This window comes from Jatrophihabitans sp. (assembly GCA_036399055.1).
GTDB lineage: Bacteria > Actinomycetota > Actinomycetes > Mycobacteriales > Jatrophihabitantaceae > Jatrophihabitans_A.
This window is the reverse complement of the sequence record DASWNX010000025.1, coordinates 1-57,671: the sequence shown is the minus strand read 5'-3', so window position 1 is coordinate 57,671 and position 57,671 is coordinate 1. Positions and strand designations below refer to the sequence as shown.

Annotated in this window: 43 protein-coding genes (1 of these 43 running past the window's edge); 17 read left to right on the top strand and 26 right to left on the bottom strand. The window is 68.4% G+C overall.

The window, feature by feature from the left end:
• The 3 genes from VGB75_09585 to VGB75_09575 form a co-directional block, all read right to left on the bottom strand.
• A protein-coding gene (locus VGB75_09585) for a bifunctional GNAT family N-acetyltransferase/acetate--CoA ligase family protein (GenBank protein HEY0167283.1) crosses the window boundary here: on the bottom strand, positions 1 to 783 show its 5' portion. It extends 1,950 nt beyond the left edge of the window; only the first 783 of its 2,733 coding nucleotides appear in the window; its start codon is at positions 781 to 783; its stop codon lies off the left edge, out of view.
• Positions 784 to 993: 210 nt separating this feature from the next.
• Positions 994 to 1,875, bottom strand: a complete 882-nt coding sequence (locus VGB75_09580; protein HEY0167282.1) for a 2-oxo acid dehydrogenase subunit E2 — start codon at positions 1,873 to 1,875, stop codon at positions 994 to 996.
• Between the two features lie 34 nt (positions 1,876 to 1,909).
• Complete coding sequence (locus tag VGB75_09575) at positions 1,910 to 2,797, bottom strand: hypothetical protein (protein HEY0167281.1); 888 nt, start codon at positions 2,795 to 2,797, stop codon at positions 1,910 to 1,912.
• Between the two features lie 187 nt (positions 2,798 to 2,984).
• On the opposite strand from VGB75_09575, the gene VGB75_09570 reads away from it, so the two are divergent.
• The 8 genes from VGB75_09570 to VGB75_09535 all read left to right on the top strand — a co-directional run bounded on the left by VGB75_09570 (position 2,985) and on the right by VGB75_09535 (position 9,388).
• Positions 2,985 to 3,458 carry a DUF2243 domain-containing protein gene (locus VGB75_09570; GenBank protein HEY0167280.1) on the top strand — a complete coding sequence of 158 codons (474 nt, stop codon included), beginning with the start codon at positions 2,985 to 2,987 and terminating at the stop codon, positions 3,456 to 3,458.
• Between the two features lie 14 nt (positions 3,459 to 3,472).
• Positions 3,473 to 4,303, top strand: coding sequence for a cytochrome c oxidase assembly protein (locus VGB75_09565; GenBank protein ID HEY0167279.1), 831 nt, complete (start codon positions 3,473 to 3,475; stop codon positions 4,301 to 4,303).
• Positions 4,304 to 4,479: 176 nt separating this feature from the next.
• The gene (locus VGB75_09560) at positions 4,480 to 5,619 is read left to right on the top strand and encodes a zinc-dependent alcohol dehydrogenase (GenBank protein ID HEY0167278.1); all 1,140 of its coding nucleotides are present in this window, start codon (positions 4,480 to 4,482) and stop codon (positions 5,617 to 5,619) included.
• 10 nt (positions 5,620 to 5,629) lie between these two features.
• Positions 5,630 to 6,211, top strand: a complete 582-nt coding sequence (locus VGB75_09555; GenBank protein HEY0167277.1) for a hypothetical protein — start codon at positions 5,630 to 5,632, stop codon at positions 6,209 to 6,211.
• Between the two features lie 54 nt (positions 6,212 to 6,265).
• Positions 6,266 to 6,799 carry a GNAT family N-acetyltransferase gene (locus tag VGB75_09550; protein ID HEY0167276.1) on the top strand — a complete coding sequence of 178 codons (534 nt, stop codon included), beginning with the start codon at positions 6,266 to 6,268 and terminating at the stop codon, positions 6,797 to 6,799.
• A gap of 126 nt (positions 6,800 to 6,925) precedes the next feature.
• A complete protein-coding gene (locus tag VGB75_09545) occupies positions 6,926 to 7,819 on the top strand; it encodes an SIMPL domain-containing protein (GenBank protein ID HEY0167275.1) in 894 nt (297 codons plus the stop codon).
• 127 nt (positions 7,820 to 7,946) lie between these two features.
• Entirely contained in the window at positions 7,947 to 8,303 is a 357-nt protein-coding gene (locus VGB75_09540; GenBank protein HEY0167274.1) for a hypothetical protein, read from the top strand.
• A gap of 269 nt (positions 8,304 to 8,572) precedes the next feature.
• Positions 8,573 to 9,388 (top strand): class I SAM-dependent methyltransferase, encoded by an 816-nt coding sequence (locus tag VGB75_09535; protein HEY0167273.1) that lies wholly within the window; start codon positions 8,573 to 8,575, stop codon positions 9,386 to 9,388.
• 48 nt (positions 9,389 to 9,436) lie between these two features.
• Here VGB75_09535 and VGB75_09530 read toward each other — a convergent pair whose 3' ends face one another.
• From VGB75_09530 to VGB75_09510, 5 genes are all read right to left on the bottom strand, one after another.
• A complete protein-coding gene (locus VGB75_09530) occupies positions 9,437 to 10,099 on the bottom strand; it encodes a response regulator transcription factor (GenBank protein HEY0167272.1) in 663 nt (220 codons plus the stop codon).
• Positions 10,078 to 11,802, bottom strand: a complete 1,725-nt coding sequence (locus VGB75_09525) for a GAF domain-containing protein (GenBank protein HEY0167271.1) — start codon at positions 11,800 to 11,802, stop codon at positions 10,078 to 10,080. Before VGB75_09525 ends, VGB75_09530 begins: the two co-directional genes overlap by 22 nt.
• A 131-nt stretch (positions 11,803 to 11,933) precedes the next feature.
• Positions 11,934 to 12,431: a pyridoxamine 5'-phosphate oxidase family protein gene (locus VGB75_09520; protein ID HEY0167270.1), complete on the bottom strand. Its 498-nt coding sequence runs from the start codon at positions 12,429 to 12,431 to the stop codon at positions 11,934 to 11,936.
• A 36-nt stretch (positions 12,432 to 12,467) separates the two neighbouring features.
• Positions 12,468 to 13,529, bottom strand: coding sequence for a nitroreductase family protein (locus VGB75_09515; protein ID HEY0167269.1), 1,062 nt, complete (start codon positions 13,527 to 13,529; stop codon positions 12,468 to 12,470).
• A gap of 23 nt (positions 13,530 to 13,552) precedes the next feature.
• Positions 13,553 to 14,425: a universal stress protein gene (locus tag VGB75_09510; protein ID HEY0167268.1), complete on the bottom strand. Its 873-nt coding sequence runs from the start codon at positions 14,423 to 14,425 to the stop codon at positions 13,553 to 13,555.
• A gap of 356 nt (positions 14,426 to 14,781) precedes the next feature.
• Here VGB75_09510 and VGB75_09505 point away from each other — a divergent pair, with 356 nt between their 5' ends.
• Positions 14,782 to 15,759, top strand: a complete 978-nt coding sequence (locus VGB75_09505; GenBank protein ID HEY0167267.1) for a hypothetical protein — start codon at positions 14,782 to 14,784, stop codon at positions 15,757 to 15,759.
• On the opposite strand, the gene VGB75_09500 is transcribed toward VGB75_09505, so the two are convergent.
• The 3 genes from VGB75_09500 to VGB75_09490 form a co-directional block, all read right to left on the bottom strand.
• Positions 15,760 to 16,866, bottom strand: coding sequence for an acetate/propionate family kinase (locus VGB75_09500; GenBank protein HEY0167266.1), 1,107 nt, complete (start codon positions 16,864 to 16,866; stop codon positions 15,760 to 15,762).
• Positions 16,866 to 19,247, bottom strand: a complete 2,382-nt coding sequence (locus VGB75_09495; protein HEY0167265.1) for a phosphoketolase family protein — start codon at positions 19,245 to 19,247, stop codon at positions 16,866 to 16,868. The genes VGB75_09500 and VGB75_09495 overlap by 1 nt, the downstream gene beginning before the upstream one ends.
• Positions 19,248 to 19,413: 166 nt before the next feature.
• Positions 19,414 to 20,001, bottom strand: a complete 588-nt coding sequence (locus tag VGB75_09490; protein HEY0167264.1) for a DoxX family membrane protein — start codon at positions 19,999 to 20,001, stop codon at positions 19,414 to 19,416.
• 274 nt (positions 20,002 to 20,275) lie between these two features.
• Between VGB75_09490 and VGB75_09485 the strand changes: the two genes are divergently transcribed.
• Positions 20,276 to 20,863: a hypothetical protein gene (locus VGB75_09485; GenBank protein HEY0167263.1), complete on the top strand. Its 588-nt coding sequence runs from the start codon at positions 20,276 to 20,278 to the stop codon at positions 20,861 to 20,863.
• 113 nt (positions 20,864 to 20,976) lie between these two features.
• Here the strand turns inward: VGB75_09485 and VGB75_09480 are convergent, their stop codons facing one another.
• Positions 20,977 to 23,280 carry a LamG domain-containing protein gene (locus tag VGB75_09480; protein ID HEY0167262.1) on the bottom strand — a complete coding sequence of 768 codons (2,304 nt, stop codon included), beginning with the start codon at positions 23,278 to 23,280 and terminating at the stop codon, positions 20,977 to 20,979.
• Between the two features lie 284 nt (positions 23,281 to 23,564).
• Between VGB75_09480 and VGB75_09475 the strand changes: the two genes are divergently transcribed.
• The gene (locus VGB75_09475) at positions 23,565 to 24,314 is read left to right on the top strand and encodes a DUF5995 family protein (GenBank protein ID HEY0167261.1); all 750 of its coding nucleotides are present in this window, start codon (positions 23,565 to 23,567) and stop codon (positions 24,312 to 24,314) included.
• Here VGB75_09475 and VGB75_09470 read toward each other — a convergent pair.
• Genes VGB75_09470 through VGB75_09460 form a run of 3 tightly spaced genes read right to left on the bottom strand, consistent with a single transcriptional unit; the run spans position 24,255 to position 27,213 of the window.
• Positions 24,255 to 25,403 (bottom strand): cytochrome P450, encoded by a 1,149-nt coding sequence (locus VGB75_09470; protein HEY0167260.1) that lies wholly within the window; start codon positions 25,401 to 25,403, stop codon positions 24,255 to 24,257. The two genes, VGB75_09475 and VGB75_09470, sit on opposite strands and share 60 nt — an antisense overlap.
• Before the next feature lie 26 nt (positions 25,404 to 25,429).
• Complete coding sequence (locus tag VGB75_09465; GenBank protein HEY0167259.1) at positions 25,430 to 26,536, bottom strand: glycosyltransferase family 2 protein; 1,107 nt, start codon at positions 26,534 to 26,536, stop codon at positions 25,430 to 25,432.
• Positions 26,533 to 27,213 (bottom strand): 1-acyl-sn-glycerol-3-phosphate acyltransferase, encoded by a 681-nt coding sequence (locus VGB75_09460; protein ID HEY0167258.1) that lies wholly within the window; start codon positions 27,211 to 27,213, stop codon positions 26,533 to 26,535. Before VGB75_09460 ends, VGB75_09465 begins: the two co-directional genes overlap by 4 nt.
• A gap of 171 nt (positions 27,214 to 27,384) precedes the next feature.
• Between VGB75_09460 and crtI the strand changes: the two genes are divergently transcribed.
• The 3 genes from crtI to VGB75_09445 are packed head-to-tail and all read left to right on the top strand — an operon-like array spanning position 27,385 to position 30,644.
• A complete protein-coding gene (gene crtI, locus VGB75_09455; protein HEY0167257.1) occupies positions 27,385 to 28,878 on the top strand; it encodes a phytoene desaturase family protein in 1,494 nt (497 codons plus the stop codon).
• Between the two features lie 45 nt (positions 28,879 to 28,923).
• Complete coding sequence (locus VGB75_09450) at positions 28,924 to 29,571, top strand: helix-turn-helix domain-containing protein (GenBank protein ID HEY0167256.1); 648 nt, start codon at positions 28,924 to 28,926, stop codon at positions 29,569 to 29,571.
• Positions 29,568 to 30,644, top strand: coding sequence for a phytoene/squalene synthase family protein (locus VGB75_09445; protein ID HEY0167255.1), 1,077 nt, complete (start codon positions 29,568 to 29,570; stop codon positions 30,642 to 30,644). Before VGB75_09450 ends, VGB75_09445 begins: the two co-directional genes overlap by 4 nt.
• 137 nt (positions 30,645 to 30,781) lie before the next feature.
• On the opposite strand, the gene VGB75_09440 is transcribed toward VGB75_09445, so the two are convergent.
• Entirely contained in the window at positions 30,782 to 33,994 is a 3,213-nt protein-coding gene (locus VGB75_09440; protein HEY0167254.1) for a S8 family serine peptidase, read from the bottom strand.
• A 323-nt stretch (positions 33,995 to 34,317) separates the two neighbouring features.
• On the opposite strand from VGB75_09440, the gene VGB75_09435 reads away from it, so the two are divergent.
• Entirely contained in the window at positions 34,318 to 35,349 is a 1,032-nt protein-coding gene (locus VGB75_09435) for a glycoside hydrolase family 43 protein (protein HEY0167253.1), read from the top strand.
• Between the two features lie 19 nt (positions 35,350 to 35,368).
• Here the strand turns inward: VGB75_09435 and VGB75_09430 are convergent, their stop codons facing one another.
• A complete protein-coding gene (locus tag VGB75_09430) occupies positions 35,369 to 37,909 on the bottom strand; it encodes a DNRLRE domain-containing protein (GenBank protein ID HEY0167252.1) in 2,541 nt (846 codons plus the stop codon).
• Positions 37,910 to 38,163: 254 nt separating this feature from the next.
• Positions 38,164 to 38,958: a putative protein N(5)-glutamine methyltransferase gene (locus VGB75_09425; GenBank protein HEY0167251.1), complete on the bottom strand. Its 795-nt coding sequence runs from the start codon at positions 38,956 to 38,958 to the stop codon at positions 38,164 to 38,166.
• Positions 38,959 to 39,042: 84 nt separating this feature from the next.
• Between VGB75_09425 and VGB75_09420 the strand changes: the two genes are divergently transcribed.
• Together VGB75_09420 and VGB75_09415 are read left to right on the top strand one after the other, a co-directional pair.
• The gene (locus tag VGB75_09420) at positions 39,043 to 39,525 is read left to right on the top strand and encodes a CrcB family protein (GenBank protein ID HEY0167250.1); all 483 of its coding nucleotides are present in this window, start codon (positions 39,043 to 39,045) and stop codon (positions 39,523 to 39,525) included.
• Positions 39,526 to 39,527: 2 nt separating this feature from the next.
• Positions 39,528 to 39,896: a CrcB family protein gene (locus VGB75_09415; GenBank protein ID HEY0167249.1), complete on the top strand. Its 369-nt coding sequence runs from the start codon at positions 39,528 to 39,530 to the stop codon at positions 39,894 to 39,896.
• A 5-nt stretch (positions 39,897 to 39,901) separates the two neighbouring features.
• On the opposite strand, the gene VGB75_09410 is transcribed toward VGB75_09415, so the two are convergent.
• From VGB75_09410 to VGB75_09375, 8 genes are all read right to left on the bottom strand, one after another.
• The gene (locus VGB75_09410; protein HEY0167248.1) at positions 39,902 to 40,309 is read right to left on the bottom strand and encodes a hypothetical protein; all 408 of its coding nucleotides are present in this window, start codon (positions 40,307 to 40,309) and stop codon (positions 39,902 to 39,904) included.
• 117 nt (positions 40,310 to 40,426) lie between these two features.
• Complete coding sequence (locus VGB75_09405) at positions 40,427 to 41,884, bottom strand: MFS transporter (protein ID HEY0167247.1); 1,458 nt, start codon at positions 41,882 to 41,884, stop codon at positions 40,427 to 40,429.
• On the bottom strand, positions 41,874 to 42,722 hold the full coding sequence (locus tag VGB75_09400) for a hypothetical protein (protein ID HEY0167246.1): 849 nt from the start codon (positions 42,720 to 42,722) through the stop codon (positions 41,874 to 41,876). Before VGB75_09400 ends, VGB75_09405 begins: the two co-directional genes overlap by 11 nt.
• Positions 42,719 to 44,530, bottom strand: coding sequence for an acyl-CoA dehydrogenase (locus VGB75_09395; GenBank protein ID HEY0167245.1), 1,812 nt, complete (start codon positions 44,528 to 44,530; stop codon positions 42,719 to 42,721). The genes VGB75_09400 and VGB75_09395 overlap by 4 nt, the downstream gene beginning before the upstream one ends.
• Positions 44,527 to 46,281, bottom strand: coding sequence for an acyl-CoA dehydrogenase family protein (locus VGB75_09390; protein HEY0167244.1), 1,755 nt, complete (start codon positions 46,279 to 46,281; stop codon positions 44,527 to 44,529). The genes VGB75_09395 and VGB75_09390 overlap by 4 nt, the downstream gene beginning before the upstream one ends.
• The gene (locus VGB75_09385; protein HEY0167243.1) at positions 46,278 to 47,903 is read right to left on the bottom strand and encodes a PfaD family polyunsaturated fatty acid/polyketide biosynthesis protein; all 1,626 of its coding nucleotides are present in this window, start codon (positions 47,901 to 47,903) and stop codon (positions 46,278 to 46,280) included. The genes VGB75_09390 and VGB75_09385 overlap by 4 nt, the downstream gene beginning before the upstream one ends.
• Before the next feature lie 5 nt (positions 47,904 to 47,908).
• A complete protein-coding gene (locus VGB75_09380; GenBank protein ID HEY0167242.1) occupies positions 47,909 to 54,958 on the bottom strand; it encodes a beta-ketoacyl synthase N-terminal-like domain-containing protein in 7,050 nt (2,349 codons plus the stop codon).
• Positions 54,959 to 55,018: 60 nt separating this feature from the next.
• A partial coding sequence (locus VGB75_09375; protein ID HEY0167241.1) for an SDR family NAD(P)-dependent oxidoreductase occupies positions 55,019 to 57,671 on the bottom strand: 2,653 nt, incomplete at its 5' end.

Sequence of the window (57,671 nt, the reverse complement as noted above, 5' to 3'; positions counted from 1 at the left end):
AACGGCGATCACGGCCAGGTCCGGAGTCGCTGGAAGCTCGGCCGCAGAGGGATAGGACGCCACCCCCAGCACCTGAGAATGCCGCGGGTTCACCACGTACAGCGATCCTGTGAAACCACCACGCACGATGTTTCCCAGCACCTGACGCCCCACTGACCGCTCGCGCTGACCGGCGCCGACGACGACTACCGAGGCGGGGCGCAGCAGCGGACGCAAGCTGGCCAGCTCGGCGGTCTGATCCCGACTGTCCATCGCCGCCACCATCGCTTCGGTCGGCTTCAGGGCGAACAGGTACCGGATCACGCCGGCGTCGATCTGCGCCGTGCATGCGAAGCCGAGGTCGGTGAGGGCACGCGCCATCGCGCCGTTTCCGGTCAGCACCTCTGCGACGAAGTGTTTGACACCGAGGCGCCTCCCCACGCTTGCTAGGTGCTCCAACAGAAGGGTCCCAACGCCCTCATGCTGATGGGTGTCGCAAATCAGCAGGCCGATCTCGGCGGCGTCGGCAGAGTCGCGGTCGAGTGCGGCGACGCCGATGACGGCGCCGTCGACCTCGGCGACCAGGGCATGATGCTGCTGGCTGGCTGGCTCAAGCAGCACCTCGACGTAGGAGTCGGCCGCCAGCCGATTGGTCGCGAAGAACCGGAGATAGAGGGAACGGTCGGATGCGGCTGCGTTCAACGCGAGCAACGCGTCTCGATCGGTCGAGCGGGCCGACCGGATGTGGACCATGCCGCCATTGGCACGCAGCGCGTCGAAGTCGATGAACTGTGCAGTTGTCATGGCCTCATTCTCGCGACCCAGCGACCGGCCGGGCAGAGTCCAAAGGCCCGAGACGCTTCCCCGTCACCGACCCTCTGAGCTGGGCGCGACCCGCCGACCGGATCGGGCTCCCCCGATCCCCGAGTCGTTCAACGGGTTCGGCTGAGGATGACCTTCAGCGCACCGGTCTCCCCGGCGTGCGAGAACACGTCATAGGCCTCGATGAAGTCGTCAAAGCCGAAGTGGTGGGTCACGAAGCGGGCCGCGGAAGGGCTGAAGGTCCTTACACGTGTGGGTGATCGAACTGGTGCTCGTCGCCGAGACCGACGCCAGCGAGGCCCACGCCTGCATGATCTGACGGAGATCAGCTGCGAAGCGGGTGGCAGGCGCGCCGTCGACGACGTTGTGATCGACGGTGACAGCCAGGTCGAGAAGCTCGATCGTCTCAAGGTGGCCGTCGACCTCGACCGGCCGAGTGCTGATCCCTCCGACGACGACGGCGAGAGATGCGAGCGTGGGCGGGGCGATGGCGAAGCCGCCGCCGGCGGCGAACATGCCGATTGCGCTGACCTGCACCGTACCGATGGCCTCGCGCGCGTGGTGGGAACGGCTCATCACGGCGTACATCGACCGGTAAAGACCGGGCACTCGTCCCAACGCCGGCGCGAGGGTGTGGAGCAGCCGTCCGCTGCCGGCGCCAGCGGGGTCCGCCTTGACGGCTCGGATCTCAGTGCTGATGTCGGCGACGCTGCGCACGTCGGCGTCGCGAACGACGTGGACCAGCCCGAACGCTCCCCGGCCGGTCGGCACCTCGATCAACACCTGGATGTCGACGTGGCGGTGCTCGACGAGGCGCCCCCGCCAGTCGCGGTAGGCGTGCACCTGCGGATGGCTCGCCGCCGCCCGGCCCACGCAGGCGACGATGAAGGCGGTCAATGACAGCGGCGGCTCGGCGTCAGAGAGCATGCGGCGAGCCGAGGTGATGTCCACCTGGAACAGCCCGGTCATGGGTGTGATCCGCCTGCCGGCACGCATGGCCGCGGTGACCAGCCGCCGACTGGACGGGAACGGCCGTGTAGTGGCGCCGCGGTCCCGCACGGGCATTTCAGTCATGTCTGCTCCCAACGTGTGCTTTCGAACGGGCACATCAGCCAGGGGCTCCGTCGACCGCACGTAGGAACCATGCGAGAAGCCCGGCGGTGATCGCGGCGATGACGGCGAAGACAGGCGTCATCGACATCGACGACACCGGTGAGGTCGGGTCGGCATGCGAGCCGAACCACTGGTCCACTGAGACACTGATGCTCTCCAGGATGAAAAGCGCCAGCATCGCTGCGGTGATCAACAACCCCCAGCTCTCGCGTCGCCAACATGCCACTGCGGCCACCGTCAGCAGCGGAAGCCAGATCGCGAGGTCCTGCACGTAGACCGGGTTGACCACCAGGCCCGTCCCATCCAGCACCGAGACCGGCCTGGAGCTGAACGTCGCGGGCACGATCTTCCACAGCCAGGCGGCTGCGTTCAGGACGACAAGGATCAGCGCCGCGGCGGCGATTCCCCGCGCTGGAACGGCGTCGGACAGTCGCGCGGCGAAGGCGCGCAGATCGGTGGCTCGCAGCAGCATCACCGTGCTCCAGACCGCCATGCCGAGGTATGCGACGTAGAGCAGGAACAGGTTGTTCATCGGAGTTGCGAAACAGAGCAGAACCGCCTGATAGATCAGGTAGCCCAGGGTTCCCAGCCATACCACGAACGCCCGTGTCGATCCTCGGCTCGTTCCGATCATCGCGACGATCAGGACCGGCAGGCCGACTGCTAACAGCGCGACAGCGGTACCCCGCACATTTCCGTTACTCACCGCGACACCGTGCAGCAGCGACGGGAAGGCCACCGTGAGACCCGCGGCCGGCGCCGCGATGACGGCCAGCGCACCACCCGACACGTACGGGCTCAGACCATCTCCGAGCACGTTCCGCCGGTTCTGACGCGGCGTTTGGGAACTACCCTCACGCGATGTGATCGACACGGTCGTCATGCCTGCATCTCCTTCGGCGCCGCAGCTGTCCGCCTGCGGCAGGCGCACCTGGCGCTTTCAGCATCACCCGCGAGATGCTCACCGAATAGGGCCGAAGGTCTCCTTGAGGAGTCTGCAGTTCCAGCACCCGACACACGGCTGCGACGGTGGACGTAGGGTCGTGAGGACACCGATCAAGGGGGCACGGATGGCGCAAGCTGCTTCTCGCTTCGAGCGGGTCACGGTGTTGGGACACAAGTCGTACTGGTCGGCGTTCCTCATCGGCGTCGCCGTGCTGGCCGGTGTCGACGAGATCGTGTTCCACCAGGTGCTGGGCTGGCACCATTTCTATGACAATTCGACCCCTGACATCGGCTTGCTCTCCGACGGCCTGCTTCATGCGGTCGAACTGGTCGCTCTGGTGGCTGGATTCTTCCTGCTGGCAGACACGCGGCGCAGGAACACGTTTTCTAACATTGCGGCCTGGGCAGGCTTCTTCACCGGAGCAGGGGTATTCCAGCTTTGGGACGGGGTCATCGATCACAAGGTCCTGGGCGTGCACCAGATACGGTACGACGTCGAAATCCTGCTGTACGACCTGGCGTGGAACGCCTCCGCGGCGGCGCTGCTGGCAATCGGGGTCGCGCTGACCGTCGTGGCGTCTCGGCGCCGCACCGGCTGAAACGCCGCAAGACTGTGCACGCCCATCATGGCCACGCCGGCTTCGACCCGGGCTTGCCGCTGGCGCTGCTGCTCGGCACTGCCGCGGTGCTCTACCTCGCGGCCGCCGCCTCCCAGCAGCGAGCCGGCCGACGCCCCTGGCCGGCCCGCCGGGTGATCTCCTGGCTGCTGGGGATCACGACCATCGCGGCGGCGGTGATCGGCCCGCTCGCCGACGCGGCACAGCATGACTTCGCGGCGCACATGGCGGCCCACCTTCTCCTCGGGATGCTGGCTCCGCTGTTGCTCGCGCTGTCCGCCCCGATCACGCTGGCGCTGCGCACGCTCGACGTCAGGTCTGCTCGCCGCCTTTCCCGATTCCTGCACTTGCCGATCGCCCGGTTCCTGACCCATCCGGCGCCGGCGGCGCTCATCAACGCCGGCTCGTTATGGGCGCTCTACGCCACCCCGCTCAGCACCGCGACGCTGGGTGACCCACTCCTGCACCACCTCGTGCTGGCCCACTTATTTCTCGCCGGCTACCTCTTCACCGTGTCGATCATCGGCATCGACCCCGCGCCGCACCGCGCGAGCTTCCGGTTGCGGCTGGTCGTGCTGGTGCTGGCCATCGCCGCCCACTCGATCCTGGCCAAGCACATCTTCAGCCACCCTCCCGGCCGAACCTCACCCGCCCAGGCCGAGCAGGGCGCGATGCTGATGTACTACGGCGGCGACCTGCTCGAGCTCGCCTTGGTCATGCTGTTCTGCGCTCAGTGGTACCGGGCCGCGCGTCCGGCAGCGGCACAGCTCACCGCGACGCGCAAACCCGTTGGCCGTGACCGTGACGTTCACAGGAGTAGGACATGAGCAACGCCGAGGCGCTCTCGCGCCCCATCGGATAGAGGCGCGCCGCCTCCGATGGCGCCTCTCCGCGGCGCAGGGTTAGGGTGAAGACGCGGTCGGCAGTCCAGAGGTCAAGCAGCGACATCTCCAGGACTGAGCCTCGACGGACCGCTTTCCTGCAGGGGGTCACATTGCGAGCCATGGTGTATCGCGGGCCGTACCGGATCCGGGTCGAGGAGAAGGACATCCCGCCCATCGAACATCCCAATGACGCGATCGTGCGGGTGAGCCTGGCGGCCATCTGCGGATCGGATCTGCACCTTTATCACGGCATGATGCCCGACACCAGGGTCGGCATGACCTTCGGTCACGAGTTCATCGGCGTCGTCCACGAGGTCGGCCCCTCGGTGCAGAACCTCAAGCCCGGCGACCGGGTGATGGTGCCTTTCAACGTGTACTGCGGATCCTGCTTCTTCTGCGCGCGCGGCCTCTACTCCAACTGCCACAACGTCAATCCGAACGCCACCGCGGTCGGAGGCATCTACGGCTACTCCCACACCTGCGGCGGTTACGACGGCGGCCAGTCCGAGTTCGTCCGGGTGCCCTTCGCCGACGTCGGCCCCAGCGTCATCCCCGACTGGATGGACGACGAGGACGCGGTGCTGCTCACCGACGCGCTGGCGACCGGTTACTTCGGCGCCCAGCTCGGCGACATCGTCGAAGGTGACGTCGTGGCCGTGTTCGGCGCGGGGCCGGTGGGGCTGTTCGCGGCCAAGTCGGCCTGGTTGATGGGCGCCGGCCGGGTGATCGTCATCGACCACCTGCAATACCGGCTGGACAAGGCGCAGAGCTTCGCCCACGCCGAGACCTACAACTTCACCGAGTACGACGACATCGTCGTGCAGATGAAGAAGGCCACCGACCACCTGGGCGCAGACGTCGTCATCGACGCGGTGGGCGCCGAGGCCGACGGCAACTTCCTGCAACATGTGATGGGCACGAAGTTGAAGTTGCAGGGCGGCTCGCCGGTCGCGCTCAACTGGGCGATCGACTCGGTGCGTAAGGGCGGCACCGTCTCGGTGGTCGGCGCGTACGGCCCGATCTTCAGCGCGGTGAAGTTCGGAGACGCGGTGAACAAGGGGCTGACGCTGCGGATGAACCAGTGCCCGGTGAAGCGGCAGTGGCCACGGCTGTTCGAGCACATCCGCAACGGCTACCTCAAGCCCAGTGACATCGTCACCCACCGCATCCCGCTGGAGCACATCGCCGAGGGCTACCACATCTTCTCCGCCAAGCTCGATGACTGCATCAAGCCGCTCATCGTCCCGAACGCCGCGTAGGGAGCAACCCATGGTCTACACGCCAGCCAAGCCGCCGCTACCGGTGTCGATCGAGGAGCTGCGGGCTCGCATTCCGGGTTGGGGCGCCGACCTGGACCCCAAGGACCGCCCCTCGGTGCCGCGGGAACGCCTCGATCCCGGCGCGAGCGGCGCCCACTGGGACTTTCCCGAGCGCCAGGAAGAGAAGTGGCCCCGGGAACGATCGATCGAGCACGCCTTTCTCACGCCGGTCTTCGGCACGTCCTGCCCGCCCACCGGCCTGTCCGGAGTGATCCGCAAGTACGCCTACCGCCGCTACAGCGAAGCGCGGGCGGCCCACTGGCTGCTCCTGATTTTCGCCGACCGGGTGAACTCCGTGGAGGCCAACCTGGCCTCGATGGTGAGCAGCCGGCCGGACAACCCGGTGACCGAGACCGGCGTCCTGAGCGAGTTCTCCCATCACGGCTTGTCCTCGCGCCTGGGCAAGAATCGCGCCGACGTCAAGCACCAGTGGCTGGACCCGGTCATCGTCGGGGCCCCGTGGGTGCTGCGCGGCCTGCTCGGTTACCGGCTGGCAAGGGCCACGGTGCGGCGGGTGCGGCGTTCGCGCTAGCGCCCTCCGGGCCCGATCCGCGCTCGGCGGCGGCCGGACGCAGAGGGGGCCGGCATGACCAAGCTCGTCCTCGCCCACACCGGCCAGCTGGACCCAGCCGACCTGACAGCGGCCCATCAGCTGCTCCAGGAGGTCTTCGCCGGAGAGCTGACCGAGCAGGACTGGGAGCATTGCCTCGGCGGAGTGCATGCCCTGCTGTGGGAGGACGCTGAGCTCGTCGGGCATGCCGCCTTGATCCAGCGACGGCTCCTGCACAACGGCCGGGCGTTGCGCACCGGCTACCTCGAAGGCGTAGGGGTGCGGGGGGCGCAGCGGCGGCGCGGACACGGCGCGGCGATGATGGCCGCGCTGGAACGGGTGGCGCGAGGCGCCTACGAGCTGGGCGCCCTGGGATCGACCGAAGAGGCGGCGCCCTTCTACGCCCGGCGAGGCTGGCGTCCCTGGCAAGGACCCACCTCGGCGCTCACCCCGACTGGCGTGGTCCGGACCGAAGAGGAGGACGGCTGGATCTACGTCCTGCCGATGTCAGCGGCACTCGACCTCCGCGGTGAGCTCACCTGCGATTGGCGTGACGGCGACGCCTGGTGAGGCTGGACGATTCAAGCGGCCCTTCAAGGCAGGCACTGACCGCGCAGCCGATCGCAACGTTATGGCAGGCCCAGGTCATCTAGGTGGTAACCAGCACGCCCACCGCACCTCGCCTGGAGGACCGACATGCTCACCGTCACCCGCACCGCCGTCCCGGTCGTCGTCGCAGGCCTGCTGCTCACCGCGTGCGGCGCCGGCAAGGACCGCCCGGCGCCCCTGGACACCGCGCCGATCGGCGCGAGTGTGATCGGCGCCCCGGAGCCGATGGGCGCGGGAGCGTCGATGGGAACGGCGAAACCGATGGGGTCAGCAGGTGGGGACGCCGCGGCGCCAGTGGCTGTGACCGGCCAGATGGCGGCCGCGGCGCCCATGGCAGCGGCGCCGGCCAGCACGCCCGTGACGATGGACGCCCACACCATCACCACTCGCGGCGTGGGCAAGGTCAGCGCCACCCCTGACACGCTCGTGATCATGATCGGCGTCTCGACGCAAGGTTCCAGCGCCAAGGCCGCGCTGGCGGACAACAACGTCAAGAGCAACGCCCTGCTCGACCTGCTGCGAGCCAAGGGCATCGCCGCCAAGGATCTGCAGACTCGCCAGTTGAGCATCAACCCGACCTACACCGACAAGTCGACGATCTCCGGCTACCAGGTCGACAACATGGTGCAAGCGCGCTCAGGCGACATCGCCGGGGCCGGCGCGCTGATCGACGCGGCCGCCGGCGTCGTCGGAAACGCCGTGCGAGTGCAGCACATCTCCTTCTCGGTGGGTGAGGACAGCGCGTTGCGGGCTCAGGCCCGATCCGCGGCTGTCAACCAGGCCAAGGCCCAGGCAGCGCAACTGGCCAAGGCGGCCGGCGTCACCCTCGGCCGGATCAGGTCCGTCACCGAGTTGGCAGACGCCGGTCACCCGATCAGCTATGACATGCGCTCGGCTGCCGGCGCCGCGGAGTCGACGCCGCTTCAGCCCGGCCAGCAGGAGTTGACCGTCTCGGTCGACATCGTCTACGACATCGGCTAAATCATACCCTACGTTGTTGCAATGTAACGGCTGCGCCGCGATGCTTATCCCTTCATTGACTGGTAATTAACAGCCGAGGAAGGTCATATCTCCAGGCATCTGCCGCTCAATCAGTCGGGGAGAACTCATGCGAAAGCTTGTGACTGTCGTTATTGCCGCCCTGCTGTTCCTGTCCCTCGGAGCTAGTCCTGCTTTCGCGGGAACCAACGGGCCCATCGTGAGCACCGATGGCTCCACCGCCAAGTTCTTCGCCGACGGCGACTACTTCCACATCTGTGACACCGACTCCGACGGCGACTCGGTGTATGTGAGCTTCTACTACTCCGGTAGCGGCGGCGATATCCGGCTGAACTGGACGGGCGGCGCCGGCACCTGCGTCAATCGCACGTACAACATCGGTGAGGGCAAGGCTGTTTACTACAAGAGCTGTCAAGATGACGCGTTCACCGACACCTGTAGCGGTTATGTCAAAGGGACTGCTTGACCGCCGTTGACAATTGAGTAGCCGGTTCATCGCTCCACGCCCGAATGCCTTGGCGGGCGTGGAGCGATTGGCCTGGTGTCCCGAAGTGCCGAACGGCGGCTCGTCATCGCGTCGCGGTCCAAAATCCATTGAAACCGCTCGTGTGATCCCGACTAATGCACGTGGCGTCCGGCTTGGACCTTCCCGTGGGGGGGGTGAGTCGCCGGGGCCGGCCTTCGCCAGCAGAACAGGGTCTAGGCAATGCTTGCGGCGTGAGCCATGATCTTGGGATGAGCACCGACTCCCAGTGGCTGGCCACTGATTCCCAGTGGCTGGCCACCATGCCCGAGGTGTACGACAAGTGCCTGGCGCCGGCGTTGTTCGCGCCGTTCGCCGCACAGCTCGCCGCATCGGTCGCCACGCTGGCCCCCGGGCGGGTGCTCGAACTCGCCGCCGGCACCGGCGCCCTGACGGCCGAACTGGTGCGGGTACTTCCCGACGCCGAGATCACCGCCACCGACCTCAACCCCGCGATGGTGTCCTGGGCCGCGGCCAGGATCCCCGGACCGACCTGGTCGCAGGCTGACGCGCAACGGCTCGACCTCCCCGACGGCGGCTTCGACCTGGTCGTGTGCCAGTTCGGGGTGATGTTCTTTCCGGACAAGCCGGCCGCGTTCGCCGAGGCGGCGCGGGTGCTGGCGCCAGGCGCGACATTGCTGTTCACGGTGTGGGACGCAGTGGAGGCCTCAGACTTTCCCGCGGCCCTGGTCGACAGCCTCGCCGCGGTCCTGCCCGGGGACTTGCCGGACTTCGTCGTCCGGGTGCCGCACGGCTACGGTGATCCGGTCCGGATCACCGCGGACCTGCACACCGGCGGGCTGGTGGTCGACAGCATCGAGCGGGTCGTGCTGCGCGGCAGGTCGACCGCTCAGGCGCTCGCGGAAGGATTCTGCCTGGGAACGCCGCTGCGCTTCGCCCTGCAGGAGCGGGGCGAGCTGGAGGGTCTGACCCGCTCGCTACGGGAAGAGATGATCACCAGACTCGGCGACGGGCCGGTGGAAGGCGACTTGGCGGCGTACCTGGTGAGCGCCCACAAGCCGTCCTAGAACCGAGGCGTCGCCCCCAGTCGAGATCCTCCCACGACAGCCGCTGGATCACCTACGCTTCAATTCCGAGCCGAAGACGGCGGCCTGGGTGCGTCGTTGCATTCCGAGCTTGGCCAGCAGCCCTGACACGTAGTTCTTGACCGTCTTCTCCGCCAGGAACAAACGCTCACCGATCTGCCGGTTCGTCAGCCCGTCCGTGATCAGATTCAGGATGTCGCGCTCGCGCTCGGTGAGCCCAGCCAGTCTCGGATCCTGCTCTTTGCCCTGGCGCAGTCGCTGCATCACCCGCTCGGTGACCGTGGGGTCCAGCATCGAGCGGCCTGCCTTCACCTGCCGGATGCCGTCCAGCAGAGACGATCCGCGGATCTCTTTCAGCAGGTACCCAGATGCTCCAGCCATCACCGCGGCGAACAGGGCGTCATCGTCGTCATAAGAGGTGAGGATCAGGCACCCGATATCGGGGTAGGAGGACCTGATGTCCCGGCAGACATCGATGCCGCTCCCGTCCGGAAGCCGGCCGTCGAGCAACGCGACATCCGGCCGGACGGCCGGTATCCGTCGAAGCGCCTCAGCTGCGGTGCCGGCCTCCCCCACCACCTCCATGTCGTCAGCGGCCGACAGCAGGTCAGCGAGGCCGCGCCGGACGATCTCGTGGTCGTCGAGCAGGAAGACCCTGATCGGTGTCACGCTCAGCTCAGTGCTATCTGCCATCGCAGCTGTGTCCCCTTATCCGGCGTGCTCGTCACGGTCATCGATCCGCCGCGTAGCAGCGCGCGCTGCTCGAGGTTGTCCAGACCGCTGCGCCGGGTGGTCGCGCCGATGCCGACACCGTCGTCGCTCACCTGGAGGCAGAGTGCGTCAGCAGACACATCGAGGAGGACATTGACGCTATCGGCCTGCGCGTGCCTGGCCACGTTGCTCAACGCCTCGCGCAACACGGCGCTGAGCTCATCGGCCAGTGCCGGGCCCACCAACGAGTCGACCGGCCCGACGAAACGCACCGTCGGATCGGAGGCGAGCTGCCCGGCCTGGTCAGCGATGACCTGGATCAGTTGGGTGCGCACCGTGGCTGACGCCGGAGCCAACGATCCGCGCAGGTCGAAGATCGACGTGCGGATCTGACGGATCGTGTCATCGAGGTCGGTGACGACCTGTTCCAGCTTGGCGGCCGTGGCAGGGTCACGCTCACGGGTCTGCAGGCTCTGCAAACTCAGCCCGGCGGCGAACAGCCGCTGGATCACGTGGTCGTGCAGGTCCCGGGCGATCCGATCCCGGTCTTCCAGCAGAATCACCCGTTGCTGGTCAGACCGCGCGTCGGCCAATTCCAGCGCCAGCGCCGCATGGTTGGCGAAAGCCATCGCCATCTGAAGATCACTCTGCGTGAAGCCGCGCCGGCCGCTCAGCCGGACAACCAGCAGGCTGCCCCGCGGCTTGCTCGATCCGGCCAGCGGCAGTGCCATCACCGCACCTGCTGTCACGACGTCACGCATGTTCAATGTGAAGTCGTCCTGCTTGTCGATGTCCTCGATCAGGATCGGCTCACCGGTGTCGATCGCCGCACCGGCCACACTGCGGTGAGTGGAGTAGGTCAAGCCGGTCAACCTGTCAGCCGAGACACCGGTCGCGACCTCGACCATCAGGTCACCCGGAGTGGCAGCCGGCAGGACCACGGTGACCACGTCGGCGTCGGCCAACTCCTGAACGCTGCGCGCGATCACGCTGAGCGGGTCCTCGCCCGAATAGGCAAGCAGCTGTTGGGTGACCTCGGCTGATGCCTGCAGCCAGCGCTGGCGCCGGTTGCCCTCCTCGTAGAGGCGGGCGTTCTCGATCGCGATGGCCGCCGTCCCGGCGATAGCGGTGATCAGCTCCTCATCGTTCTGGGTGAAGTCACCAGAACGTCGACCTGTGAGATACAGGTTCCCGAACACCACGTCCCGCACCCTGATGGGAACGCCGAGGAAACTGCTCATCGGCGGGTGATGGGCGGGAAAGCCGACCGAGCGCGGATCGTCGGAGATCTTGTGCAGCCTGATCGGATGCGGGTTCTCGATCAGGGCGCCCAGCAGGCCGAGCCCTTTCGGCAATGACCCGATCCGGGCCGCTGTCTCTTCGTCGATGCCCTCATGCACGAACTGCTCAAGGCCGCCGTCGGGACCTATCACACCCAGGGCGCCGTATCGCGCGTCGACCAACTCGCAGGCGGCTCTCACGATCTGCCTGAGCACTGCCGGCAACTCCAGATGCCCCATGATCGCTTCGTTGGCGGCCAGCAGCCCGTTCAACTGCACCTGGACGGCCCGAACATCGTTGGCCCGCGACACCAGCTGGTCGAGCAGATCGGTTAGGCCGAGTTGAGGGGCATTGTCGAGAGATGTCTCGAACTTGCTGTCAGCGCCGTCTGGGTGGTCGGTCATGCCCGAATCGCCGTCCCCACCGGTGTGATTGTGTAGGTGCAGCCTAGTCTCCCGACCGGCTAATGCCTATCCACCGAACTCTCGTGGTGTGCCGGGCGGATCGGCGGCGGGGCAGAAGCGGACTCGAAGGGTCACTCAGACGCGACACGAGGGACATCCACCAGTGGCATGTACCAGCTGGCACGGTCGGCGATGGAAAACCGCCGGCCGGTGACCTCATCGACAACGATTCGGATGAGGTGATGCTTGGGGCTGGTGTGCCAGGGGAACAGCGGAAGGGCCGTGGTGTCCAGCAGCTCGTGCAGCTGCGTGACCTCTTCGGCGCGGCCCTTGGCCACCACGCTCCATGCCTGGCCAGCCGCGGCATCGACACCATCGGCCTCGAACGCGACCCGGGGGCCGTTGAGAGCAGCGGTCAGCTTGGTGCCCGGCGCTGTCCGGAAGACCACCGTGCCGTGATCGACGAGGAAGGTGACCGGGAATATGTCCGGCTCACCGTTGACGACGAGGCCCAGCCGGCCGGTCTCCACCGCCCGTAACAGCGCCCAGCAGGCGTCTGGTGACAGGGCGGGACTGCTGCAGTCTTGTTCGGTACCCATGGATTCATCGTCCTCCTGCGGCTCGCTCACGGCGAGGGCCAGAATCCCGTGCCGGTCAGCTGGCGATCAGGCCGCACCGGCCTGCGGGTGCTGCCGAAGCACATCGACCAACTTGCGGCGCCGAGTGACCGGTGTGGCCGGCGCCCGGCCCACCCGCAGCAACACGTGTGGCTGCATGCTCAGACCCAACTCCGAGCGCAACAACTGCCTGGTGGCAGGCACTTCGACGACCTGGGTGAACAGGCTCATGGCGTAACCGGCGCGGGTGACCTCCAGCCAGACCCGCTCCAGCGCCTGACCGGCCCGCAGCCAGCTCACCGGGTCATCTTCGTCACTGCCGAGCAGCAGGAGGCACTCAGCTCCGCTTGACCGGGTGTGCTCAGGCAGGCCGCCGTCCTGATGAGCGCCGTAGTCGCGGATCCGAACCAGGTCCCCAGCCGGACCTCGGCCATGGGGAACCGTCGCGAACGCCACGCCATCGCTGCGGTGCGGGTCGTCGGTGGCCCAGGCCCGCAGCTCGGCGCGGTATCGAGGATCGGCGTTCTCGATGGCGTCCGCGCGTCGGCTGAGCACCGCGGCGGCACGCCGGTGCGCTGGTTCGTCGATCATGACGAGCCGGCCGCCCTCGCGGTCGGCGGCCTCGATCAGCACCTCGACGAGCTGAGGAGGAACCGGGTCATCGGCGAACTCCCGCCGGTTGGTCCGCCGGAGCCCCAACACCGGGTCCAACATCGCCAGGCTCAGATCACCGTCAGAGCAGCTGGTGAGCTCGGCAAGCAAGTCTGGCCGGCTGGAGTCGGCTGGCCACCGCACAGTCACCGGGTAGCCGTCAGCCGCCAGTGAGACCCTGGCGTTGAGCACCGCGCAGCCACAGCTGATGATCAGCTGCCTGCGGGCGGGGTCCAGCATGCGCAGTTGCCGGCTGAAGTCGGCATGGATCGCCAGCGCACCACTACCGATCACCAACTGCCATGGCTGGGTGTTGTGCACCGAGGGCGCCAATGTCGCGCGCACCGCGGCCCGGCGCAGCGCCTCGACTGCGATCGTCGGGTTCGGCTTGCTCAGCCAGGCCAGCTGGCCGGACGGTGTCATCTCTTCTTCCAGCCTCTCGATGCTAGGTGCGCGCATGGGCACGGGTGGCGGGCCCGTCGTTATTCGCAGTGGGACGGCACTACTGCCACCGGGCAGAGCGCGTGGTGCAGCACGCCCTGGCTGACCGACCCGAGCAGGGTCCCGGCGAGCGCGTGCCTGCCCCGGGTGCCGACAACCAGCAGGCTCTGGCCGACCGAGTCGGCGACGAGACCGGGCACCGGGTTGTCGTGGATGACACCGGAATGCACCTCGACGTCGGGATACTTCTCCCGCCAGCCCGCCAGCGCCTCTGACAGCCATGACTCGGTGTTGCGGAAGGACCGACGGGCATGCTGCCAGGGTCCGAAGGTGAAGTGGTCGTTCCAGCACAAGACGGCTTTCAGCGGCAGCCGATGCCTGCTCGCGTGATCGAAGCCAAAGGCAAGCACCGTCTCGGAATCCTCAGTGCCGTCCACGCCGACTATCACCGCTGCCTCTTCGGCCGGATCGCCGGCCGGAGCTCGGAGCACGATGACCGGGCACTGCGCCCGCGCGGAGACCGCCGCAGCCACTGAGCCGAGTACGACTGATCCGAAGGTCTTCAGCTGACGAGAGCCGAGCACCAGGACCATTGCGTGGCTGGACTCAGAGAGCAACACCGGCACCGCATCGCCTTCGACGGCAGCCGATTCCACTACTAGACCTGGGGCGAGCACGTCGGCTTGCTCGCACGCCTGCCACAGCGTGCTCTCGGCGTGCCGACGCAGCTCCTGCAATTCGATCCCCGTCTCCTCGTAACCCATCTCCACTGGGCCGGGAAACACACTGCGATAAACGCAGACCAGGCGCAGCGTGGTGGCCTGCGCCCGCGCCTGCTCGATCCCCCACCGCAGTGCTAGGTCGCTACTGGATGAGTCGTCGATTCCTACGACTACAGGTCCCATGTCAAGCATGTCAGACTCCTTGTCCCGATTCATTCGCGCAATGACGTGAGGTTGGCCCGCGACCTTCCGGTACGGGGAACAGATCCAGATTCGCCGTGAAAGCGCCCTGTCGGTAGGGCCGATAGTCCTGTCGGCCGGCGGTGGCGCGATCACTTTCGCACCCGCTCTCAGGCCACGGGACGTTCGACCCTGTCGCCCGGGCGTGGTTGGGCGCAGGCTTGGCGTTGGAGGCACTGGCTGAACCGTCGAGCGCCGGCCCCTGAACAAAGGAAGCTGTCATGGCACACCCCGCCGCCACTGCATCGGAATCGACCCAACGTGAGCCTGGCTCACCGGGGCCGTTCCGACGCGACACCATCGAGCCTGTGATCGCGACCGCAAACCGGGCGCCTTCGATCCACAACACCCAGCCGTGGCTGTGGCAGCTGCATTCGGATCACTTGTCACTGCGCGCTGACCGGAGCCGGCAGTTGCAGGTCGCCGATCCGGATGGGCATTCGTTGCTGATCAGCTGCGGCGCCGCCCTGGTCCTCACCGAACTCGGCCTTCGGGCCCTCGGTTGGCAGATCGAGACTTCCCGGCTTCCCGACCCCTCCGATCCTGACCTGATAGCTGAGTTCAGAGCGGTCGGGCAGAGGCAGATCTCAGCCCGGGACCTGGAGTCGCTGGCAGCCGCCGAGCGACGGCACAGCGATCGGCGGCCGTTCGACAGACACGAGGTCAGTCCGGAGATCATCGAGGAATTGCGCGCTGTCTCATCAGGCGGCGGCGTCCACGCTGACTTCCCCGCGCGCCAGGAACAGCTGGTCAACCTTGCCGTCGCGATCAGCTCGGCCGATCGCAGCGAGATCGAGGACAGCGAGTACGTCGCCGAGAGAGATCGTTGGGTGCGTGACTCCGACGCCCACCCCGACGGGGTGCCTGCCAGCGCGATACCGCACGTGCCGGCCAGCCACCCCCGGCACACGGACGTGCCGTTACGAGACTTCGAGACCGGCGTCTCCGGCCGGCTGCTGATCGAGCGCGATGTCGACGAGCGGCCTGCCATCGCAGTGCTGCTGACGCAGTCCGACTCCCCCTTGGAGCACCTGCGAGCCGGTGAGTCCATGATGTGGTTGATGCTCCAGGCCGAATTGCGGGGACTGGTGACCTGTCCGTTGAGTCAGGCCGTGGATCTGGTGGCGTTCCGGAGCCGGCTCAAGATCCTGATGGGCTGGCAGGGTGTTCCGCAGATGATGCTTCGGATCGGTTACCCGCCAGCCCACGCCGCGCAGGCGCCGCGGACCCCCCGCCGTCCGGTGGTTGACGTCCTCGATGTGGCGCCTGACGTGCGGCAGGCCTGATCATCTCAGCCGCTCGGCGGCGCGCAGCGCGCTGACCTCACGCACCATCTGCAAGTCCTCCCTGGCTTCGATCACCAGCACCCGGACGGCGCCGACGCCGATGTCGCGGTCGCTGTCATCGGATGCGCCACCGGCGCAGTCGCGTTCGGGATCGACGGCGACACCGAGGTGGCCGAGCCGGTTGCTGACCTCGGCGCGCACGGACGTGGAGTTCTGCCCTACTCCACCGGTGAAGACCAGCACGTCCAGGCCGCCGGCCGCAGCTGTCATGGCGCCGATGGTGGTGACCAACCGGTGCACGTACACCTCGAAGGCTGCGGTGGCCCGCTCCTCCCCAGCAGCGCGCCGCGATTCAACCTCACGCAGATCGGCGGTGCCCGCCAGCGCCAGCAGGCCGGACTCGTTCTCCAGTGCCTCGGCGATCGCGTGCGGCGCCAAACCCTCGTGCTCGGCCAGCCAGAGCAGCAGGCCCGGGTCCACCGAACCTGACCGGGTCGCCATGACGACCCCTTCCAGCGGCGTGAAGCCCATCGAGGTGTCGACACTCCTGCCCCCGAGGACGGCGGTGATCGAGGCGCCCGCGCCGATGTGGCAGCTGACGATCCGGAGCTGGTCCACCGGCCGGTCGACCAGCTGGCCCGCGCGCTCAACGCAATAACCATGGCTCAAACCGTGAAATCCATACCGGCGGATGCCGTGATCAACCCGCCATCGCTGCGGTATCGCATACGTGGCGGCCTTGGCTGGAATGCTGGCGTGAAAGGCGGTGTCGAAGCACGCGTAGGCAGGTGTCTCAGGCAGCTCCGCGCGGACGGCGGCGATGGCCGACAACGACTTGGGTTGGTGCAGCGGCGCCAGGTCAATCAGTGACCGCATCTGCTCTAGCACCTGATCATCGATGGCTACCGGCCCGCGGAACAGTCGCCCGCCGTGCACCACCCGGTGCGCCACCCAGTCCGGCGCCGGCCAACCCGCCAGCGTGTCCCGGAGCTGCCCGCTCGCTCCTGGCAGCGCCGGCAGGTCGACACTGGCCAGCACTGCCTCGTCCTCGCCGAGCAGCCGCAGCTTCAGGCTGGAGGAGCCGGCGTTGACGATCAGGGCGCTCATCAGATGGGCATCTCGGTCTCGCTGTTCCCTGGCCACACCCAGCCCGCGATCGCCGGGTCGTCCTCGCCGTGCTCGCGAGTGTAGGCGCGGGCGGCCAGCCGGGCGTCGGCCATCCGCTGCCGGAGCACAGCTGCCCTGCTGCCCAACGAGGGGACCCGGTCGATGACGTCGATGACCAGGTGAAAGCGGTCGAGGTCGTTGAGCATCACCATGTCGAACGGGGTGGTGGTCGTCCCTTCCTCCTTGTAGCCGCGGACGTGGATGTTGGCGTGGTTGGCGCGCCGGTAGGTGAGCACGTGGATCAGGGAGGGATAGCCGTGGAAGGCGAAGATCACCGGCTTGTCCGGGGTGAACAGCCCGTCGAACTCGCGGTCGGGCAGTCCGTGCGGGTGCTCAGTGGCTGATTGCAACCGCATCAGGTCCACGACATTGATCACCCGCACCCTGAGGTCGGGCAGGTGCTGGCGCAGCAGGTCGGCGGCTGCCAGGGTCTCCAGGGTGGGCACGTCTCCGGCGCAGGCCAGCACCACGTCGGGCTCGCCGGTGGTGTTGCCCGCCCATTCCCAGATGCCGAGGCCGCGGGTCGCGTGCGCGATCGCCTGCTCCATGGTGAGGTAGGTCAGGGTCGGCTGCTTGCCCGCCACGATGACGTTGACGTAGTCGCGGCTGCGCAGGCAGTGATCAGTCACTGACAGCAGGGTGTTGGTGTCCGGAGGCAGGTACACCCGGACGATCTCGGCCTTCTTGTTCACGACGTGGTCGAGGAAGCCGGGATCCTGGTGTGAGAAGCCGTTGTGGTCCTGGCGCCAGACGTGTGATGACAGCAGGTAGTTCAACGACGCGATGGGACGCCGCCACGGGATCGCCCTGCTGGTCTTGAGCCATTTGGCGTGCTGGTTGAACATCGAGTCGATGATGTGGATGAAGGCCTCGTAGCAATTGAACAAGCCGTGCCGCCCGGTCAGCAGGTAACCCTCCAGCCAGCCCTGGCACAGGTGTTCAGACAGCACTTCCATCACCTGCCCGTTCGGGTCCAGGTGCTCATCGCCCTCGACCACGGCCGCGTCCCAGGCCCGGCCGGTGGTGCGGAACATCCCGCCGAGCCGGTTGGATGCGGTCTCGTCGGGACCCATCACCCGGAACCGGTCCCGGTTGGCCGCCGCGATGTCGGCCAGGAACTCTCCGAGCACCCTGGTCGCCTCGTGCGTCTGGACGCCGGGCGCCTTGACCTCCACGGCGTAGCCGCGGAAGTCGGGCAGCTCCAAGTCGCGCAGCAGCAGGCCGCCGTTGGCATGCGGGTTGGCGCTCATCCGGCGCTGTCCGGTCGGCGCCAATCTGGCCAGCTCGGGCGCCAGCCGGCCGTTGGCGTCGAACAGCTCTTGCGGACGGTAGCTGCGCAACCATGCCTCGAGCTGGCGGCGATGCTCTGAATTCGCCCGGGTGTTGGCCAGCGGAACCTGGTGGGCCCGGAAGGTGCCCTCGACCTGCTGGCCGTCCACCACCGCCGGGCCGGTCCAGCCCTTCGGCGTGCGCAGCACGATCATCGGCCAGCGCGGCCGGCTGCCCTGCGCGGACGAGCCCGATCGTGCCTGGTGCTGGATCTCGGCGATCTGCTCGATCACCTGATCCAGGGTCGCTGCCAGCTGCTGGTGCACGGCGAATGGCTCGTCACCCTCGACGAAGAACGGCTCGTAGCCGTAACCGGTCATCAACGCGGCCAGCTCGTCGTGCTCGATTCGGGCCAGCACGGTGGGGTTGGCGATCTTGTAGCCGTTGAGGTGCAGGATCGGCAACACCGCGCCGTCGCGCGCCGGGTTGAGGAACTTGTTGGAATGCCAGCTGGCTGCCAGCGGGCCGGTCTCGGCCTCCCCGTCGCCGATCACGCAGGCGACCAGCAGGTCGGGGTTGTCGAAGGCCGCGCCGAAGGCATGCACCAGGGAGTAGCCCAGCTCACCGCCTTCGTGGATCGAGCCGGGGGTCTCGGGGGCGACGTGGCTGGGAATGCCGCCGGGGAAGGAGAACTGCCGGAACAGCGCCTTGAGTCCGTCGATGTCCTGGCCGATACCTGAGTACACCTCGGTGTAGGCGCCCTCCAGGTAGGCGTTGGCCACCAGGCCCGGGCCGCCGTGTCCCGGACCGGTGATGAAGAGGGCGTTCAGGTCACGTTGGATGATCACCCGGTTCAGGTGGGCGTAGAGCAGGTTCAACCCGGGTGTGGTCCCCCAGTGGCCGAGCAGCCGAGGCTTGATGTGCTCAGCTGCCAGCGGTTGGGTGAGCAGCGGGTTGTCCAGCAGATAGATCTGGCCTACCGACAGGTAGTTGGCTGCCCGCCAGTAGGCGTCGATCAGTCGTAATTCATCATCATTCAATGCCTGATGCATGGGGCAGACCTCGGTTCGGCTCGTAGCAGCTTGATGGGCAGCCCATCGGTGAAGGTCGGTGGTGGGCTCCGGCGCGGCGACTGCCTGCCCGCCGCGCGGCCTCAACGCCGCGAAACCATGCTCAGTCATCTGAGCATGGTCACGCGGTGGCGGGCAAGCTATGCGGTCACAGGGCCCACCGGTGCTGGTTGACGAAGGGCAGCCTGGCCCAGAGCTTGCCGAGCCCCCAGGTGTTGCCGGCGTAGGTGGCTGCCAGCACCACCATGACGATCGCGTAGATCAGGTGGGAGTCCATCAGCGGGTTGGACGAACCACTCGGCTCGCCGCTGTTGGTGTGCTGGGCCAACGGGAACTCGGCCAGCCACATCATGGACATCATCAGCGCGCCTGCCAGGGCGGTGATCCGCAGAGCCACGCCGGCGATCAGGCCGATGCCCATACCAAGCAGGCCGAGCATGAACAGCCAGTTCACCCAGGTGTCACCGGCCATCGAGTGAAACGTCGAGCTCAACGGGCCGACCTCCACCGATGACAGGAATCCCTTGGTGGGCGAGCCGCCGTCGATCCAGGCCTTGGCCGACGAGGTCGAGTAGTGCAGGCCGAACAGCTTGTCGAGGAAGGCCCAGAGGAAGACGAAGCCGGTCGCGATCCGCAGCACGGCCAGCGCCTTCGCGGCGGCGGAGGTGACGACGGCGCCGGGGATCATCACGTCCTCGTGGTCATGGGAGGAACGGGTTCGCAGGTGCATGGTCATGATGATCGCTTCCTTCTCTCAAAGTGGGTACGACATCAGCATGCTGGCTCGACCCGCGGGCGGCTGGAGGCCGAAGGCCCGAGGCGGCGGGACCAAAGTCCATCGTCGCGGGCGTCATTGGCATCGTCGCGGGCGTCGTTGGCATCGTGAGGTGACCACCGGTGGCTGAAGATCAAGGACTTAAGTCCACCCCGCTCGGGACCTTCTCCGCCCGTCACAAGCAGCGGCGGGCGCGATGGTTGAGCCAATCAGCCGGACCATTCAAGGAGATCTCATGAAGCGCAGGACGTTCGACTTACTGGCAAGTGTCGCCGGGCTCTTTCTCGCGGCTGTCCTGGTGATGGCCGGCTCCCTGCTGTACTGGGCGCACGACTTCGTCGGCGACCAGGTGCACAGCCAGCTCGCGGCACAGCAGATCTACTTCCCCGCCAAGGACAGCAAGGGCATCATCGGCGCCGAGTACGACCCCGTCCGTGAGTACGCCGGGCAGCAGTTGACCACCGGCCCACAGGCCAAGGCCTACGCCGACCACTACATCGCGATCCACATCCAGAAGATCGGCGACGGCAAGACCTACGCCCAGCTGAGTGCGCAAGCGCAGGCCAACCCCACCGACGCCAAGCTCGCGGCCAGCGTCCAGTCAGTGTTCCGCGGTGAGACGCTGCGCGGGCTGCTGCTCAACGCCTATGCCTTCGACACCATGGCGATGATCGCAGGGATCGCCGCCATCGCCGCCTATCTCGCGGGGGCGGTGATGCTGCTGCTCGGCCTGCTCGGCCTGCGACACAGCCGCGACGTTGAGGCCACTGAGGACCTGCTCGCACCGCATCAGCGCCCCAAGGCAGACTTCGTCACCGCCTGAGGACGGACTGGTCTCACCTCGCCAAGCCGGTAGGCGTCCTGTTCCAGACAGGACGCCTGCCGGCTTGGGCGTGGCACCCCTTCGGGAACGGCAGGGCTGTGGCACGCGCGGGCTTAGGGCAGCCGGCGTCCGGAGGCGAGGTAGTGCTTCTGCACCGAGCTGAGAGCCATGACGCGGTTGTACACGGCCACCTCATCGAGGGCGCCGGCGAGGAACCGGCTACCCGGCGCTAGCGGCCAGCCGCTCAGGTTGTCACCGCCCATCCGCCAGTAGCCGTAGTACTGGGCGTTGGTGGTCTGAGTGTTCTGGGCGATCTTGGCGCCGTCGACGTAGAGGGTCATGCCCAGCGGGCCCTGGGTGCCGACGACGTGGTGCCACTGCCCGTTGTTGTAGCGGGCAGGCGTCGTGAGGGTGATCGCCCGCCCGGCATGGACGCCGAAAACCAGGCGCCCGTCATTGGCCATGTAGATGTGCTTGTCGTATTGCCGGCTGAGCACCGGGTTGCCGTAGAGGTCCAGGCCGCCCTGCTGGTTGCCGAAGCCGAAGATGCGCCCGCCGGTGGTGCTGGTGGTCTTGAACCACGCCTCGATCGAGAAGGTGCCCGGCGAGTTCTGGCCGCGGGTCGCTGAGATGTAGCCGGTGGAGCCGTTCAGCGTCACGGCAGTGTTTGCGGCGATCGCGCCGGCGGCGCCGTAGCTGAGGCCACCTCCCCCGAGGGTGAGGCCGCCGGGGTTCTTGGTGTTCGAGCTGTCCGCGGTGAGCGGGCCGCCCGCGTCACCAAGGCGCCAGAACAGCACCGGGCTGTCCGGGTCAACAGCGGCGGGGTACCCGGTGGCCGTCCTGATCACCGTGACGGTGCGGCTGGGCGAGGACCGGGGGCCCACGCGCGGGCCGAAGGTCTCCTTGACGTCGGCTGTGTAACTGTGGCTGGTGCCGGCGGCCAACGCGTCGTCGCTGAAGGTCAGCACCGGCCGCTTCCAGAACAGCGAGGTCACCGCCGCGGTGGCGATCGGCGTGCTGCCGCCGTCGCGGTAGAGCCGGACGGTCAGGTGGACGTCATCGGTGTCCAGCGGAGTCTGGACGTAGATTGACACCTTGCCCCCGGCGCGGGCCACCGCGGTCGGCGGGGCTGGACGTGACGGGCTGGCCAGATCACCGGTGGCCGGGTCGAACCGGGCGAAACCCTGTTGGGGCAACCCGTTGACGGTGGTGAACTCGCCGCCGACGAAGAGCTGGCTGCCGTCGGTGGTCATCACCCTCGGGCCCAGACCGGCGTTGTCGGGGCCGCCGTCGGTGTTCGGGTACCAGGTGCCCAGCAGCCCGTTGCCGGTGCTGCGCGACAGCAGGTGCCGCGACAGCCCCTTGAGTGATCCCACCTCAGGGAAGGCGTTCGGGTCAGCGGGCCGGTCTGCGCTGCAGTCGTGGCTGTGTGAGCCGGTGTAGAGGATGTCGCCGATCGGTTGCACTGCCTGGGTCGCGCCCAGGCACTTGCTCTGCCAGCGCAGCGAGCCGTCGGAGTTGGCGGCGAACGTGCCGTCGAAGCAGCCCAGGCCTGAGCCCTCGACGCCGAAGTACGCGCCGCCGCTGTCGGTCTTGACGGCCTTGGCCTCCACCGTGCAGGACGCGGTCTTGGGCGGTATCACCGCGCCTGCCGGAAACGCCAGGGCCTCGCCGGTGACGCTGTCCACGACTGCCACGGCGTGGTGGGCCGGGTCGGAGTTCAGGCTCAGGAACGCGCCGGCGAGGTAGAGCTTGGTACGGCCTGGCGTCAGCGCGATCTGGTAGACCACGTTGTCGGCGTCGGCTGCGAAGGCCGGCAGTGACGCGCCGGTGTCCGGGTCCAGCGCGGCCACCCGCTGCTTGGCCGCGCCGCCGATCGAGGTGAAGGAGCCCGAGACGTAGACCGCCGAGCTGGAGGCGGCGATGCTGGCCACCCGGGCGTTGGCGTTGGGGTTCCAGGGAGCCAGGACGCCGGCCGGAACGGCGTCGGAGGCAAGGGAGATGGCCGCGATCCGGTTACGGGCGGCGCCGTCGACCGCGCTGAAGTCACCGCCGACGTAGAGGGTCTTGCCGTCGAGGCTGGGCGCGAGCGCGTGGACCGCGGCGTTGACGTCGTGGTTGAACGTCGTGATCAGCGCTCCGGTGCTGGCGTTGAACGCGGCGAGGTGGTTGCGAGCCACCTCACCCGAGCCGAGGGGCCGGCCGGGCAGCCGGACGCTGGTGAAGTTCCCGCCGACGTAGACGATGCCGTCGGCTACCGCGATCGCCGTCACCTGCCCGTTGGTCTGCCAACTGGGCGCCGCGTTGGACGGCAACGGGCCCTCGATCGCGCCGGCCGGCCCGCTCGGCGCCAGCGAGATGCCGAACGCCGCCATGGTGACAGCCGTGATGCTCGCGATAAAACGGCCAGCGCGCATGTTTCCCCCGTGTTTGTATAGGCACTCACGTTAACGGCTGGCCACTGGGCATCCAACGGCGGCATGCGAATTGGGTGTCAGCGCTCGATCGTCTGTCCTATGTTAGATCCTTGCTAGTAAATTAACCCGAGCTTTGGCGTGAGGCAAGTCGGTGGACGCCGCTTTCCTTCTGCCCGTCAGAGGTCTATACCCGAATGAGGGTCTATACCCGGATAAGCGCCGCTCCCGCAGCACCCGGCGGACGCGGCTCGACCCATGCGCGACCAGCGGAAGGCAGGGGCGTCGTGACCGGTTCCGCGGTGGACGACGTCGCGGCCCGACTGCGCCAGCGCTTGGACGCGCTGCCTCCGGACGCCGGCCCACGGGCGCCTTTTCTCAGCGCCTACCTGCGCACCACCGAAGCGGTGGGCGCGGCGCTGCGTGAGGGCCAGTTCTGCGACCCGGCGTGGGTGCAGCGCTGGGATGTGGCCTTCGCCGAGCTGTATCTCACCGCCCATGACGCCGATCTGGCCGGCGATCGGGCAGCCGTGGCCCGACCGTGGCAGCTGGCCTTCGCGGCGCCGCCAGAGCTTCCCGCGCTGCGGCACGTGCTGCTCGGTGTCAACGCGCACATCAACTATGACCTGCCGCAGGCGATGCTGGCCGTTATCAGTCCGCAGGACTTCACCGATCCGGAGCTGATCGCCCGTCGAGGACGCGACCACGAACGGATCGACACCGTGCTGGCCGGCCGGGTCAAAGCCGAAGACGCCGAGATCGAAGACCACCGCAGGTTGCTCGACCGCGCGCTGGCGCCGCTGAATCGGCTCTCGTCCCGGCGATTCCTGCGCGAGGCGAGGCAGAAGGTCTGGCACAACATGGCTGAGCTGCATGCCGCCCGGCTGCTGGGGGCCGACGCTTACCGCGTCCGGCTGGCCGAGCTGGAGACGCTCAGCGCCGCGCGCATCACCGACCTGCTGGCGCCCGGGCAGGTGTTACTGCGGCTGGCGGTCGCCGGATTCGGGGTGAGCCTGCCGCCACCGGCCAGCCGTTGAACGCTGCTCGCGACGCAGCGTCAGCGGGCCTGCCGGCGCCAGGGTGATGCCTGCCTTGGGCCGCGGGTCCCCCGCGACCACGCTGAGCCGGCTGCCGGCGAACGCCTCCAGCACGGTGTCCAGGACGAGCCGGGCATAGGCGCTGCCGAGGCAGGTCCGCTCACCGGCCGCGAAGGGCAGGAACCCCCACGCCGGCAACGCCTCCAGAAACCGCTGGGGCCGGAACTCCAGAGGCTCAGGCCACAAACGCCGATCGCGATGGGTCAGGTAGGGGCTGTAGAGCACCAGCGTGCCGCGCGGAATCGTGATTTCGGCGAACGCGGTGTCCCGCGCAGCACGTCGGCTGCCCAGCCACCCCGCCGGGTACAGCCGCAGGACCTCGTTGACTGCCAGCGCTCGTTGCTCGGCGGCGAGCAACTCCGGCTGGCAGCCGACGTGGTAGAGCAGCCAGGCCATGGTGTGCGCGGTCGTGTCATAACCGGCGCTCAGCGCGACCCGCACCTCCTCCAGCCCGCCGGGAAGGTCACGAAACGCGGCCGCCAGGCAGTCCGGCGGCGCGGCGGGCAGCGCCCGCTCCAGGGCGCGGTTCATCCGCCGGAACAAGGCCGGCCGGCGTAGCAGCGGTCCCGGCAGCGGGCTGTCCAGGGGTCGCAGAAAGGCGGCCAGCGTCGGCCCCGGCAGCGCGCCTCCGAAGAAGGTGGCAGCCAGGATCTCGCGAGTGATCGAGGCGGACCAGGCCACCGCGTCGAACTCACCGCTGGGCAGGGCGCGGTCCACGACCTCGGTGATCCGCGGCCGCAGCGCTGAGATCGAACGCCGGGCGAAGGCCGGGTTGAGCTCGGCGCGGCGCTGGCGGTGGTGCGGCGCCTCGGTCTGCACCAGGCCGGCCGCCAGGTGGGGTGACAGCCCGCTCATGCTGCCCCGGCTGCGAAACAGCTCCAGGTCACCGAGCACGAACCGGTTCCAGTCCGGGGAGTAACCGACAATGGTGTTTCGCCAGAGCCGCAGACTGAACACCGGGCCCAGCGCCGCGCCCTCTTCCAGCAGTGGCAGCGGTTGCCGACCCCACCGGCCGAGATGGCCGATCACCGGTTGCGAGTGGGGCGAGGGTGGCCTCACGGGTAGCTACGGCCCTTCCATCGCTGCTGCCGGCGCATCGCCTGAGTGACCACCGGGACGAAGGCGATCGGGCTCAACGGGGAGAGAATCGCCTGCCAGGCCGCTCGGGGATGGCATTTCAGTCCGACCAGCAGCCGTTCGACCACCCCCAACCCCAGCGGCAGCAGCCAGCGCCGGCGCCGGCTCGCCGCGACCAGCGGCAGGGTGTAGACCGCAAGGTGCCAGCCGGCGGCGACCACCAACCGAAGCCGTGATCCTCCAGTCACCGCGAGCAGTCCCCTGCCCAGGCCGATGACGACCTCGCGGTAGCCGGTGTACATCCGGGTCTGCACCAGCTCACCGCCCAGGGCGAGCCCGAGCCGCAGACCCGCTCGCCGGGCGCGCCTGGCCAGCGCCACGTCCTCCACGATCTCCGCGCGCACCGAAGAGAACCCGGCCAGCGCAGCCAAGGCCTCGCGCCGAAATGCCAGCAACGACCCGTTCGCGGTGGCAGCCGCCGGCACGTCCGCCGACAGCAGCCCGAAGGGAAGGAAGCACAGCAGCACATCGTCGATCAGCGGCGTCAGCAGCGCTTCGCCGAGGCTGCCGGTGAGCTGGCGGGGAAAGACCGAGAAGACGTCGGCCTGCTGGTCGGCCATCGCCCGCACAACCGCCTCGACCGCGCCGGCGCCCAGCAGCACGTCGGCGTCGCAGTAGAGCAATAACTCGCCGCAAGCCTCAGCCGCCAGTTGCTCGCAGGCCCAGTTCTTGCCCACCCACCCCGGCGGGGGCGCCGTGCCGCTCACCAGGCGGGCGTGCGCCGACCCGGCAAGGATCGACCGGGCGGTCAGGGCCGAGCCGTCACTGGACAGGTCATCCAGAACAATCAGCTCCGTCACCCCGGACTGGCCGAGCAGAGCGGGCAGAAACCGGGCCAGGGTCGCGGCCTCGTCGCGCATCGGAACCAGCAGCGACACCGTCTCAGGCGGCGCCGCCGTAGGCTCCGGCGCCGGCTCACTCGCCAGGCGTCCCTTGCCCAGCACCGGAAACCAGGCCAGATTCATCGCCAGCGTCGCAAGCTTGACCAGCAGGAAGCCGAGGATCGCGCCGAACAGGACCCTCACCGCCGGCTGAGCCTTGCCGACCACCGGTCGATCCGCTCGTCCCAGCTGAGGCGGCCCGGGACGACACATCGGAATCCGGGCACCGGCTCGCGGGGATCCGCGCCGGCGATCGCGGCGTCCAGACCCGCCAGCTGCCGGCCCAGCTCCGCTGACAGCTGATCCGGCGCGCAGGCCGCGCCGATGTCGACCAGGCCCTCGGGGAACTGGTGCCCGCGGGCGGCCACTCGCACCGCGACCGGCAGCAGCGTCGCGGGCGCTCGCCGCGCCAGCCAAGCCGCGCCTGGCGCCAGCGCCGCGACCGGGCCTGCTGGCCTCAGCTCGCCTTCGGGAAAGATGACCAGCACCCGGCCGTCGCGCAGGCTTGTCAGCGCCTGCCGTGGCCGAGCGGTCGAGATCACCCCGATCGCCGTCAGGAAGCGGTAGTCGGACAGGTTGTCCCCGTCCATCAGCAGCGCCGCGGCCCGCCGCTGCCGGCGCAGCACCGCAGCAGCCAGAAAGCCGTCCCACCAGCTGTGGTGATTGGCCGCCCAGACGCAGCCGCCCGCAGGCAGCTGGCCGCGCAGGAAGACCCCCCGCAAGCCGTGGCGCACCATCTGCTCGAAGCCCATCCCCAGCGCCCGGGCCGGCAGTGACGCTCGCTGCCGGGGCGCCGGGCTGAATGAGCCGGGGCTGGACATGGGCGGCTCCGAGGCGGGGCTGAACCCGGGATTCCTTCTTCAGCGACGGCTGGTCGACGGCCTCGGGTGACAGGACGGCTGCTCTTGAACCTAGAGTGACTCTAACATTGGGTGTGCGCAGCGGGACAACACCTCCTTGCGGCTGCGCGGGGGAAGCCGAAGGGAGCAGTCATGCTCCGAACATCCCGGGTGGTCCCCGGACGCACCGATGACGTGGTGATAGTCGGGGCCGGTCTGGGCGGCCTGTCTGCCGCGCTGCGGCTGGCCGGCGCCGGACGCCGGGTCACCGTCGTCGAGCAGTCCGCCGAGCCGGGGGGCCGGGCCGGGGTGCTGCGTCAGGACGGCTATCAGTTCGACACCGGACCGACGGTGCTGACGATGCCCGAGCTGATCGACGACGCCCTGGCCTGCGTCGGCGAGCGCCTGACGGATCGGCTCGAGCTGCTTCCGCTGAGCCCTGCCTACCGGGCTGTCTTCGCCGACGGGTCCAGGATCGACGTGCACACCGATCCGGAGCAGATGGCAGCCGAGATCGCCGAGGTCGCCTCGGCTCGGGATGTGGCTGGTTATCGGGAGCTGGTGCGTTTCCTGCACAAGCTGTACCAGTTGGAGCAACGCAACTTCATCGACCGCAATCTGGACTCGCCGTTGCAACTGGTGGGAAGCGCCGGAATCAAGCTGCTGGCACTGGGCGGCCTGCGGCGGCTGGCGCCCAAGGTCGGGCAGTACCTGGCCGATGACCGGTTGCGCCGGATCTTCTCGTTCCAGGCTATGTATGCCGGGTTGGCGCCTCAGGACGCGCTGGCGATCTACGCTGTGATCGCCTACATGGACACGGTCGCCGGCGTCTACTTCCCGCGCGGCGGCATGCATGCCGTCTCACGCGCCCTGGCCGACGCAGCCGCCGACCACGGAGTCACCTTTCGCTACAACACGAAAGTCGAGCGAATCGAAGTGTCGGGAGAGCGCGCCAGCGCGGTGCTCACCTGCGACGGTGACCGGCTGGCCGCCGATGTCGTGGTCGTCAACGCCGACCTGCCGACCGCCTATGAGCGACTGCTTCCTGACCGGTTCCGCCCGCGCCGGTTGACCCGATTGCGGTACTCCCCGTCCTGCGTGCTGGTGCACGCCGGTTCGAGGGCGCATTACCCGGACCTGGCGCACCACTCGATCTTCTTCGGCCAGGCCTGGGACACCACGTTCTCCGAGATCATCGACGAGGGCCGGTTGATGAGTGACCCGTCGTTCCTGGTGAGCAATCCCAGCAGGACCGACTCCTCGCTGGCGCCACCGGGGCGAGCCAGCTACTACGTCCTGTTCCCCTGCCCCAACACCCGTGCGGCTATCGACTGGTCAGTCATCGGCCCGCGCTACCGGGACGAGATCATGGCGACGCTGGACCAGCGTGGCCTGCCCGGGTTCGAGCAGGGAATCGAGGTGGAGGCTGTCGTCACCCCGCAGGACTGGCAGGACCAGGGGCTGGCCGCCGGCGCTCCGTTCGCGGCGGCTCACACCTTCGCCCAGTCTGGTCCGTTCCGGTTTCCGACGCTGGACCGGCAGATCGAGAACCTGGTGTTCTGTGGCTCCAACACCCAGCCCGGCGTGGGCGTTCCGATGGTCCTGCTCTCGGGCCGGCTCGCGGCGGCCCGCATCACCGGCGGTTAGTCGCTGATGTCACCAGATGACAGGCCCGCGATTCGGGAGGCGGATGTGAGCGAGCAACTGGGACTGCGTGAGCAACACAAGCGGCGAACCCGGGACACCATCAACGCGGCCGCGATGTCGTTGTTCTTCGAGCACGGCTATGACTCGGTGACGGTCGCCGACATCGCCCGGCAGGCGGGCGTCTCGGTCGCGACGGTGTTCAATTACTTCGACACCAAAGAGGATCTGTTCTTCGATGAGGGAGATCCGCTGCAAGCCGCGCTGGTCGACGCGGTGCGGTGCTGCGCACCCGGGGACTCGGTGTTGCTGGCGCTGCGACAACAAGTCCTCTACCAGCTGACGGCCGGCCGCACCGACGCAGACGCCGACGAGGTCGCGCGCTTTCACGCGGCCATCGTCGAGAGCCCGGACTTGCAGCGCCACGAGCAGCACCTTCAGCTCGAGCGCCGGCAGGTCCTCACCCGCGCGCTTGCCGAAGCCCTGGGCGCCGATGCCCCGCCGCTGTCGGCCGAACTCGCGGCCGCCCAGTACCTGGCGGCAGAGGCGGTCATCGGCGCGGAGTTGCGGTCCCGGTTGCTCAGGGGACAACCGCTGGCGCACGCCCGGGCACAGCTGGAGCCCTTGATCGACCAGGTTTTCAGCACGCTGCGCACCGGGCTCGGCCCCATGGTGAGAGTGGGCGCGCCGCGATGACGAGCAATCGCTTCCAGCAGCAGGATCAGGCGTCGCAGTCGCCGGCGCGGATCACCGCCTTCGAGGCCGGCGGGCCGGCTGCCCCGGCCGTCCACCGGCGCGCCGGCAAGGCCTGCGCGCGGCTCAGCGGAGGCGCCCGGCGCGAGCTGCGGGCCGCGGGCATCTGCGACCCCGCCGCGCAAGCCGGCTACGCCCAGGCCCGGGCGCTCAACGCCCAGCACGGCAGGACCTATTTCCTGGCCACTCGGCTGCTGCCGACGGCCAAACGTCCCTATGTCCACGCGCTCTACGGCTTCGCCCGCTACGCCGATGACATCGTCGATGACCTCGACCCCCGGCTGAGCACAGCCGAGCGAGCACGCAGGTTCGACGCCTGGGCGCAGAGCTTCAGCCTCGACCTCGAACGAGGCGCCTCGGCGCACCCCCTCTGCCAGGCAGTGCTCGACACCATTGAGCGCTGGCAGATACCGCCGGAGCACTTTGTCGACTTCCTGCACTCGATGCGGATGGATCTGGTGGTCACCGAGTACCAGAGCTTCGATGACCTGTCCAAGTACATGTGGGGCTCGGCGGCCGTGATCGGCCTGCAGATGCTGCCGATCCTCGGCCGCGAGGACGAGCGAACCGACTGGGGCACGCTGGGCCGGCACGCGGCCGACCTCGGTCTGGCCTTCCAGTTGACCAACTTCCTGCGCGACATCGGCGAGGACCTCGACCGCAATCGGATCTACCTTCCCCGGGAGTCCCTCGACCGGTTCGGGGTCGACCGCGCGGCGCTGCTGCGAGCCCGGGCGACCGGGTCGGCCAGCGAGCCGGTCCGGCAGCTCATCGCCTTCGAGCTTGAACGGGCCCGCGAACTCTACCGATCAGCCCAGCCCGGCATCGAGCTCGTCGAGCGTGGCTCCAGGGATTGCCTGCGGACCGCCTGGACGCTGTACGGCGCGATCCTCGACGAGATCGAGAAACTCGATCACAACGTGTTCAGCTGCCGGGCCTCGGTCAGCTTGCGACGCCGAGTCAGGGTGGCCGGCGGCGGGTTGGCACGAGCGACGTGGGCCCGCACCGTCAGCTGAACCGACCTGCGCCCGGCTGGGCAGCGCCAGCGTGCTCGCTATGCGTTCGAGCCGCATCCGCTTGAGGGCGGACGCGAACGCGGCAAGGCCCCGCCGGATTGCCCGGCGGGGCCTTGTCGTTGTAGTGCGCTTATTTACTACGGGGTGACGCTCTGCACCACCACGTCGCCGGAGCCCACCAACACGTTCGTGTCAGTGCGCACCTGGACAGCGCCCAGCAGCACCCGTCCCGAAGCCGGCGCCGCGTTCGCGGTCACCGATCCGGGCACGGTCCACTCGGCGTTGGCCGGCCGCACCGCGTTCGCGTCGGTCACCGCAACCGTGCCGAAGGCAGAGTTGGTGAACACGTCGATGTAGTTGAACGTGGTGGAGCCTGCCGGAACCGCGAAGCCGTCGACCAGGGTCACCCAGACTCCAGCCGCCGGGTTGGCGATGGTCACCGACTCCTCGCTGTCACCGTCTGCCGACTGGCCAGCCAGCACGCAGCTGCCGGTCGTGCAGTTGTAGACGAAGAGATCGAGGTCGGCCGCCGGGTCACTGGTGCCGCCGATGGTGGCACGCAGCGAGGTGGAGCCGGGGGTGACCGTCACCTGGCGCTGCTGTGAGGCCAGGTTTGCGATGGTCGGCGTTTGGATCCGGGCACTGCCGAGCGTGGACCCGGTCGCCCGACCGGTGAACTCACCGAAGATGTTCTTCAGCGTGTAACTGCGAGCCACCGGGGTCCCGATCGTTGCCGACGCGATGGTGTCGGGGTTGGGCGACACGGTCGCGCCCAAGATCGAGGCCGTCAGGGTGTAGGGGGCGTTCTCGGCATCCGAGGTCCGCCGAGCCTCCACCGTGACCTCCCAGACGCCGGCCTGGGGGTTGCTGGTCGTGCGGCTGGTCGGCGAGCCGACACAGGTTCCGGCTGAGGGGTTGTAGCAGCTCAGCGAGGAGTTGGCGTCGACACCGGTGCCGTACGGGTGGAACCGCAGGAAGCGGATCTGCCCGGCGCCCGGAGTGGCGCCGCCACCGGCCATGTCCACCTTGAACGCCGGCGTGTTGGCCGGGACGTTGTAGAAGTAGCTGGTGACCTGGTTGCGACCGATCGTGCCCGAGTGCGCGATGGAGTAGTTGTTCGCCGCGGTGAACTGCTCAGCCGCGACCACGGTGTTCAGCGTCTGCCCGTCGATGCCGGCCGTCGACGGGTCGTCGAGGTTCAGGATCGCCGAGTGCGCGCCGGCGCCCGTCGGGTTGACGTTGACAGCCAGCGTGACCGGCGAGTTCAGCGGCAGCGCGATGGACGTCGCCGCGGTGCTGAAGGTGCCGTCGTTGCCGACCCAGCTCAGGTTGAAGGCCGTGGTGCCGCCGCTACCGGAGGTGCGAGTGAAGGTGTAGGTCCGGACGTAGTTGTCGCCGGCCTTGACGCCTTCACGGTCATAGATTCCCTCGCCGCGGCCCGGGGTCGCCAGGAAGTCCGAGAGAAGGGTGTTGACCTCGACCGAGGACGTGATGTCGATCGGCTTGAGGTTGGTCTTCAACAGGTTCCACGCCGCGGGGACGTTGAACAGGCCGTTGCCCTGCTCGAAGGCGCCGTAACGCGGCAGGTAGCGGGCCGAGGACGTGATTGCCTGGCGAAGCTGAGCCGGCTGGCTCTGCACGCCGGCCTGCTTGGCCGCGCTCACCAGCAGCGCGGCAGCGCCGGCTGACTGGGGTGCGGCCATCGAGGTTCCGTTGGCCATGCCGTAACCGGCGGGCAGCAGGTAGGTGCCGGCCACCGGAGAGGGCGCTTCCCACATCGGAGTGGTCGAGACCGCAGCGCCGGGCGCGACGATCTGCGGCTTGAATCCGCCGTCTTCACGGGGACCACGCGATGAGAAGCCGTGCAGGTTGTCGACGAAGCTGGAGTCCGAACCGTAGTTCTTCTGCCAGGTCTCCTTGCTGACGTAGGAACCGACAGCCACGACCTTGGAGGCTGCCGCCGGGTCGCCGATGGTGTTGATGCCCGAGCCGCTGTTGCCGGCCGAGATGAAGATCTGCACGTTGTACTGCTCGATCAGGCGGTTGTAGAGGACCGCCCGGGTGTTGTTGCCGTCATTGAGCGCCGGCAGGCCGCCGATCGACATGTTGATCACGTCGACGTTGCCCTGCTTGGCGATGAAGGTCATGCCCTCGATCAGGGCGTGGTTGGTGCAGCCGGTGATGAACATGCAGACCCGGACGGACTTGAGCTTCGCGCCGGGCGCCGCTCCGGACATCTCGCCACCGAACATCCGGTTGGCGGCGGTGATGCCTGCGACGTGGCTGCCGTGCAGGCCGGAGACGATGCCGATGTTGACGTACTTGTTCTTGCCGTCGATCTGCACCACGAACGGCATCGAGTCGTTGACCAGCGTCGCGGGGTTGTCGACGCCGAAGTGGCCGACGTCGAACTTCGTCGCGTAGTCGGTCATCGCGGCGTCGTCGGAGAAGTTGTTGTTCTGGTTGGCGTCGACGCGCACGGTGTTGGCGGTGGGGTCCCACAGCACGCCGAACTTGTCGGTGGTGTCGCCGTCGCGGTTGACGTCGCTGCCGACCTCGCCACCGAGGCGGGAGTCGCCCTCGATGAAGGTGGCGGTCCGGTAGGCGCCGGCCGGGGCGGTGTAGCTAACGCCGCCGAAGCTGAACGCCGGGCCGCTTACCTGGGTGGCCATGTTCAGCCAGGTGGGGTCGTCGTCGGTGAACGGGTCGGTCGCGGTCACCCAGTCGGTGATCTTGCGCTCGCCGGTCGTGGTGGTCGACAGGGCGGGGTGATCGAGGTCGATACCGGTGTCGAGGATGCCGATGGTGGTGCCCCGGCCGTCCCAGGTCGGGTTGGCCGCGGTGAAGGCGGCCGCGCCGGTGTCGCCGACAGGCATGTAGGCGTTGTCACGAGGAGTGCTGGCGTTCGGAGGCGCCTGCGGGGTGGGCGACTGCGTGCCCTGCGGGGTCGGGTCGTCGAGGGCGATGACCTCGTCGAGGTCAGCGGCCACGATGCCGGACAGGTTGGCTGCCGTCTCGATCTTGCTCAGCGGCACGATCGCGCGGATGTAGCTCACATCGCCGTCGGCCTTGCTGATCACCGCGCCGAGTGACTTCAGGCCGCTGATGACGGTGTTGTTCTTGCCGGGCGCCGCGGCGATGAGCAGGGTCGCGGTCGACGCGCCCTTGGCCGTGGCGTTGGCCAGCAGTTCCCGGTCGTGCTTGCCGAGCTGGGAGTGCTTGGCCGAGCCGGCTGTGGCGCTGGAAGCGCCGAAGGCCGACGGTGCGGAGACGCCGGCTGCGACAAGCGCGCCGAGCGCTGTGAGGGCCACCGTGCCACGGCGAGTCCTCGAACCACGCGAAATATGCATGCATTCCACCTTGCAAAAGGGTTGGGAGGTTTGTACGACGTTAGCTATTCATTCATGCCTAGAGCATTAGGTCAAGGTGAAGGCGAATACATCCGGTAGACACCTTATGTCAGGTTGGTCACGTCGGTGCCACTTGAACGTGGCACCAGTACGTGCGGGGGTTTGGCCTGGCTCGGCGAGTTCGGTCACTATCAAAGGAGGGCAGCTTTTCGCGCCGCCTGATAACGCTTGCTGTACAACGTTGTAAAACGCGCTGAGAACGATCCTCGGAGAAAGGCTGTCCAGTGCGGAAAACGCGACCAGCTGCCCCTCGGCGGCTCTGGGTGTTCACCGCGACGTCGATCGCCGCCATTCTGGCCGCGGGCTGTGAGAGTGGAAAGTCACAGCCCGCCTCCCCCGGCGGCAGGCAGTCCAGCGCCGCGGCCGAGGCCCCTGGTTCGGCGTCGGCGGCTGCCGGGACGGTGCTCGGGCGGGCGTATCAGAACCCGGTGTATGACCAGGACTTTCCCGACCCGGCGGTGCTGCGGGTCGGCGCCCAGTACTACGCCTACGGCACCCAGGGCGGCGGCTCCAACGTCCAGGTGCTCACCTCGCCCGACCTGACACGCTGGAGCCCGGCACCCGACGCCCTGCCGCGACTGGGCAGCTGGGCCAGCGGCGGAAAGACCTGGGCGCCGGAGGTGCTGGCGGTCGGCGGCAAGTACGTCCTGTTCTACACCGAGCAGGACCAGACCTCAGGCAAGCAGTGCATCGGCCGGGCGCAGTCGGACAAGCCTGGCGGGCCGTTCGTCGATGACCGTCGCGCTCCGCTGGTCTGCCAGGTCGAGTTGGGCGGCTCGATCGACCCCAACCCGATCCGGGCCGCTGACGGCGCGCTGTACCTGTACTGGAAGAACGACGGCAACTGCTGTGGCAAGCCGGTCCAGCTGTGGGCGCAGCGACTCAGCCCGGACGCGGCCAGCCTGCCAGGCGCGCCGGTCGCGCTGCTGACCAACACCAAGTCCTGGCAGGGCAACCTCATCGAGGCGCCCGAGATGGTCAGCCATGACGGCAGGTACTTCTTGTTCTACTCCGCCAACGACTACGGCTCGGACAAGTACGCCGTCGGCTACGCCAGCTGCCAAGGCCCGACCGGCCCCTGCGCCGACCGGTCCGCCGAGCCGTTGCTCAGCTCTGCCCCGGCGGCGGCCGGACCCGGGCACAACTTCGTGCTCGACCTGCCCGACGGCTCCAGCGTGATGTTCTTCCACGCCTGGCCGCCCGATGCCATCGGCTCCACCGTGCCCGGCCGCCAGCTCTGGATGGAACCCCTCACCTGGGTCGACGGCCAGCCCCGTGTGGGACCGCCCGACTGACCCAGGAGGGACAGGCGGCTCAACAGGTCACGGTCAGGCGCGGGCCGAGGGTCGCCGATCCCTCTCTGGAGTAGTACGCCGCCGCGTCCCCGCTGGTGTTGCCTACCCGGATCGTGAATGGCTCGCCCGGGTTGACCCTGCCGGTCAGGTCGACTGTGATGGTTTGGCTGAGGGCCACCGCCCCCTGGCTGGAGAAAGCGGCACCCACTCGCTGGGGCGCGGTGTCCCAGCTCACCGCCGACTGCGCCCAGGTGGAGTTGTCGGTGAGGTAGAGGTCGCCGCCCTTGACCGAGTTGTTGTCCGTGCCGTTGCCCACGGTCAGGCTCAGCTGCGCCTTGGTCACGGTGCAACCGCTGGGCAGGGTGGGCTTGAACTGCAGCACCGCGTCGGCGACCGGGCTGCCGTCGGCGCTCACCCGGGTGGCGGTGGCGCTGGGCTGCGTTGTCGGACTCGCCTGAGCGATCGTCACGTCGTCGCTGGCCAGCACTGTGGTCGTGACGGCGCCGTCGGCGGCCGGCGTGGTCACCGGCGCCGAGGTGGCGCTGGCAGCGTTGCCGACCGCGTCCTTGGCCTTGACCGTGTAGGTGTAGGTCTGCTCAGCGTCCGCCGTCGTGTCGGTGTAGCTGGTGGCACTTGCGCCCAGCGTCGCCAGCGGCGTGGTGGCCGAGTCGCGGTAGACCTCGTAGCCGGTGACGCCGAAGTTGTCCGAGCTGGCGGTCCAGTTCAGTCGCACCGAGGTGGGCCCGGTCGCGGTGGCTGTCAGGTTGCCTGGCGCGCTCGGTGGCGTGCTGTCGACCGGCCCGCTGGCCGGCGTGCTGTCACCGGACTGGTTGCCGAGCAGGTCGTGCGCCCGGACGGTGTAGCTGGCCCCGGACACCGGCGCGGTGTCGCTGTAGGAGGTCACCTTCGGCCCGACGGTGGCCAGCCACCGGCCGTCGCGGTAGATGTCCTGGGCGCTGGAGTCGCTGCTGGCGCTGGCGGTCCAGCTCAGCCTGACCGCGGTCCCCGACATGGCGGCCGCCAGGCCGGTGGGAGCCGCCGGCGCCGAGGTGTTGCGGGTGAAGTTGTAGGTCATCGGGTCGAAGGTCGCGCCGGTCGAGTCGGTCGGCGTGACGGTCACGGTCGCGCCGCTGACGGTGACCTTGAGGAAGTGATAGACCTGCCCGATCGAGGTGGGCGCCGTCGCGGCGCCGCACCTGCTGCCCGAGGCGCTGCTGGTGGACCAGCCGATGGCGTAGGCGTCGGTGGTGGCGCATCCGCTCACCGGCGCGACCTTGGCGCCGCCGCCGCCGGTGACGTAGCTGGTCACACCGCCGGGCGGGGCGTAGTTGCGCTGGTAGATGTGAGCGTGGCCGTTGAAGGCGAGATCCACCCCGTTGTTGGCCAGCAGGCCCTCGAGCGAGTCGATCGAGGTCGGGGTGTTCGGATCGTTCTGCAGGTAGCGGTCATCGCCTTCGGTGGCGCTGTCGGCCCGCAGCGGATAGTGGAAGAACGCGAACTTGACGCTGTTGGTGTTCTGTTCCAGGTCTGCCTTGAGCCACTGGTACTCGGGGCTGCTCGGCTGCCAGTGGTAGTCACGGTCGACCTGGTAGGCGCCGCCCGGAGCGGTCCCTACGTTGCTGTCGTTCCAGTCGGCGTTGAGGATGTAGAAGCGGGCGCCGCCGGAGTTGAAGGCGTACCAGACCGAGGGGTAACTGGCCGGCGCGGTGTCATCGATTCCGGAGTAGGTCTCCATCGTGTACTTGCCGCTGGAGGCCGCGACCACCGCCGCCTGCTTCCAGTTCTGCAGGAAGGTGGCGTTGCGGCCGTGATTGCCGCTCGTCGCGAACATCGGGATAGACGCGCCGGGGACCTTCCAGTAGTCGGCTCCGAAGACCTGACTCACGCCGGGGCCGGTCGCCACCAGGTTTCCGTAGTTGTTCTGGCTGCCGTTCTGGTAGGCGATGTCACCGGTGGAGACCGCGAACTTCACGCCGCTCGCGGCGATCTGGGCGTCGACGTTCTTCTGGTTCACGCCGTTGGCGATGCTGTTGTCACCCCAGTCCCCCAGCACCGCGAAGCTGAACTCACCGCTGTGGCTCATCGTGGTGAACCGCGGAGCCACATCGGTCTCCAGCAGGTCGACCGGCGCCGAGCCGCCGGTGAAGATCCGATAGCAGTAGGTCGTGCCGGCAGTCAGGCCGGTGATCCGCACCGACGTCTGGTACTCCACGACACCGGCCACCGTGATCGGCGCGTTCACCGTGTTGTTCGCGCTGGTCATCGAGCTCGAGGTCAGCGTGCAGCCGGTGTCTCCGCTGGGCGTTCCCCACTGAACGGCGTTGGCGGCACTGGCCACCTTGACGCTGGTGTCGAAGGTGACCTGCACCGAGGTCGTCGTCAGGTCGGTCAGGTAGGGATAGCGCGTCAGCGTCGAACTGGCGGCCGTCGCCGACGGCGCTGCCAGCAGAGTCGAGGCCACGATCGAGCCGAGCGCCACCAGGCCGACGCCGGCCCGGACCGGCCAGCGGCGGCGCCGGCTGGGGCGGCTCGGAGAGTCGGCAGCACGAGATGAAGACAACAAAGCAGATCCCCCGTAGGACTGTGAGCTGAGATGCCGCAAGCGCCTCTGTTGGCGCCACGCATCTGGTTCGGCGCATGGCTCAGCCCGCCCAGCCACTCGATCGTGACTCGGCCTGGCCGGACCTGTCAAGCCGCTTAAGCCCTCCACAGGAAGGGCATCACCGCGTGTGACTCACCGGTTCATCCACGTCACTCCCCCGGCCGGCCCGACCATCAGCGGACCCGGTTCTGCGTTTGCTGGCGCCCGCGGAGTCAACGCTGTGACGCAGGCAGCTCGCCTACCACCACGGTGCACCCCAGTCGTGGGGAATGCGTGATTCGGGTGTCGAGCCCAGCCTCGGCGACGGCCTCAGCGGTCTGGGTGGCCTGGCCTGGACCGGTCTCGATCAGCAGGCTGCCGCCCGGCGCCAGCCACCGGGGCGCGTCGGCTGCCACCCGCCGCTGGACGTCGAGACCATCCGGACCGCCGTCGAGGGCCAGCCGGGGCTCGTGGTCGCGGGCTTCGGCAGGCATCAGCGCGATGGCCTCGGTGGGCACGTACGGCGCGTTGGCGACCAGCACCTCGACCCGGCCTCGCAGCGTGGCTGGCAACGGCTGGTAGAGGTCACCGGCGTACACCCGGCCACCGATCGGGGCCAGATTGCGGCGGGCGCAGGCGACCGCGGCCGGCTCCAGGTCGCAGGCGTGCAGCTCCAGTCGCCCCAGCGACGCCGCGATCGCCAGCCCGAGGGCGCCGGTGCCGCAGCACAGGTCGAGCACGACGGCGCCGGCCCGGGCCCGCGCCACGGCTTGCTCGACCAGGTATGCGGTGCGCTGGCGGGGAACGAACACACCGGGGTCCACCGCCACCCGCACACCGCAGAACTGCGCCCAGCCCAGCAGCACCTCCAACGGCAGGCCGGCGGACCGCCTGCGGACCAGGTCAGCCAGCTCGTCCGGAGTGCGCGCGGCGGCGCAGAGCAGGCGTGCCTCTTCCTCGGCGAAGACGCAGCCGGCGGACCGCAGCGCTTCCACGGCCGCAGACAGCGGATCGGCCGAAGCTGACATCGCGCTAACCTACCTCGCACAGGGCGGCTTCGGCGTGGTCTGGCTGCCCGCCCTCTCTCAGGACGACCGCAGGGGCCAGCTGACGTGCATGGATCAGGAGCGCCGGATCGCCAACCGCCGCGGTCTCAGGACAGCCCGACGCGGCGCTGGGCGCCGATCGCCGTTATCGCGGTGGGCGGCGTCCTCGGCGCTGAGGCGCGCTACGGGCTCAGCCTGAGGATCCCCCATTCGGACCGGCAGTTTCCCTGGTCGACCGTCCTGGTCAACATCACCGGCTGCCTGTTGATCGGCGCCCTGATGGCGCTGCTGCTGGAGCTGCCTGCCCCGCACCGGCTGGCCAGGCCGTTTCTGGGTGTCGGCGTTCTCGGCGGCTACACCACCTACTCCGGCTTCGCGGTGGAGGTGCAGCGTTTGCTGCTGCACCACCGGCCGCTGGTCGCCCTGGGCTACGTCGCGGTCACGGTGATCGGCTGCGCTGGCGCGGTATGGCTGTCCAGCGCTGTCACCAGCCGCTTCATCCGGGTCGCCAACAGGCGTCGCGGCCTCATCGCGGCTGACCTGCCGTGACGATGTTGTTGATCGCGCTCGGGGCCGCGGTAGGAGCGCCCGCGCGCTACCTCACCGACCGGGCGATCCAGTCGATCCAATCTGAGCGCCCGACCCGGTTTCCGTGGGGCACCCTGACGGTCAACGTGCTGGCCTCGTTGATCCTCGGCGCCGTCACCGGCGCCGGCGCCCGGCTGGATCCGGACCTGGCCCTGCTGCTGGGCGCTGGATTCTCCGGAGCGCTCTCGACGTACTCGGCGTTCGGTTATGAGACGCTGCGGTTGAGCCGGCAGGGCGCGCGGTGGGCAGCCCTCGGCAACGTCGGACTCTCGCTCGGCGCGGGCGTCGGCGCCGCCGCACTGGGCTGGTGGCTCGCGGTTTCCGCCGGGTGACCGGGTCAGCCCGCCTTCAGCTCGTCTGCAGCCTGCGCGTCAGCGGCCTTGATCCGCCTGATCGCGTCCTTCCAGTCAGGTTTTCCCGTCACTTCATAGATGACAAAGCGAGAACCGGCCATCTTGGGCTTGAGTTTGCCGACAGTCGAGCGATGCGGCTCGCTGCTGGAGTAGGCAGCGATCCGGTCCTCGTCGGACCAGCTCGACAACGTCCAAAACCGTCCCTTGAACGGTTCGGCCTTCAGCGAGGCTCCGGCCACCCCCGGCGCGCGCAGCACCTGCACGAAGGCGCCGAGCGCCAAGTACATGAACTGCGGCACCGAACTCAGCGCCGCCAACTGCAGGCGGGAAGCCATCACAGTCACCGGAGCGCCGGTGGTCTTCTGCCGCGTAATCCACGGGATCGTGATCATGGTCTGGTCATCCGTTCAGTGGGGGATTTCAGGCGAGTCTGGCTGACCTTGGACTTCACGTGGCTGAGGGTGGGCAGGAAGCCCAGGCGGACCTCCCCGGCGACGCGCAGGGTTCGATCATGATCGGATTCTGGCGTCAACGAGCCGGTCGGTGGTTGAGCCCAGCGCGCCGTACGGGGTTGGGTCAGCGGCCAGCGGCGTGGGCCGGCGCGGGATCAGCAACCCGGCGACCGCTCCGGCGAGCACCACCGCGACGCCGACCCAGACGGCCGGGCGCATGCCGTCGACGAACGTCTGCGGCGAGGCGTAACTACCGGCGCGGCTGAACACCGAGGCCAGCACGGCGATCCCGAGGGCCCCCCCGAGCTCGCGAACCGTGCTGTTCGCACCGGACGCGCGGCCGCGGTCGTTGGCGTGCACCGACTGCAAGATCACCGCGGAAGCGGGCGCAAAGACCAGGCCCATGCCAGTTCCGGCCAGCATCATCGGCACCAGGAGCGAACTGAACGGCGTGGCGGGCTCGGCGATGCTGACTATCCAGGCCAGCCCGAGGGCTTGCAACCCCAGGCCCAGCGCCATCAGTCGCCCGCCACCCACCTTCTCGGTGAAGGCCCCGGCCAGCGGCGCGAACACCATCGGCATCAAAGTCCAGGCCAGGGTGCGGACACCAGCCTGCAGCGGGGTGAGCCCCTGGGCGAATTGCAGGTACTGCGCGAGCAGGAAGATCGAGCCGAAGACACCGAAGTTCATCGCCAGCGACACGACATTCGTGCCGACGAAGGCACGGGACCGGTAGAAGCTCAGCGGCAGCATCGGCACCGGGGTGCGCAACTCCCGGACTATGAACAGCCCTAGCAGCAATGCCGCCGCGGCGAAGGCCGTGAGCACCGCGCCGGAGGTCCAACCGTCCTCATTGCCGTGCACGATGGCCCAGACCAGTGCCACCACGCTGCCGCTGCTGAAGGCCAGTCCGGGTAGGTCCAGCGGTCGCCGGTCACCGAGGCTCTCGCGCAGGGCGTAGGTCACCAACGGTATTGCCAGCAATCCCACCGGAATGTTGACCCAGAAGATCCACCGCCATTGCAGGCCAGCGATCACCACGCCGCCGACCAACGGTCCCATCGCGATGCCAAGGCCGGAGATGCCGCTCCAGATGCCGACAGCGGCCGAACGCATCTTGTCCGGCACAGCCTCGGACAGCAGGGTCAGTGACAGCGGCATGATGATGCCGGCCGCCACACCCTGGATGGCACGAGCCGCGATCAGCTCCGGCAACCCCGACGCCAGCCCGCACCCTGTCGAGGCAAGCGTGAACATCACCAAGCCACCCAGGTAGACCCGCCGCCGGCCGAACCGGTCACCGAGTCCGGCTCCGGCCAGCAGGAAGCCGGCGAAGCCGAGGATGTACGCGTTCACCACCCATTGCAGGTTGGCTGCGCTGGCGGCGTCCCCGCCGAAGTCGGAGCGGATCGAGGTCAGCGCCATGGTGACGACCAGGTTGTCCAGGGACACCATGAATACGGGTACCGCGCACGCGACAATGGCCAAGCCGAGTGGTCGTTTGTTACCTATCATCCTGTTCCTTTCGGTTTGGCCACGAGCGAATGGTCGCACGCGAGTTGCTGGTCGGCTCAATGTGCGCGCCCGGTGCGACACCAACCGCCGGAAACACCGCACGCAAGAACGTGGTGAAGTCAAGAATCCTGATGGGGATCCGACCGGGCGCCAACCGGTCACCGGCTATCGCCAAGCCGACCGCATGCTCGGCTGTGAGCTGATGCCACTCGAACTGCCAGGCCTGTTCGGGAGCCTGTTCGGGGGCCTGCCGGTCCTCGACACCGATCCCGGTCGAACCGAGTCCTCGAACGGTGAAGCCGTCCGGACTTCTGGACAGGCCGGCTCCCAACGCCCGGAGGTAGGCCCCCTTGACCACCCGGTACTGCAGGGTGATGTCGGCCTCTTCCTCTTCCAACGCCTGCAGATGCGCCCGCTCCCGGGGCGCCAGGAACCGCACGACCGCCTCGGCCAACTCCGGCCGGGCGGGCCGGCGCTCGAAGTCGATCCCGCAAAGCCGGTTGCGGGTCGCCAGAAAGCCGATCAACCCGCTGGTGTGGGCGAGGTTGAAGCACAGCTGGTCGGGATTGGGCGCCAACTCCGGCCGGTCATAGGCTCCGACGCCGAACTCCAGGTTCGCCGGCGGCACTCCGGTGTATGCCGCCAGGACGTAGCGCATCAGCATCCGGCCGCCGAGATAGCGGAATCGGCCATCGGGATGGGGCAACCGTTCGTGCTGCGCCCGCTCCGACGCCGACAGGATATCATCCACCTGATAATCCAGGGCCGCCTGGCCGATCGAGGCCTCGTCCAGCAACCACAGGTCCGCCCAGCCGCGTAGCTGCTCGTTCATGCTCACGCTGGGTCTCTCTCCTCGCCTTGGCGCTTTGAGGGCTCCGCTCGCTGCGGTGCAGCCTGCAGCCGCATGGTTCGCAGCGAGAAGGCCTCGCCGCGCTGATGCTGGCCGAGCAGGTGCGCCATGGTGACCTGCTCGGCACGGTCGAGGTCTTCGGCTGAACCAGCGCACGCCTCGTGCGGGTGCAGTTGCTGGCGCAACCGGCGCAGGCACCACACCGCGACCTCAATCGGCGGTAGCTCCACCTCGTCGCCGGCGTGCGCCCACAGGCCGGCCACGCAGGCGGCCGCGTGAATCAGGCAATACCGTCGGGCAAGCTCGAACACCTCTGGCCGCTGCCCGTGACTCTTCGGGTGCTGGGCCTTGAGCCCGTCCAGTTCGGAGCGGATCTTATCCTGTTCGACGAGCCATTCACCCGCCAGCGAGGCCGCCAGGGCGAACTGCCTTCTGCTCGGCTCATCAGCGCTGGCCGCCAGCCGGTCCAGAGCCTGCACATGGGCTGGCAGCGATCGGCTGGCGTGGTTGCGGCCGTGCCTGCTGGCCAGCGACAGACGCCACGGCTCGTAGCCGGGCAGCGGCCGGCTCAGGTCGAACAGGTTGGCCACTTCGGCCGGTTCCGGCTCGGCGCCAGGGCTCAGCAGGCTACCGAGCTGGCTGGCGATGTTCTTCAGGTTCACCACCGTGTTGCCATCGGCGAAGTCGGCCACCGGCACATCGCGCAGCGCTTTCTGGAACAGCCCGTAACGCGGGTGCTCACGCAGGTAGTGGCGGGCGCCGAGGACCACAGCGAGCCGGCTGAGGCTGCCCTGCAGCAGGGTCGGCACGAAATACTTGCTGACCGCTGAGAAAACGCTGCTCTGCCCAGGACAGACCTGCAGCGAACGAGCGCTGGTCATGGCGACGGCCTCCCCCACCAGCAGTTCGACGTAGGAGTCGGCCAGCTGGCGTCGGGTGTAGGCGATGTCGCTGACCCGCGCGCCGAAGATGTGCCGGTTCACCGCGAAGTCCAGCGTCAAACGCAGCGCGGTGTCGGTGCACCCCAGCACGGTCGAGGTGATCATGCTGCGCGCGACGTGACTTGCTTGCAGCGCGATCTCCAGGCCAGCGCCCTCTCGGCCGATCCGGGCGGATTCGGGAATGAAACACCCGGTCAGCCGCACGCCGCTCAAGTCGAGGCCGCGTAGCCCGTGCAACCGCTCGCCTGGCAGCGTCTGCACCATCGCGGCGGGCACGCTGCGCTTGTCCAGAACCAGCAGGCTGAATCCTGCCGGGCCACCGGCGGGCCGGGTCCGGGCGTGCAGGACGATGAAGTCGGCCAAGGTGACGTTGCCGATCAGCCACTTCTCCCCGGACACCAGGTAGCCGCCCTCGACAGGCTCGGCCGTGAACTCGTTGTTCAACAGGTCGCTGCCATGCTCGCGTTCGGACAAACCCCAGGCCATCTTCGCCCCGCTGGAGATCTGGCTTGCGTAATAACGCCGTTGCCGCTCGGTTCCGGCGATCCAGATCGGCATGTAACTCAGGCTTGAGAGGGACAGCGCAGCTGCCGCCGTGGCGTCGCGACGGGCGACCTGCCGCATCAGGTGCAGGCTGTTCTCGATGTCGACAGCGCGGCCACCCCACTGGGCCGGGATCGCGTACTCGTGGACGTTCCAACTGTGCAGGGCCGAGAGCAGCTCGTGCGGATAGGCCTCTCGCTCGTCCAGCTCAAGGATCCGGCGAGCAGTTATCCGGCTGGCCTCATCGAACGGGTCGCCCAGATGGCGCTCGAGACCCTCCACCAGGTTCACCAGTTCGGTGGCGGGGTTCATCGGGCACCGCGAGACTGTGTCAGCGGGATCGCAACCATCGAGAACAGCATCGCGCGCTCGTCGAGTTCGCTAAGCAGGTCGACGGCGGGTTCGAGGTCCTCCGGCCGGGGCCGGTCGGTGACCAACACCGCGAGCGCGGGTGTCAACCACCGCAGCGAGCCAGGAGGCTGGCCCCAGACTGACTGCTCACGGTTGCTCCACCACAGCAGCAGGCAGCAGGCAGCAGCGTACAGCGCCGCGAACTCGGCCGCGCTGTCCATCGCCTGCACGCCGCCGTCGCGGGCCGGGTTGCCGGACTCGGCCCGGACCTGCCGCAGCAGCCCGTCAAGCTGTTGGCGGGTTTGCTGGACCAGGACCAGCGTCGGGCCAGCCAGCGGGTCTGAGGAGCGCAGCAGCAGCTCAATCATGGGCTGAGCCAGCAGGTGGAAAGCGCTGACCGCGTCGTCGTCCCGGGTAGCCAGGTCCAGCCGGGTGGGTTGGTACTCATCGAGCTCGGCTCCGAGGGTGAACACCCGTGCTGCGCGGTCCAGAACCTCCTGGTCCTTGCCGCCGGGCGCGGCCGCTGCCTTGGCGATGCCGGGCAGCTGGCCGGCGAGCAGCCGCAACGTCGCGGCCGGGCTGGTGTCGATATAGCGCACCGTGTCGACATCGCGGCGCAGCTTGGCCAGCAAGCCGTATGGCTCACCGGCGAGCACCGACCGCGAGGCCTGCAGATCGGCGCAGGCATCGACGATCCGGGCGCCGGCCTCGGTGGCCACCCGCTTGACCACCGCAGAGGGCAACGCGAATGCGTCGGGTCGCACGTGCACCAACCGGGCGGCGCTGATCGCGACCGCGTCCATCGCGATCAACCAGCCCGCCGCCACGCCGAGGTCGCGCCGAGCCGGCGCCCAGTTCAGGCAGAGCGAACCGCCGACCGAGTGAGTGGCCAGGAACCGCAGCGTGTCGCGTATGGCGACATCGGCGCAGCCCAGCGAGGCGGCGGCGCTGAGCAGCCGCACGATCTGCATGCTCTTCATCGCCGCTTCCAGGCCCTGTCCGACGGTTCCCACCAGATCCTGCGCGGCCACCGGCTGCGCGTCGAAGCGCAGCGTGTCCAGGCCCACCCCGGTGAGCCCGGCGCTGTGCTGGCTTGCGGTCACCGTGCCGGGGACAACCGAGGTGCTCTCGATCAGCACGGAGCTGAAGGCGGCAGGACCCCTAGCCGCCGTGCGAGCCAGCACGTAGAGCAGCTCGCTGGTCGATCCCTGGCCCACCAGCCACTTCGTCGCGTCCAGCTGCCAGGCCGCCGCGACCGGCGTCAGAGTTCCAGCCAGCGCCAGCAGATCACTGCCGCTGTCAGGCTCGGACAGCGCGAAGGCGATGCTGCCGCCGGCCTTCAGCACCGCAACGGCTCGGCGCTGCTGCTCGGTGGAGCCGTGCAGCAGCAGGCATGTCATCGCGGTGACGCTGAACATGGTCGAGGGCATCACCGACGCGTCGCGTCTGGCGAACAGCCGCACCCTGGCCAGGGTCTGCTCGAAAGTCACCAGGCTGCCGCCCAGCTCGGCTGGGATGTAGGACAGCTGCAGCCCCACCGAGCGGGCCGCGTTCGCGATCGCCGTACCTGTGGCGCCAGAACTGTCCCGCCGCACCGCGGCCGCGAAACCAGTCGGGTTGGCCGGATCGTCGGAGTTCCCGAGCACCGCTTCGAGGGCGGCCGCAGCCGGGTAGGCCGGGCCGGTGAGCGAAGCCGCGATGGCGGCGGTCATGCCGTCTGGGCAAGATCGGCGGGGCGGAAGTCGCGCACCGCGCTCGGCAGCCGCAGTCCGGCCAGCCGCAACTGCTCGACCCGGGCCAGGTACGCGGCGCCGTGCATCAACTGCCGCGCCACGTCGGCGACGTGACGGCGCTCAGGGGCTTGGAGGTAGCTGCCGCGAGCCCAGTCATTGAAGGCGCCCATCGCCGGGCCGCACCAGATCTGGTAGTCCAGGCTGCGGTCGGACTCGCCCACGTTCGACCACCGGGACGACATCCCCAGATACCACCGGAAGATCAGCGCCATTTGCCGTTTGGAGTCACTCTCGGCCCGCTCCAGCTGAGCCGGGTCACGGCGGGAGAAGTACTCCTGGCAGGATGCCCACACCTCATCCAAGTCGGCGCGGAAGATCTGGGACTCCAGCTTGGCGCGCTCATCGGCCGGAATCGCGCTGATGCCGGCGTACTCGCGGTAAACGGCGTAAAGCCGCCTGGCACGCATCGGAAACAGGGTGCCCTTGCGCAGCACCTGCAAGTTGACGCCCATCTCGAACATGTCGGCGGCCGGGGCCATCTCGCAATCCGTCACGCTGGCCTCGGCGAGCAGCGCCCGGGTGATGTCGGAGGTGCCGGACTCCCGGCATGCCTGATTCACCGAGCCGGTGACCACGTAGGCCGCCCCCATCGCGAAAGCGGCCAGCGTCGACTCCGGAGTTCCGATGCCGCCGGCCGCGCCGATCCGTACCGAGGTGCGGTAGCCGTACTGGGCCACCAGGGAGTCCCGCAGCCGCAGCATGCTCGGCAGCAGGGCCGGCATCGGGCGTCGATCGGTGTGACCACCCGAGTCCGCTTCGACGGTGATGTCGTCGGCTACCGGTACCTGGCGTGAGAGTTCGGCCTGCTCGGCGGTGATCAGGCCCTCGGCAAGCAGGGCTTCGACGATCCGGGCCGGGGCCGGGCTGAGGAACTTGGTGGCGGTCTCGGCCCGGGAGACCTTCGCGATCACCCGGTTGGCTGACTGAACGTTGCCGTCCTGGTCTCGAAACAGTCCAGCCAGCCGGTACCGGACGATGTGCGGGGTCAGATCCATGAACGCCGACGCCTCCACGCACCGCACACCACGAGCCAGGTACAGCTCGACGGCACTACGTTCCAGCAGTTCCTCCGATGGCGAGTGAATCAGGTTGCAGGCGAACGGATGGCCCGGGATCTCGCGTTCGAAGCGGTCCAGTGCCGCTGAGATCCGGTCCGGAAGCAGGCCTGCGGCGCCGAACGAAGCCAGGAAGCCGGCCCGGGCCAGTGCGATCACCAGATCCTCGCCGGCGATGCCGTTGGCCATCGCCCCAGCCATGTAGGGCCACCGAACACCGTGTGCGGCAAGGAAGTCCGGGTCCCCCAGAGTGGCAGGATCCAGCGCGGCCACTGCTGTCAACACCTCGGCATCGCCGTCTGGAGCGTCGTTGCTCAGCGTGACTCCGTCGGCGGTGCGCAGCACGAAGACCGGGCGGTCCAGCCGGCGCAACGTGGTGACCAGGGCGGTGAGACCAGGCTGGCCCACCGCTGCGCGAGCCGGCTGACCCGGGATCAGCGGCGAACCGGCAATGGCCTCGGCGGCTGAGCTCGGGGCGTGCGACATCGTGGTCACAGGAACTCTCCTTGAGTGCTGTCGGGGGTCATGCTGGAGTCGAGGCCGAAGGCGACCGAACGCGGGCAGACCTCGATGGCGATGTCGATGAGCTCGTAGATGCGCAGGCCTGGCTTGAAGAGGCTGGCGTCGCCGATGATCACCAACCGGTCGGCCTCGCGGATCATCTGCTTGATCGAGACCTCGAAGTACAGCTCTCGGTCGGTGCGCAGGATCTGGCCGCGATAACGCCAGCTCATCTGAATGCCCTTGGCCAGGGCGAACACCGCGTTCGGGATGTCGGCAGCCAGGTCGTTCTCGATGACGTAGAGCTGCATCGCCTGCAGGATCGCCTCGACGCCCAACGAGCCGGGCATCACCGGATCCTCATGGAAGTGACAGGAGAAGTACCAGTCATCGGCATTCACTCGGCGCTTGCCGTGCACGTATCCGGCGCCGAAGACGCCACCGCCGGTCACGATGTCCACGCTGTCCAGCAACCGGAGCTGGCCGTCTGGCAGGTGCAGGCTCCCGCCGCTGGTGTCGAGGTAGTAGGTCGGGTCATCAGCCAGTTCGATGTGGCACACCGCGTCACCGGATTGCGGGTTGAGGGCCAACCAGGTCGGCTTGTCGAGGCCGTTGTCCATGCCCAGCTGGTTAGCCAGGCCCTCTTCGGTGAAGTAGCCGAACAACGACTGCCCGACATAGAACACCGAGCCGTCGCAGGACAACTCGTACTCGAAGTTCTGCAGCACCGTGCCGCCGAAGGCGGTGCTGGACAGCATCCGGGAACTGTGCCTGATGGTCTTGCCGCGTAGGTCGACGTGCCGAGTCCAGGTCGCCTTTCCGTCCAGGTTGCGGATTCCGAACTCGAGCTCCGGTTCGGCCAGCGTGGCGCCGAGGTAATAACCGAGCAGGATGGCTGCCTGCAGTGAGGTCTCCATCAACAGGCAGTTGGGCGCCAGCCTGGCGGCGTTGTCCTGGTAATACCAGGCAAGCGCCGGCGAGTCGTATTCGGTGACCATCGTCGCGCCCGGCTTGAGAATTCCGCGAGTGCCGGTCAGCGCCATGATCCGGTCGACGAACTGGAAGTCGCCGTTGGGGATGAAGGGCGCGTGCCGGTCGCCGTAGATCTCGAATTCCGGGCCCATCGCCGTGGCCAGGTTGCCCTTTGCCGCGTGCGCCAGGTGCATCTCGTTGATGATCGCCTGCTCACCAGCCAGGTTACGGCGTCCGAAGTCAGCCGCTATGCCGCCGAGTTCGGGACGGTAGGGGGTGCCGGGCTTCTCCCGGACCTGCACGCCGAAGTTCTGCATGCTGATGATGGCTCGGTCACCGTCGAAGACCGTGATGTCGGCGATCACTGTCGGCCGCGGCAGCAAGGTCAGTTCGATGATGTCCACCTCATAGCGGATGGCCGCGGTAGCCGGAGTGACCTGGCCACGCACCCGGACCTTGGTCTCCAGGCCCGGCACGGTCTGGAATCGGGCGTCCGGCAGGCACATCTGCAGCCCGAGACTCAGGGCGTAGGCCTGCAGGATCTGCACCCCGCCCTCGGCCACCAGTGAACCCGGCATCACCGGGTCACCGGTGAAGTGGCAGCGGAAGTACCAGCCGTCGGGATCCAGCTGCTTGATCGCCGACAGGTGCCCGATCCGCCGTGGGCCGCCTAGCGGGTTGATCAGGGTGATCTCATCGATCATCCGCAACTGGGCGTCGGGCAGCCGCAGCGACGGGTTCAGCCCGCGCTGGTCGTAGTGCGGTCCGAACACCGCTGCGATCCGGCCGGCGGCCAGCAGCTCGACCTCGGCACGGCTGACTGCTTGCTTGCCCGTGCGCAGCAGCGGCTTGAACGTGGTCGGCGTCATCTCCGCCTGCCGACGCTTGTCCAGCACGCTGGGCACCACACCCAGGGAGTTGTCGAGCTCGGCGTCGCTGAAGAAGCCGGCGCAGGCGTCCTTCAATTCCAGGATCAGCTTGTCATCGGCGTAGCACAGGTAGCTGAAGAAGAACATCACGGTCTCGCCGGTGTCGACGAAGCGGTTGATCGAGATCTCGTACCGCAACGTCTGGCCCGCCATCGGCAGGTCGCCGTGAAAGGCCAAGGTGCTGTCCAGCAAGCGGTAGACCCGCAAGCCCCGATTTCGGAAGTCGATTCCGAGATAACTGATCAGCAGCAGGTCACACTGGCCCGCTTCGATGCTGACCGCCGCCGGCACCATGGCGTCGAGGTTGAACCAGGCGTCGAGCGGCACGTCGAACTCCGTGGTGATCTTCGACGGCGTGAACTGCCCGGTGGTGGCCTGTAGGTCGGTGACCCGGGTGACGAACAGGTAGGGCGGCTCAGGCAACCGGACCCGTCGGCTCATCGCATCCACCTCGGCGAAGTCGGCGCCGAACACGGCCGCAATGCTGCCGGTGGCGAACTCGAGCAGGTCTGCCTCGTCCCAGATCACCCCGGCTGGCTTGGGGCCGGTGGCCGCCCGGGTCGCGACCTCGCCGGCCGGCGGCTGTGACATCGACCGATCGCGGGTGAGCGCCGCGACCAGTCGCGGGCCGGCCGGCGCGCCCCGAAAGTCGATCATCGACGGTGACAGCGATTGCAACGGCCTGGTCACCAGCGCGCCGACCGGCGCCTGCTGGAGGGCGGAGCCCACGGCAGCGCCGCGGTCAGCCGGGCTTGACAGCCTGGGAACCGGGCGAATGGGTGAGTTCGACATGGTGGGCCTGACCTTCAGAAGCAGGGATGGAGCGGAGCTGGAACCGACGGCGGTCACCGACTGGAGCGCAGGTGCGGCCACTGGCTCAAGCGCAGGCGCAGGCAGCGCTGCGGGGCTCGTCGGTGTCAGACGTCGGACGGCGGTTTTCATCTTCTCGTACCCGGACTCGCCACCGAGTTCGATGGAGCGGGCCAGGCTGCGACTGCCCGCGGGAGCCGCTTCGCCGAGCAACGCGGTCAGGTCCACCGCGAGGCCGTGGCTCAGCAACCGGGCGACCACCGAGGCCACGCCTGCGCCCGGGCGCTGACCGCGACGGTCGAGGCTGACCGCGACGTGCGGACGAAGCTTGAGGCTCTCGCCGATCCACCGGGTGCAGGTGGCAGCCGGGCCGACCTCCACGAAGTAGCGGTAGCCCTTGTCGTAGGCGGCCTCGACCAGCCGCGGGAAGTCGATGCAGCTGCGCAGGGTGTCAGCGATGTTGTCAGCCAGCAGGTCGCTGTCAAGCCGGTCCACGGTGCTGTAGGCGCCCGCGGTGAAGAGCGCGACGCTGCCCGCGTCAGAGGTCGGGTAACGGTTGAGATCGGCGAGCTCGGCCAGCTCGGAATCCACGACCGGGCAGTGCATGACGTGCTCTGCCGGCGGGCGGGCAGTGGGGCACCCCAGCACCTCGACGAGTTCGCGCAGCTGATCGGGGCTTCCTGCCACCACTACCTCATGGGCGGTGTTGACGTGCGTGAGCCACAGCCGGTCATAGCCGGCGAGCCGCTGCCGGACCTGCGTGGCGTCGCAGAGCAGCACCATGCTCGCCCACACCGCCGCGTCCGGCGTCGTGTCCGGCAGCCGCCATGCCTGGCGCACCGTGTCGCGCGCTCCGCACAGGCGGTCGATGAAGACCGGTGTCTCAGACAGCCGGCGCTCGCTGCGCGAGGACCGCTGCCAGGCGTTGAGGGCGAAGAGCATGCTGGATTCACCCAGGCTGTACCCGAGCGCGCCTTGCACCTGCAGTCGGAGATGGTTGCGCAGCACATCGGTTCCGGCGATGGCGAAGCTGGTCCCGATGGCGAGCATCGAGGGAATGTCGGCGAGCATCGACTGCTCCCGGCCCATCAGCTCGCGACTGCTCAGAGGGGTGCGCGAGCGCGGCCACAGCACGTCCTGGCGGAACGTCCTGGCGGGCTCGGTCGCGGCCGCCTCGACGTCGTGGACGAGTCCTGGAAAGAGCCGGAACAAGTCCACTCCCAGCCCGAGGTAGGCGGTGAACGCGCCGGGGTAGACCAGGGCGAGCTTGCCGGCCGCTCCGATCGGGTCCAGGCTCAGGTACGTGCCCGCCGGGGTGCTCCACTCTCGCGCAGCTTCAGAGCTGCCGGCCAGCAAGCTCGGAATGGCCTCGGTCAGCCGGTTGATCTCACGGCGCAGGGCTGTGGCATCGGCGCCGACGATGACCGCCCGTAGGCCGGTGACCGGCACCGCGACCGCGGCGGCACGGCACAGCAGGAGCGGGTCAGCGCCCTCATCGAGCCGGCTCAACTGCTCCTGCAGCCGGAGCAGCAATGTCTGGCCATCAGGAGCCGGCACGGCAAGGAGCAACGGCCCACCGAGCTGCCAAGCGACCGGCTGGCGTAGGCCGGCCGTAGCACGCGCCGACAGCAGTATGTGAGCCGCCGTGCCGGTGTCGCCCAGGACGCTGACCGCCACTGCCCGTGGGCGCTTCAGGTCGCGCCGCAGCCACGGGCGGCTGCGCTCAGGGGTGTAGAAGGCCGACCCTGCCGGCCCGATCAGCGGGCCGCCCCTACTCGGAACGCCGGGAATGTAACCGTGGTGGAGGGCAAGCGCAGCGGTCACCACGCTGGCCAGGGCCCCCGCGTGGCCGACGTCGCCTACCGTCCTGGACGAGGCGCCGAGGGCCACCTGCGCCACCGGTTCGCCGCAATCGGAGTACACCCTTGCCAAACCTTCGAGTTCTGCTTCATCTCGCAATGCGTGGCCAGGTGTGTGAGTCTGGACCAGCTCGATGTCCGGGACCTCCAGGCCGCAGCCGTCGAAGGCCCGGCGTGCTGCCTCGGCCACGGCGTCCGGCGAGGCGGCGAACGGCTTGCCGCCGAGCGCGGCGCCGGCCGGATAGCTCAGCGCCACAGCCTCGAGATCGGCGTAACGGCGATCGTCCTCGGCCAGGTCGGCAGTGCGGCGCAGCACCAGCGCCGCAGCGCCGTCACCGGGTTGCCAGTGCGCGCTCAACCCGCCGGCGGCCATCGCCGCGTGCACCGTCTCCAACCCGGCCGCCAGGTCGACCGCGCCTACCAGCACCGCTTCGACGCTGAGGTCAGCCAGCAGCTTGACGGCCAGCTCGAGGGCTTGCGCACCGCCAGCCGTGTCACCGGACACTGTGAACGAGGGACCGGTGAAGTTCCACCGGGCACTGATCCGGCTGGCGACGATGTTGCCGATGTAACTCAGCACCTCGTTGGGGCTGATCGGTTGGTGCACGCTGGCTCTGGCCGCCGCGTGCAACTCGGCCCTGTCATAGCCGGGATCGCTGTCTGCGACTGCGCGATCGATCGCCTGATGGATGTCCAGCCGGGCACGATGGGCGTGGGTGCGCGGGTCCATCTCCATCGCGATCAGCACGGCGATCCGCCGTTCGGCCTTGCCACCGCGGCCGATACCGGATTCAACCGGCGCCAGTCCCGAGTCGATGAGTGCCTCCTCGGCCACCCGCAGCATCAGCAGGTGCTGGGGATTGAACTGGGCAAGCTCATTAGGCGGTATCTGGTAACGGATCGCGTCGATGTCGATCCGCTCCACGTAGGCCCCGGCCGGCGCGCTCGACTCAAGCTGGTCGGTCAATCCGAACCAGCGTTGAGCCGGTAGCGGCCGGCTGTCAGAGACTGTGTCGTACAAGGCACGCTCAACCGATTCCAGGGTGCTCAAGCCGCCGAAGTGCGCGCCCATGCCGACGATCGACACGGCCGGCGAGCTGGTCGGCTCATACGTCTGCGCATCGGTTGCGTCCACCTCCGGGCAGGCACTGAGCAGGACATGGGCGTTGGTGCCGCCGAATCCGAACGCTGACACCGCTGCGCGTCGGACGCCGCCGCGGTCGGGCCAGAACATGCCCTGGCGGACGATCTGGGCAGCGCCCACCGTGCCGTTCGGACTGGCCAGCGCATCGAGCACCCCGATGGTCGGCGGGATGTAACCGTGACGCATCGCCAGCACGGCCTTGAGCAGGCTGGTGAGTCCGGCGACGGTGAGCAGGTGCCCGACGTTGCCCTTGACCGAACCGAGCAACGGCGGCTGGCTGTTGCCCGCGTGAAGCTCGGCAAGGGCGGTCAACTCGGTCTGGTCGCCCAATGCCGTTCCGGTGGCATGGCATTCGATGTAGTCGATGTCTGCCGGACGCAATCCGGCGGCGGCGTAGGCGGCGGCGTAGGCGCGTTGCTGGCCAGCCGGATTGGGCGCCAGCAGGTGCCGCCCCGAGCCGTCGGCAGACAGCCCGATGCCGTCGATCACGGCGTAGATCTGGTCACCGTCGCGCACCGCGTCAGTCAGCCGCTTGATCGCCATCAATCCAGCGCCCTGCCCGGTGGTGATGCCGGTCGAGGTGCTCTCGAACGGTTGGCTGACACCGTTGGAGGGATAGGCGCGCAGATCGGAGAATGCCAGGTGGATCAGCGCGGAATCCGGGGCGCAGACGCCCCCGGCGAGCATGACGTCGGCTTGCCCGGTGCTGAGGTAGGAGCACGACAGCTGCAAGGCGTACAGCGCCGAGGCGCAGGCCGCATCCAGCGCCAACTGTGGACCACCGAGCCCGAGTGCTTGAGCGGCGAACCGGATCGGCAAACCGCTGACGCCCAGATCCTGGCGGCGCGCGGTCACCGGCTCAGCCGCTGGCTGGATGGCGACTCCGGCCGCGGCCATGCCTGCCAGCACGCCGGCGTGCAGCCGGGGCACCGTGATCGCGCTGGAGGTCGCTGTCGGAAAGGAGTAGTTACCCATCACCAGCCCGGTGCGGGCCAGCGCCGAGGTGTCCATCGCTGCGTCCGCGATGGCCTGCCGGACTACGTAGAGCGTCCACAGATACACCCGGTCGAGCTCGGCCAGCATGCTGGAGGGCAACATCAGCCCGTCGAGGTCGAGGCCCGACGGGTCGTCGCGGACCCAACCACCGGAGGTCCAGGTGATTCGGTGATCCTCATCCACCGAGCGGGCATCCACGTGGTCGAGCACGTCCTGGCCAGCCGGTCCGCGGCTGTCTACTTCCCCGATCAAGTTGGCCCAGAACTGCGCCGGAGTGCTTGCCCCGGGGAACAGGCATGACAGTCCGACGACGGCGAATCGATTCGTCATCTCATGCTCCGTTCGATCTGCTGCTGGCGGTGGTCAGGAAGCGGTGCGGATCGCACGGGTTCAGGCGACCGGAACACCGGCGATGGTCGGCATTCCTGGGCCGGGAACCGGCGCGTTGTCGAATGCCGCGGCCAGGTTGGGACTGATGACCAGCACGACATCACGCAGCTGAGCCAGAAGTGCCCCGTCGGCCGCGTAGGCCTCGACCTGACACCGCGCGCCGCTGCTGGTGACCCGCCCGGTGACCACCAACCTGAAGTCGGCATCGCAAGGCAGCTTCCGGAGCAGGGTGATCTCACCCAGCGCGGTCGGCAGGCTCGGCTGGCCTGCCTCGCCCCGCAGCCACATCAGGCAGGCCTGCAGCGCCAGATCGGTGAGGTCAGCGCTGTAGCGGGCGGCCGACCAGGCCAGGTCACCGTCGCCGGCGCTGGCCAGGCGGCACACCAGGTTCAGGGTGCCACTCGGGCTGGGCAGCTGCCCCCGCAAACCCTGCAGCGCCCGGCCATGGAACAGGGTGCCGTCGGAATACACGCTGAGATCTCGGACGGGTTCGGAGCCGCCCAGTGGCGAGCTGGCCGGACCGGTCAGCGGGTCGGCGCCGGTGCTGATTGAAGCGACGCTGTAACGCGGGCGCCGTCCAGCATCAGCGTCGGCGATATGCGCCCGGAACGTGTCGGAACCAGTGGGAGTGAGCACGACCTGCAGGGCATCGGGAACCGAGGCGTCGAACACGACACCGTTGAGCAACCGGACCTCCTGCGCCGAGACCGCGACGGCGCCGGTGACCTGCTCGACCGCGTTGAGGGCAAGCCCGAGGGCGTAGGTCAATGGCAACACCGGCACCCCGCCGAGTTGGTGAGCCCGCAGCGCGGGAGTAGCGCCTAGTCCGGCCAGCGTCCGGCGCACCGAAAGCTCGACGCCGGGCAGGTTGACAGCCGGTTCGGACAGCGCCGTCACCGGACCGAACATCACGACATGGTCGGCGGCGCGGCCGGCGGTGAATTCGTCGGCGAGCATCGCTGCCCCCACCGGCACCGGCACCAGCGTGATGCCGCGCTCACCGAACATGGCGGCGAGTTCCGGTGAGACCATCCCGCCGTCCCAGGCTCCCCAGTTGATCGAGGTGACGTGGGCACGCCGGAGACCGCAACGGGCGAGCTTGTTCAGCGCTTCATTGGCCATCGCATAATCTGCCTGGCCGTAGTTGCCGAACAGCCCGGCCACTGAGGAGAACAGCATCACGCGGGCCAGGTTGGGGCCGTCCACCACAGCCAGGACGTTGCGCAGCCCGGTGATCTTGGCCGCCAGCACCTGAGCCGTGTCGGCGGCCGTCTTCCTGACGATCACCTGGTCAGCCAGCAGGCCGGCGCCGTGCACGACTGCGGTGATGCAGCCGCGATAGCTTGCAAGCGCCGCGTCCAGCGCTAGGCCATCGGTGACATCAGCAGCTACGTAGTCGACCTCGGCGCCGGCTGCGCGAGCCGCAGCGAGCGTCTGGCGCACCTCTCGGCCACTGAGGACCGTGGCGACCAGCTTCTCCACGTCGCGCGGCTTGGGCTGAATGCCCTGTGACCTCAGGTCCGACACGGCGGCAGTCCGCAATTGGGCGGCGCCGCTCGTGCCGGCAGCCCAGCTCGGCTCGTCCTGCAAGACCGTGCGCCCGAGCAGGACCAGCTTCGGCCGGAATCGACGGGCCAGTTCGATAGCGCACGCGGCTGTCACACCGCGACCGCCGCCGGTGACCAGTACGGTGTCTGTCTCGTTCAGCGCGGGCACGGTTGAGGCGCCGACCTGTGCCTGGGCAAAGGGCAACAGCTCCCAACTCCAGCGGCCGTCGTGGTCGACGCCGACCTCGCGGACAAGGGTCGCCGGATCGTGGATCTCGGCAACGACCGCAGCTGCGACCTCGCCGGGCCCCAGCGACGGAACCAGGTCGATGCTGCGGCAACTGATCGACGGGGCCTCGATGGCCAACGTTTTGATGAGGCCGGTCAACCCGCCCAGTACGGCGTCCGGTTCGCTCACCGCCCCGCGGTGGCCCAGCGCACCGTCTAGAGCGGTGACGGTGAGAAAGGCGCCACGCCCATGCCGTGCCGCAGCCTGCTCCAGAGCCGGTTGGGTGATCTTAGCTGCCAGCAGGCCGGTCACCAGCCTTTGCTGAGCGTCGTCCCAGCTGAGCGCCGGTGCGGTGGCGAGATAGACACATAGGTCGATGCCGTCCTCCGCGGCGAGAATCTCGGCGATCGGTGCGGCCAGAGCTTGCTCACTCCAGTCCGGCACCAGCAGGGCTCCGGTGACCGGCTCAGCTCCCGGCAGGGTCAGCAGGTAGACCGAGAATCCCTCCTGCTGCAGGCCGTAGGTCACCGCACGGCCTCGGTCGCCGTCATCAATCACCACGGCGATCTTGTGCTCGCCGGGCCAGTTCAGGAAGTCGGCGCTCGGAAGGCGGCGCAGCGCGACCGAATGCCGGCCGATGCCGTGGGCAGCCACCGCAGTGTCAGTATGGGCACCAGCGTGGTCTTCGGTGTTCAGGTGCTCGCAAACAGCGATCGCGGCATCGGCGGGGGCCGGGGCTGGTGCGGTGTCGCCCGCGAGCAGGGTGACGATGTCGGCCAGGGTGGCGATGTCGGCCAGATGCTGCGGCCCCAGAGCCGGCGCCTGCGGAAACGCATCGCGCAGGTTACCCAGAATCTCGACCCGCTTGATCGAGTCG

Excerpts from the sequence above, each read along its gene's own strand:
- VGB75_09560 (HEY0167278.1), top strand. The coding sequence starts at position 4,480 with ATGGTGTATCGCGGGCCGTACCGGATCCGGGTCGAGGAGAAGGACATC.
- VGB75_09540 (HEY0167274.1), top strand. The coding sequence starts at position 7,947 with ATGCGAAAGCTTGTGACTGTCGTTATTGCCGCCCTGCTGTTCCTGTCC.
- VGB75_09570 (HEY0167280.1), top strand. The coding sequence starts at position 2,985 with ATGGCGCAAGCTGCTTCTCGCTTCGAGCGGGTCACGGTGTTGGGACAC.
- VGB75_09480 (HEY0167262.1), bottom strand. The coding sequence starts at position 23,280 with ATGCGCGCTGGCCGTTTTATCGCGAGCATCACGGCTGTCACCATGGCG.
- VGB75_09380 (HEY0167242.1), bottom strand. The coding sequence starts at position 54,958 with ATGACGAATCGATTCGCCGTCGTCGGACTGTCATGCCTGTTCCCCGGG.
- VGB75_09485 (HEY0167263.1), top strand. The coding sequence starts at position 20,276 with ATGAAGCGCAGGACGTTCGACTTACTGGCAAGTGTCGCCGGGCTCTTT.
- VGB75_09550 (HEY0167276.1), top strand. The coding sequence starts at position 6,266 with ATGACCAAGCTCGTCCTCGCCCACACCGGCCAGCTGGACCCAGCCGAC.
- VGB75_09425 (HEY0167251.1), bottom strand. The coding sequence starts at position 38,958 with ATGTCAGCTTCGGCCGATCCGCTGTCTGCGGCCGTGGAAGCGCTGCGG.
- VGB75_09405 (HEY0167247.1), bottom strand. The coding sequence starts at position 41,884 with ATGATAGGTAACAAACGACCACTCGGCTTGGCCATTGTCGCGTGCGCG.
- VGB75_09525 (HEY0167271.1), bottom strand. The coding sequence starts at position 11,802 with ATGACCGACCACCCAGACGGCGCTGACAGCAAGTTCGAGACATCTCTC.
- VGB75_09575 (HEY0167281.1), bottom strand. The coding sequence starts at position 2,797 with ATGACGACCGTGTCGATCACATCGCGTGAGGGTAGTTCCCAAACGCCG.
- VGB75_09500 (HEY0167266.1), bottom strand. The coding sequence starts at position 16,866 with ATGAGCGCCCTGATCGTCAACGCCGGCTCCTCCAGCCTGAAGCTGCGG.
- VGB75_09440 (HEY0167254.1), bottom strand. The coding sequence starts at position 33,994 with ATGCATATTTCGCGTGGTTCGAGGACTCGCCGTGGCACGGTGGCCCTC.
- VGB75_09395 (HEY0167245.1), bottom strand. The coding sequence starts at position 44,530 with ATGAACCCCGCCACCGAACTGGTGAACCTGGTGGAGGGTCTCGAGCGC.
- VGB75_09495 (HEY0167265.1), bottom strand. The coding sequence starts at position 19,247 with ATGCATCAGGCATTGAATGATGATGAATTACGACTGATCGACGCCTAC.
- VGB75_09460 (HEY0167258.1), bottom strand. The coding sequence starts at position 27,213 with ATGTCCAGCCCCGGCTCATTCAGCCCGGCGCCCCGGCAGCGAGCGTCA.
- VGB75_09385 (HEY0167243.1), bottom strand. The coding sequence starts at position 47,903 with ATGTCGCACGCCCCGAGCTCAGCCGCCGAGGCCATTGCCGGTTCGCCG.
- VGB75_09390 (HEY0167244.1), bottom strand. The coding sequence starts at position 46,281 with ATGACCGCCGCCATCGCGGCTTCGCTCACCGGCCCGGCCTACCCGGCT.
- VGB75_09555 (HEY0167277.1), top strand. The coding sequence starts at position 5,630 with ATGGTCTACACGCCAGCCAAGCCGCCGCTACCGGTGTCGATCGAGGAG.
- VGB75_09510 (HEY0167268.1), bottom strand. The coding sequence starts at position 14,425 with ATGCTTGACATGGGACCTGTAGTCGTAGGAATCGACGACTCATCCAGT.
- VGB75_09515 (HEY0167269.1), bottom strand. The coding sequence starts at position 13,529 with ATGCGCGCACCTAGCATCGAGAGGCTGGAAGAAGAGATGACACCGTCC.
- VGB75_09545 (HEY0167275.1), top strand. The coding sequence starts at position 6,926 with ATGCTCACCGTCACCCGCACCGCCGTCCCGGTCGTCGTCGCAGGCCTG.
- VGB75_09530 (HEY0167272.1), bottom strand. The coding sequence starts at position 10,099 with ATGGCAGATAGCACTGAGCTGAGCGTGACACCGATCAGGGTCTTCCTG.
- crtI (HEY0167257.1), top strand. The coding sequence starts at position 27,385 with ATGCTCCGAACATCCCGGGTGGTCCCCGGACGCACCGATGACGTGGTG.
- VGB75_09580 (HEY0167282.1), bottom strand. The coding sequence starts at position 1,875 with ATGACTGAAATGCCCGTGCGGGACCGCGGCGCCACTACACGGCCGTTC.
- VGB75_09445 (HEY0167255.1), top strand. The coding sequence starts at position 29,568 with ATGACGAGCAATCGCTTCCAGCAGCAGGATCAGGCGTCGCAGTCGCCG.
- VGB75_09535 (HEY0167273.1), top strand. The coding sequence starts at position 8,573 with ATGAGCACCGACTCCCAGTGGCTGGCCACTGATTCCCAGTGGCTGGCC.
- VGB75_09410 (HEY0167248.1), bottom strand. The coding sequence starts at position 40,309 with ATGATCACGATCCCGTGGATTACGCGGCAGAAGACCACCGGCGCTCCG.
- VGB75_09490 (HEY0167264.1), bottom strand. The coding sequence starts at position 20,001 with ATGACCATGCACCTGCGAACCCGTTCCTCCCATGACCACGAGGACGTG.
- VGB75_09415 (HEY0167249.1), top strand. The coding sequence starts at position 39,528 with ATGTTGTTGATCGCGCTCGGGGCCGCGGTAGGAGCGCCCGCGCGCTAC.